Below are 57,671 nucleotides of genomic sequence, written 5' to 3' on the forward strand. Positions count from 1 at the left end.
TGAAGTATCGCAGCCAATGAAAAAAACATGTATAAACCACATAAAACAACCAGATCAATCCTATGACGAACAAAGGGGTAAAACCTATAAGTCCAGAAATGATTGTAACCAGAAGCGATAAGATTAAGTTTCTAAAACATGGAGAAAATCTTTCGTAAAAAGGTCGTGGTGGATCAGAAATAACAATTGTACCTCCGGGGCCCTTTTGAATTTCTTTATCCATCCAATCACCCCAATAGGTCTTTTTGTTTCCTTTACAAAAATACTCCTCCCGGTAAGCGCCAGTTTTTGTTTCTGTATTACCTGTCTTTATACCTGTTTTGATGCAATCCAGACATTCAATAAGATTTATTTTTCGGTATCTCTTTCTGTATCTTTTTTCTTCTGTAAAGTCTGTTAGGTAACCATAAAAATCTGCTTCAATAGTCCCAAACGCTTCGTCACCTTCATTTTGCTGAAGTTTTGAAACAAATCCGAAATTGTGAAACAGCGGATTTTCAAATTTTAAATCATAATATTGTTTTCTGCCTTCAACAGTTTCAAAAAAGTAAACTTTTTCTGGCATTTGGTGTGCCGCTACCTTAATTGCGTCTTCCTCCTCTGCAATTTTTTCTTGAATTCTGCTTTTGTGACTAATTTCAACTTCTGCCTCATAGATTTTAAAATGGTAATATTCGGATCTTTCATCTGGTGTTTTTTGAAGGTCAGAATAAAACTTCCCTGTAAATCTTCCAGAAACATAGGTATAACGAGGAATATGCCTAATAAAACGTTCTTTTTTAAACATTCTGCCATCAGACTCGTAGTATAACTTTTCGTGATCAGCTTCATTCATCTCTCCAAACATCGTTTATCAATTTTTGACCAGAAAACTCGACTATCGTATTTTTAACGGGCTTAAGATTAAACGGAGGATCAAGATATTTTTCATAAAAAACAATCCTGTTTATCTTTTTTAATTCACTTAATTCCCCTGAAGAAAAACCATATTTTCGGTATATTTCATTTTCCGAAATATCAACATATGGGAAAAATTTCGCGATTAGTTCTTTTTCAATTTTTTGAGCCACTTCAGGTTTATACGCTCTGAGTTTCACCATAGACAACTCTAAATTCTCCTTAATACGTACGAAAGACCTGTGCTGTCGCTGAGCGAATTTCCTTTCAAAATTGGTTTTAAAAGTCTGGTAGTTAAGATTAACAAAATTCAGTTCTTTTTCCTTTTTAAAGTAGTAGAAGCTTTGGGCATTCGTTTTCGGTTTAATTTTTCTGATTTGAAACTTCACATAAATCGGGAACAGAAAAAGAATTAATGAAAAGACATTTAAAAAAAAGGCACCAGGAACTAAGGTGTTGATGACGATGATCCTTCTTAAATAAAAGGAATTATTATCTATTAAATTATAGACATATTTATTATTTGTAACTTTATCTTCAATTATTTTGTTAAAATTTTTCTTGAAAACATTGAATTCATATTTAGAATAGGTTTCAATTTCAGCAGATTTGGAAAGAAACTCTTCATCACTGGCAATTTCATTTTGAATTTCTGAATTTAGCTCCACAATAAAATCATCTTTTTTACTGCGCTTCACTTTTTTATCTATGATTATACCTTTTAGATTTTTAGATTTCTCCAAAAAAGACTTGTCGTATTGTACTTTTTCAATTATTGGGTTAATGTTTTTCGAAATTTCTGTATAATCCTCTTTCGGCAACGCATTTATATGCACTGTTCTTAGATAATCTTCCAGTAAGTTTATTTCCTGCTCAATCTTGGACTGATCTGTCTCCAAAATAATTTCAGACTTATAGTGGGATTTATAAAGGTCTAAATCGTTTTGTATAAGTGACGTAAAAAGCATTACGTTAAAAGGCTGTACCGTAATGATGGCAAAAAGTCCAATGAAAATAATACGCAGCGACATTGATAAAGTGAGCCAATCACTAAAATTTTTCAGATTTTCAGATTCAAAAAGAAATTTCTTCTTACTTTTTTCAACACCTTTATTTTTTTTGTTGAACATCTTTTTATCCACGAGTAAGGGCGGAGAAATGGTGTACAATAGAAGCAAATATATGGTAGTCACAGCAAAGCCCCAGAAGATTCCAATAGGCACACTTCCAATTTTTCCAATGCCACTTAAAATGTTGAAGGAAAATATAACCGCGCTTACAAAACAGAGGATGCATATAAACATTACTGCAAAACCAATAAAATTAAAGTTACGGTTTATCTTGGGATGATCCAGCTGTTTAATCATCTCTCCGTCTTCACCTGAAAACAGGTGAAGGATCGGGTTTGCTTTGGATATTTTAACCGCCATAAAAATTTAGGCGTTTTTTCTTATATATTCATCTAGATTCTCGTCGATGTTCCTTCTCTCCCTTTCTTTATATTTTTCAAGCGCATAATCTGTTAATTCTTTCTGGATTTTAGAAAGTTGAGACTTCTCATACATAAGGTTTTCGGCGTCATGGTTAATCACTAGGTGTCGCTCTAAGCCATCTTTATCGGTATAATAATCGTATTGAACTTCAATACCGTTTTCAGCTCTTATTTCATCCTCCAGATTTTCTTTCATGTAATCATATGGGGATTTTATGAGCATCATCTTAAAAAATACGGGCGTCAACTCGATTGACAGGAACAAAAGCGTTATAAATATTGTAATCCACGGAAATCCTTTTGTTCCATCTTCTCTGGTGGATGCTATTTCGTCCGCCAACTGAATTCTTCGCAACAAACCATCTTCAGATGCTGCTTTCTTTTCTGCCTGCTCTCTTTCGTTATCTCTTACGTCAACTGCTTTCTTCAGCTCCACCTGCAAATCTTTAAAATCCTGGGATTCTTTTAGCTGATTTAATCTAACTATAATTCCATCTCTTTGTTTTTCCAGCGCTTGGGCTATAGGACCTACTCCTGGTCCGGAGCTACCTCCTCTTTTACCTGTTGTTTCCTCAGCAATTTGCTGGTCCAAATCTTTTATTTGGGATTCATAATTTGTTATTTTAGAATCTAAGTCCTTCATTTTCCCTTTAGCCTCACTTACTTTTCTAAAGTAGGCAGCATCTGCATCTTTAACAGCTTCATCCTTTTTCTGCGCCTGATATTTTGCTAAAGCGGCGTCAATTTCAGATTTAAACATCTTTATTTCTACAGGTTTAGAAATCGTCAAAGCAATTATAGAACCCATAACAAGCCTTGGTAGTGCTCCCTTAAATTCCTGCCATGTAATTTTTTCAGTGCCGTCACCTTTACCTGTTGCGGCAACAATAAATTTGTCAATATTAAAAATAATCAGGCCCCAAACAATTCCAAAAACTATTGAATACAAAACAGTAGGTAAATGGATTGGCGCTTCTGTTACGCCGTTAACCATCACTTGCTTATCAAGAACATTCGCAGTTTTTGGGGCAAAAATCGTATAAAAAGCATAGCCTCCAGCCAAAGATGCAAGCACTCGAGTCGTTAAGACAATGCCTCCTAAGCACATATATTTTACCTGGTCTGAATAGGTAGCTCTTTCTAATAAAAATTTATCTCCCCCTGCACAACTCCATAAAAATTGCATAAATTTTCCAGCCCTTGGCATTCTGTACGATTCATTGTTTTTCATAAATAATCTGTTTTACTGAAGTGTTTGAAGTTAATATCTTTAATTTTAGTTGCTAAAGTGACTGAAGATGTAGATTTACTGAAAAAGAATTTATTATTTATTAAGCAGGTAATTCTACCCGGCATTTCTTTTTTCCGATACAAAATGTTAAAACTTTTGAAGTAATTGATTTTATATTTTGCGGAGTTTAAGATTAACCCATCGTTCTCTTTTTCAATAACATATTTTCTGATACCTTTAGCTAATTTCACGGTAATGATATAAGGAAACTGAAGCTTATTTGAATTTAGTGTTATACTGCCATTCGAAAATTTTTTGCCCACTTCAGGGAAGTTAATCCATAAAAGTTGCGAGAAGTGAAAGTCGATTTTTAATAAGGAGTTTGAAAAGGTGAAATCTTTGTCGATGATAAAAAAATCATTGGCGTTTGAGTAATTAGAATTAGAAAAAGCAAATACAAGTCTTCTGTAGAGTAGTAGAAAGAAAGTTGATATGTATTTTTGCAATAAAAAAATGTAGTTATTCTTCAAATAGTTATAATTCTGGGTTATAATGAATCACATGCTCTTAAAAAGGTTATGATTTAATTACGGATAGTTTTTCTGCTGGTGAAAATTAGAAAGAATAATCTACCCTGCATTACGGTTTCCCGTAATGATACCAAATTCAATAATTTATTTAAAAAAAAACTACACTTCCATCAAAATAAATTATAGATTTTAAGCATATCCAAAACAGCAATAGAAAATACACGAAGATGGTTATAACAAGCCTATTTAGTTCTTCGAAAAATAACGACCGAGCTGAATCCATAGTTATTTTTGGACTCATCGCCAATAATTAGGTCTGTCAGAATTAGAAAGCGGTTCCGGTTTTCCGGATTCCATCCGTCCGTCTCACGATTTATCGCACGGTTCTAAGTAAATAAAAAACTTTTCTAGATTGCCCTGCTCCTGCTTATCGTTTTTCACGTTTCAAGCCGCCTTCCATCGAATGCATAGGCGAACAGCCCTCCACAGCCCACTCAGTACAGCAACTCCGGATACTACCCCATCACCACCGCCGTTTTTCCGGGTAGCTGGAAACCCTTTCCGTCAAAAAACCGGATCAGCGCGAATTTAAGATAGCCCTCATAAGCCGGGTTAAATTCACTGTCCTCAGAAATAAAAAACTCAGGACCCGGAAGCGGAACCTCAAAAACAATATCCTGAAACTCCAGCGAGTCCTGCCCCTCCTCGGGATTGATGAACCTCAGCGTAACTTCCGCCTTCGTACTCCGTGCAGGAATACGGTCAAAAAACAGCATGCGCTTGTCATAATCGTAGCGGCATCTTTTTCCGTCGGCGGTGTTCCATGAAAAAGCGCCCAGAATTGTAGCGCTTTCAGCATGTAGCAGCCCATGCTGTACCGTCCGTTCACCCTTAGGGGATAACTTATCAAGTTTCATGAGATCGTACAGCATCTTGGCCATTCTCCCGTGAAGAACAGGATCATTGAGATCCTTAACAAAAGGTTGAAGTGCCCGCCGGAGTTTTCCGCCAAATTTGGAGCAGCGTCCAAATTCAGACGCATTCATTCTGACATTCGCATATTTTTCATCCTTCCGGATCTTTTCCCCGTCAAACCCTCCCGGATTTCTTACGATAATCTTGCCGTTCATTTTATAAAACGAAAGCCCGCCAAGCTTTCCGCTAATTTTAAGGATACCTTTAAGTTCAGCCATAGTGTTAGGATTAGGATGATACCCAAAGATAATAAATATTCACCCACTGTAGGATATAGTATGGATATAGTATGCTTATAGTATGGATACAGTATAAAATATTGCCGGCCTCCTGTAACATAACTTACACTAAAGGATAGGAGAATGAATACGATACATCAAGAACAACATCGCCGGTAGCTTTTAGGTAGACAGTCGCGCTACAAGTAAATCATTACAAATTAGATTTCGGGAAGAGAATGGAGATTAGAATTAAAATTGGGTCACGTCTTAATATGAAAGCGCTGGCTTTTTCCGAATAAAACGTGAATAATCTGGATGTAAGAGCAATTGTTGATTTAATTCCTAAAAGAACGCTTTTTGCGTCAAGGTGAGATTGAACGAAACGCTTGATCCAGTTAAGAGCGGAAGAACAATAAAGCAGCTTAAAAGCAGTATTCCCACAGAAAACATTGTAGCCTAAATCACATTTTGCTTTATACCGAACCCGAGAATCTAAATAAAGAATATAACAATAAAAAAAGCCCCAATAAATTGGGGCTTTTTTGTTGCGATCCGGACGGGACTCGAACCCGCGACCTCCGCCGTGACAGGGCGGCATTCTAACCAGCTGAACTACCGGATCAATTTTTTGAAAAGTAATTGATAAACTTTATGCGATCCGGACGGGACTCGAACCCGCGACCTCCGCCGTGACAGGGCGGCATTCTAACCAGCTGAACTACCGGATCAATATTTTTTGTAAAAGAACTTCTTTCGTTTTGGTGAGTGCAAAAGTACGCTTTTTAAGCAATCTACAAAACTTTTTTATAAAAAAAATGCTTCCTTTTATAGAAAGCACTGATTCTGACGTCATTATTTTTTATAAATGTGCAGATAATTTTTCTGCAATCGTCTCTTTTGATGCTACACCAACAATTTTATCCACGACCTGACCGTTTTTGAAAATCAAAACTGTAGGGATATTTCTGATGCCATAGTCTACAGAAACCTGCTGATTATTGTCAACATCCACTTTTCCCACTACAGCCTTTCCTTCGAAATCTGTTGCAATTTCTTCAACGATAGGTCCCAGCATTCTGCATGGTCCGCACCAAACTGCCCAAAAATCAACCAATACCGGTTTGTCTGAGTTCAAAACCATTTCCTGAAATGATTGATCTGTAATCTCTAATGCCATATTCTTTATATTTTAATTATATTTTCAAAGTTCAAATTTACAACTTTCTTGCCAATTCAAAGCCTTAATTATCTATGTTCAAAATTAGTATTTTCTATCTTAACACCTTCAGAAATCTCTTTTAAAGCATCAATTAATGCGTCGATTTCTTTTTTGGTGGTCAGATGGCTGAAAGATACCCTAAGCGGTGTAGTATGCTGCATTTCTTCCTCATCCAGAAGCATCAACATTACCATGGAAGGCTTGGACGCTCCTGAGGAACATGCACTGCCCTGGGAAATGGCGATACCCTTCATATCCAGTTTCAAGCCGATCATCGGGTCTTTAAACGGCAATAAAACGCTTAAAACAGTATATAGACTTGTTTCTTCTTCCGCACTTCTTCCGTTGAATTTTACCCCTTCGATCTCCTCTTTGATTCTGCTGATGGTGTAATTTTTAATTTCTCGGATATGCGAAGCATATTCGTTCATGTTTTTTAAAGAAAGTTCCAGCGCTTTTCCCAAACCTACAATGCCGCAAACATTTTCGGTTCCTGCTCTTAAAGTTCTTTCCTGAGGACCGCCTGTAATAATTCCCTTCAAACCTGACGCTTTTCTGATGAAAGCAAATCCGCTTCCTTTCGGACCGTGGAATTTATGGGCACTGCAGGACGCGAAATCTACCGGAATCTGAGAAAAATCAAGATCCATATGAGCCATGGACTGAACGGTGTCTGAATGGAATAAGGCATTATTTTCTCTGCACATTTCACCCACTTTTTTGATATCCAGAAGATTCCCGATTTCATTATTGGCGTGCATTAAACTTACAAGCGTTTTCTTCTCAGAGTTTTTAAGAACTTCCTCAAGTTTTGTCAGATCAAAATCTCCCTTGTGGTCAGGTCTGAGATAAACCACTTCTACTCCTCTTCTTTTCTTCATATCCAAAACCGTTTCGGCAACACATTTGTGCTCCATCGGGGAAGTGATAATGCGTTCAACGCCCAAATGATCCACACAGGATTTGATAATCATGTTATTGGATTCGGTTCCGCAGGAAGTGAAAATAATTTCTGAGGGCGACACGTGAAGATATTCTGCAACTTCGCGTCTTACGTTTTCTATAAGGATTTTGGCTTCCTGTCCGAAACTGTGGGTGGAGGAAGGATTGCCGTAAGTAACTTTCATTACGGAAACCATTGCATCGATTACTTCTTCGGAAAGCGGGGTGGTCGCGGCATTATCCAAATATATTTTATCCATTTTCTTTACTTTCTTTATTTGATTTTTCGGGAGATAAAATTAGTGAAAAAATTCAAACTGGCTTTCATTTGCCCACGCCAACATTTCCCGGTCACCGGAAGTGTCCCCGAAAGCAATGGTTTTATCAAATTTTTTGCCCGCAATTGCTTCTTTTATCCGGCTTACCTTTTCCGGTCCGTTACAGTTTTTACCGATGAAATTTCCTGTGAACAGATCATCTTTGAACTCTGCTCTCGTGGCCAAAAGTTTCATTTGAAATGCATCAGCAAAAGGCTGTACCCAGATATCGAGCGACGCAGAAACAATATAGCTTTCCGTCTGTTCGCGGTTGATATTCTTAATAAACTCCAGCGCATTTTCCCGACAGATTTTAGGATAAAAATGCCTGAAAAATTCCTGGGACTTATTTTCTATTTCAGTTTTACTTTCTCCTTTCAGGATGGAGGCTATAAAACTTTTCTTTACTTTTTCGGCATCGGCAAGCTTTAATTTAAGCAGGACAAAAAGCGGAATATGCCTGATAAACTGTACCGTAAATGTTCTGGAATTATAGAATTTAAGATACAGAAACATCGTGTCTCTGTACGTTAAAGTCCCGTCGAAATCGAAGCAATATAGTTTTTTCATAAACAGAAAGCGGATCCGCAGACCGCTAATTTACAGTTTCAGTTTTTTAAAGATAAATTCAGGAATATTTCTGATCACCATCATGATAACGCCCCAAACCGGCAAAACGTATGCGGTATTTTTCTGCTTTCGGTAGGCGGTATAAATTACTTCCGCAGCCTGCCTTGGACTGGCGGTAAGACGAGGATTCAATGGCAGTCCTTCCGTCATTTTTGTATCCATAAAACCGGGTTTTACGGTAAGCACATGAACTTTCCTGCTGTAAAGATAATTTCTTAAACCGCTCAGATAAGCCGTTAATCCAGCTTTTGCACTTCCGTAAATAAAATTGCTCTGCCTTCCTCTTTCCCCGGCAACCGACGAAAGTACAATCATGGTTCCTGAACGCTGTCTTTCCATTTTCTCCGCAAAAAAATTAAGTACCGGGATCAGTTTTGCATAATTAATATCAATAATTCTGGCGGTATTTTTATCATCATAAAGACTTTCCTCTGTGCCTTCTCCGAGATATCCGGTTGCGCAGAAAAGAAGATCTGAACTGATTTCGTCGAAGGTCGTATAATCTGTTTCCTTCAGCAGATCGAGTTCGATGACCTGTGTTTGCTGCAGAAATTTAACATCGATATGTCTGGCGAATTTCTCCGTCGTTTCTTTATTGGAAGTAAACAGGTAGATGGTGGAGTATTTTCCGCCGGCTTCCAGGATCTTTTCTACAAAGGCCTGCGCGATTTCTGAATTGCTTCCGAGTACGATCATAAAGGATGGGTGACGAGGAATGAATAAGTGGTTTTTATTGCTTCCTCTATATATTAAATGTTATTAATTATTCTTTTAGACTGAAGCGAAACAAATTTAGGATTCTGCACGTTTTTAAGATAGCCGGTAAGCGAAGATCTGCTCATGCTGTCCTTTGTTAAATAAATTCTGCCGCCATATTCTTCCACAATAGCATCCAGCTGCTCCACCAGTTTTGTGAGTTTTGAATTCACCTTAAAATCCAGAGCCAGAGTATAACCTTCTATCGGGAACGAATTATACGCTTCAGCATTCTGCTTTCCAAACAGTTTTAAAACGGCCAGAAAAGAGCCGTTTCCGCTTTTTGCAATGGTTTCGAGGATTTTCTTCATCCCTGCTTTTCCGTTTTCTTTAGGAATTACCATCTGATACTGGATAAAGCCTCCTTTTCCGTAAATTTTATTCCAGTCATTGATGATATCGAGCGGATAAAAAAAGGTTTCATAATCTACATAATTCTTGATCTCCTTACTCTTCTGCTTATTGAAATAGAAGAAATTAAACAGCTTTACCGTGGTACTGTTCAGTAAAAAACCCGGGAAATAAAACGGAACTGTGGGAATATTTTTTTTCTTCAGTCTTAAAGGTTTTTCCTGAAGTTTCTTCGGCAGTTCATGTTTAAAAGCGTGCTCACCTCTCATCAGAATACTTCTGCCTGTATTTTTTCCGGTCTGAAGACAGTCGATCCAGGCAACATTGTAAGTCCATGATTCGCTTTCATCAAACAGCTTGAAAATTTCATCTAGATTTTCAGCCCTGATACTTTCCTGACGGATATAAGCGGTATCAATATTTTTCAGTTTGAATTTGGCGGAAATGATGATTCCGGTAAGTCCCATTCCGCCAACAGTTGCCCAGAATTTTCCGGCATTTTCCGTTCTGGAACAGGTAATCACTTCGCTGTTTTCATTCAGTAATGAGAATTCCACAAGACATTCTGAAAAGCAGCCTTCCGTATGATGGTTTTTTCCGTGAACGTCAGAAGCAATGGCACCTCCGACAGAAATAAATTTTGTCCCCGGCGTTACAAACAGAAAATATCCCTGAGGAACAATAACTTCCAGAATATCAGAAAGCAAAACTCCCGATTCACATTCAAGCACGCCGTTCAGACGGTCGAAACTGATAAATTTATTGAGTCTTTTGGTTGAAAATATATGTTCGGAAAGTGACGCATCACCGTAACATCTTCCGTTTCCGCGGGCGATAATTTCGTTGTTATTGCGTACAAAATCTTTAATTTTCTCGATCGCATCTTCCGACTTCATTTCTTTTTCCACCACGGGATAATTCCCCCAATTCGTAACTTTCTGTATAAAATTCGGTTTCATTATTTGAAGTAAATTTGAAGTAAAAAGGCCGCGATCCATAGCACCAGCGTAATCTGGATATACCGGTCTTTATAAATAATTTTAGTCGGCGATTCGGTTTTGTTGTACACCAGCGTCTGCTGCAGATACCTCAGAAAAGCAAAAACAACGAAGAATACCGTATAAAACACTCTCGAATGAAAACGCTGCTGCACCTCTGGCGAAAGGGTAAACATCAGGTAACAGACAATGGCGAGCGTACAGCTTATGGAAAGTGCAATATCTGCGAACTGAACATTATAACCGTCCAGGGCTTTTCTGGTTTTTCCGGAAATCTGAGCATTGATAAGCTCTCCGCGTCTCTTTCCAATGGCAAGAACCAAAGCCAGAACGAAGGTAAGAAGAATTGCCCACTGGGAAATATAAATTCCGGTCGCGTAACCGCCTGCTAAAACCCTGAGTACAAAACCACTTGCGATAATCGTTACATCGATAATGGCAATGTGCTTCAGTTTAAAGGTGTAAGCAATATTCATCAGAAAATACAGCGCGATGATGGTTGCGAATTTCAGGTAATTGAGATGAAAAAACTGCTGTCCCGATATAATAAGCGCAATACATAGGATCACCAGCACGACAAAAACCCCGATAGCGGTTGTTTTGGAAATAACTCCGCTTGCGAGCGGACGGTTTCTTTTTTCAGGATGTTTTCTGTCGGATTCAATATCCGAATAATCATTGAGAATATAAATGGAACTTGCGGCGAGGGAGAAAACCGCAAAAGCAAAAATACTTTTGAGCAGCAGATCGAAATTGGTAATATTTCCCGAAAAAAACAAAGGAGCAAAAACAAAGAGGTTTTTCACCCATTGTTCCACGCGGAGAAGTTTTAAATATTTCGTCATTCAAGTAAAAATCAACTCCAAATTTAGTGATTTTAAAATAAAAAAATCCGCCGAAGCGGACTTAAATATAATAAAGTGATTTGGTCTTATGGAGCTGTTTTAGCGTCATTAATCATGTCTTCATTTGCAGTAATAGCAAACTCAACTCTTCTGTTCTGCGCTCTTCCGGCATCGGTATCATTGGAAGCTACAGGTTCTTTTTCACCCATTCCCATAGTCATCATTCTGCTCGCAGAAACACCTTTGGAAACCAAATAGGATTTCACAGCAGCTGCTCTTCGGTCTGAAAGAGAAAGGTTATAGGCATCTGTACCTTTACTGTCTGTATGTCCGTAAATATTGATATTGGTATCTAAATTATTTTTAAGCACATCCGCAAGCTTATCAAGATTAGCCATCGCCGCTGGAGTTAGGTTAGAAGAATCAAAACCAAAGTTTACCATATTTTCTTTCATGGTAACTTTAATACCTTCTCCTACTCTTTCCACTTCAGCACCCGGTAAAGTTTCTTTAATTTCTTTAGCCTGCTTATCCATGTTTCTTCCGATAACATTTCCGGCAACCCCACCTACGATACCGCCGAGAACAGCACCTGCAGGTGCATTTTTACCTTTACCTAAATTATTTCCTAAAACACCGCCCAATACTGCACCTGCTGCAGCACCGATTACGGTTCCTTTCTGTTGGTTATTTGCGTTCTTTACGGATTCACAGCTTGTCATCAACAGAGAAGTTGAAACGAAAAGTGCTGCTATATTTGTTTTGTTAAAAATATTCATAATTATAAATTTATATTGTTATTTCATTCCGGTTCTGGCGAAGTTGTAAACGATTCTTACGTTTTCTCCGTTGGAAGGTACATTCTGCTCTAAACTGAAACTGTCTGTAGTCTGGCTTACAAGATTTAATGAGTATCCTTCAATCACTGCTTTCGCTTTGGAACCTTCAAGAAGTTTTTTGAATTTGAATTCGTTTCCGTTGACCACCTCAAATTTAATAGGCTGAATAACGCTCGGACATGATCCTCCTCCATTCAGGGTATAAGAACCTGACCAGTTATTCGGAATCAGCCTCCAATGGCTTCCTACGAAACACTGCGCATCTGCTCCTTCATCAAAAGGCTTTATTTTATAGTTTTTATCGTAATTCACACTTGTAATTTCCCAATCTCCCTTTAGTTTAAGAAATTCTGCTCTGTTGGTCTGAGCGGTTTTTGCAGTGGAACAGGAAATGCTCATAGCAGCGCCTAAAATTCCGGTAAGTAATAAATTTTTCATAGTAATAAAATTATTTACTATTCAAGTTACAAAAAACCGTGCCAAGATCAAATTTAAATAAAAAAAAGCCCGGATAAACCGGACTTTTAAAACAAATGCTATTATTTATTTTCTTTTTACTGTTTTCTTCACCTTCTTTTTCAGCGCTTTAGCTTTTACCGGAACGGTTGTAGTAGAAGACGCAGGTTTGTAAAAGTTGGTATAGGCATATTCTGCCGCTTTTCTCAAATCAATAACACCGCCTGCTTCAGAGATCAGATCAAATCTGTTATTGGTGTTCGATTTAATCATTGCATTCACAGATGATTTGTTGGAAGTTTTTACCAGAGATTCAATAATCTGTTCAGGTTTCAGGTTAGGCATGTAAGCCAAAAGCACTGATGCGGCACCTGCAACTACCGGTGACGCCATTGATGTCCCCTGCAGATACTCATATTTCCCGTCCGGCACGGTAGAATAAATCTGCTCGCCCGGCGCGAAAACGTTCACCATTTTTTGGTTATAATTAGAGAAATCTGCTCTCAAAAACTCGTTGTTATTGGTTGATGCGCCTACAACAATCATATTGTTAATGAAAGGTTTTGCGTCATTTGCTTCCTTAAAGTTGGTAGGAAAATAAACATTTTCAATAATATCTTCATTTTCATTACCTGCGGCTTTAACCAAAAGCACTCCTTTATCCTGTGCGTATTTGAAAGCATCCCATACCTGAGATTTTCCCGGAGAAACCGGTTTTCCAAAACTCATATTCAAGATCTTTGCTCCGTTATCCACTGCATATCTCACCGCATTGGCAACATCTTTATCTCTTTCGTCCCCGTTCGGAACTGCTCTCACGGTCATGATTTTTGCGGTTTTATATCCGACACCGTACTGAATTTCTTTTCCCTGAGGATATCCTGCAATAATTCCGGCAACGTGAGTTCCGTGTTTGGCATCCGGACCTTCATAATGATTGTTTCCGTATCCTTTTTCAGAGTAGTTATCATATTGATCACCAACAACTGACGCTCGCGGATCAAAATCCAGGTTATACTGTTTGGTAGCCTGCGGTTCATAATAATCCAAAGCCTCTTTCATCTGAGCTTCCAGAAAAGTCTGAACTTCCGCCGGTGTTTTCCCTTTTACTGAAGGATCTAAAGCAATCTGACCAAGAACCGAAGCTGCCATTGCCTGCTCCTGAGTGGTAGGTTTGATGGTTGCTACGACCTCCGGTGTAAGAGTTCTCCCGTTCAGCATAGCAACAATACTTGGAATCATTTTCTGAATTCTTGAATAGGTTTCATACCCCTGTTTTGCGTCAACACTCTTTTTAGTAAAAATCTCCTTGGATTTCATGTACATCTCAAATTCTTCCGGCATTTTAGCCTGATTGGATTTGTTTGCTGCAGAATTGGGCCCTTCAAAAACCGACTGGTATTTTTTCACCACGCGCGTTACTTCCATATTGTCAACATCAATGTCGCCGTTCTTTCCGCCGATAAAATTCCAGCCGTAAATGTCGTCGATGTATCCGTTTCCGTCGTCATCTTTTCCGTTGTTGGGAATTTCGTTGACGTTTCTCCACATGTTTTTAATCAGACCCGGATGGTCCACTTCCACGCCGCTGTCTAAAACACCAACGATTACAGGTTTTGCCTTTAAACCTTTTGATTCAAGATATTTATAGGCATTGTCGGTATTGACACCGTATACATTTGACGAAGAAAAATCTTTGTGATACCAGGTCATCAGATCTTTGTCCATCATCGGATCTAAAGAAACTGCTGCGGTATTCTGCGCAAAAGAAGCAAAGCCTGTCAGAAAACAGGATGCAATAAAAATTCTTTTCATATTAAAATTATTTGGTCTGAATATTTCTTAAATAAGTTAAACTTTCAGGTCCTTTGTTACAGATTAAATCTAAAACGGAAAGATCTTTTTCAAAACCCAGTTTATCGGTGAAGGTCTGATAATATTCTTCCATTTCAAATTCGGATTCGGTTTTTGCGGAAAATCTTTCTCTGTAATTTTCCTCCAAAGGATTCCTGAAGAATTCATCATTCAAAGAATATGCCTTTTCTGTTTTCAGAATTTTTTGGATGATGCTGATAGCGTTAAGATTAAACTGAAGCAGAGAATTGGTTTCGAAACTGAAAATCCTTTCAATCTTATCTTCATAAAACTCAAAATACGCCGAGCTTTGATAAGCTGTTTTTATAGATTTCCAGTGCTGTTTCTGCCAGTTTTCGCGGTGAGAAACCTCGATTTCCTTCATTGGTCTTTTCCCGTTGTGGCTCACCGGAATAATCAGGGAGAGTCTTCCGTTAGCTCCGTAGATATTTGCTCTGTTGCGGTAAGTCTGCTTCGGAAAATTCTCGTACTGTTCAAAAATAATTTCGGCATCTCCCCTCAAAAACACGGAAAACCATGAAACCGGCGGCAGATAAAATACAGGCAGTAAAATTTTCATTTCGGATCGTAAATAAAATAGTATAACAGAACCCATAGCCCCGATTGAAGCGGCATCCTTTTTCTTTTTTACACAAAAAAGAAAAAGATACAGCGGAAAGCGGGAATCAGCTCCTGAGAAATTAATCTTCCTTCTCTTTCTTCCTGAAGAGTTTTGCGAAATAATCCCAACCGAAAAACAGGCCGAGGATCAGTACTGCAACCCACCAGTAGGAAGTTTTGTTGGCTTCACCGGTATTGGTCGCTTTGAACATCCTGTCCCAGCGGATTTTTTTGCCTTCAGGCTGATAAGATGAACTTTTATCCGCGAAAAGACCTTCAACACTCATCCAGGTAAACATTGGTTTTCCGACGATATTTTCTTCCGGTACGAATCCAAAGAATCTCGCATCCAGGGAAGCGTCGCGGTTATCACCAATCATCATATAATAATCCTGCTGAATGGTGTACTGAGTGGTTTCTTTGCCGTTGACGTATATTTTTCCGTTTTTGTTTTCAAGCTTGTTGTGCTCGTATTCCGAAATGATCCACTGATATTCCGGTAAAGTTTCCTGATTCAGGGTAACTACATCGCCTTTTTTCGGGATTTTCAGGGGACCGTACCAATCCTGATTCCATTTTCTGTTGATCGGGAAAATGGATTGTGTCGTGTCTAAATTCTTTGTGTAAGCGTCTTTCGCTGCATTCACTTTATAAGAAACCGCAGCGGAGTCTTTTTCCCAGACATGTTCTTTAAGTTCGATAATCTGCGGAAGCTGTCTGATTTCTTTTGCCGTTTCGTCCGTCAGTCCCTGAAAATCGTAAAGATATCCGGTTTGAGTCTGAATTTCCTGAACGGGTAAAAAGCCGTATTTTCTGTACAGAGAAGGAACATCAAGCTGACTTCCTGTAGTTGCGATAAATTTGTGCTGTTCTTTCTGGTCTCCTAAAATAGTTTCGGGTTTACCGTTGACGAAGAGCCGGCCAGCTCTCATTTCGATAACATCCCCTGCAACCGCCACGCAGCGTTTTACATAAGGATCTTTCCGGTCGATCGCGGTATGAACAGAATCCTGAGGATAATTGAAAACAACAATATCATTTTTCTGCGGTTTGCTGAACTGCAGAATTCGGGAATATGGAAGTTTAACAGCGTCTACATATGATTTCGGATCATCTTTGGGATTGCCTTTTTCACCGGTGTCCATAATGGTTCCCTGCAGAAACGGAATCGCCAGAGGACGCATCGGCATTCTGTATCCGTAGCTCCATTTGTTTACAAAAAGGAAATCTCCAACCAAAAGTGTTCTTTCCATGGAACCTGTCGGAATTCCGAAAGGCTGGGTCAAAAACACGTGAACGATGGTGGCGAAAACTACCGCAAAAGTTACGGAGCCTAAGAACGATTCTTTCTTTTTTTCCTTTTTCTCATCTTCCGTTAAATACAGTGCATCTTCTTCATAAACCTCAGCATCCTTTGAATAATTTACAAAAGCCATATATATAAAAGGAAGAATCACCGTAAGCAATTTCTGGGAAAAAGAAGTTTTACCGAAATGTTTCATTAAAAACAAATGGAAAACCGTCATCATAATGGGTCCTACAATCGGAAGGTAAGCCATCACCACCCACCATGGCGAATGTTTGGTTTCTTTCTGAATGATATAGTAATTGTAAAAAGGCACAAAAGCAAAAAGCGGATTGTAGCCCATTTTCTTGAAAAGTTTCCATGTAGAAATCCCCATCAGAACTGAGAGGATTAAGACATATACGGTATAAGTCAGAAAATAATTCATATTTCTTATTTGGTAATTTTTAAAACTGGTTAATTAGTTTGTTTTAAACAGGTTTTGTTACAGATCCATCAGAATGCCGGCGGTAACTTAGTTGGAATACATTTCAGCTGCCTAAGCGAAAAGCACATCTTTCATGGAAAAATTTCCGGTTTTTCCCTGAATCCATTCTGAAGCGATTACAGCGCCGAGTGCAAATCCGTCTCTGCTGAATGCCGTATGTTTGATTTCGATCTCGTCCACTTCACTTCTGTAGAAAACGCTGTGTGTACCGGGAACTTCATCTTCCCGGATGGCGAAAATCCCCAGTTCATTTTCTTTGGTTTCATCCAGTTTCCATGCGTCAAATCTGCTGTCATTTTTAATAATACCTTCCGCAAGAGAAATCGCTGTTCCGCTTGGCGCGTCCTTTTTGTGGGTATGGTGAATTTCTTCAAGCTGAACCTGATACTCGCTGAAGTTTTTCATCAGATCCGCAAGTTTTTCATTTAATGCAAAAAATAAATTCACACCCAAACTGAAATTGGAACCGTACAGAAATGCGGTACCGTTTTCCAAAGCGATTTTTTCTATTTCCGGTTTCCTGTCGAGCCAGCCTGTAGTGCCGCAGATGACAGGGATTTTATTCTCGAGACAGATCTTAATATTGTTGAAAGCCACTTCCGGATTGGAAAATTCGATCACCACATCCGGATTATTCAAATTCTCCAGAGTTGGCGTTTCATTGAGTGTGGCAACGATTTCGTGACCTCTTTTTGCGGCAATGTCGGCAATGATTCTGCCCATTTTTCCGTAACCTACAATTGCTGTTTTCATGATATTTTTACGCAGACTGCGTGGTGTTTATTAAAAATTATAACTCAAACTGAGACCTGCTTTTGAATTCTGCTTACCGAACTCATCGTAAATAACCGTCGGTTTCAAAGCCAGATCCGGATCTTTGCGGCCTTCATACAAATGGGCATCCACCACGGCATCTACAATATTGAGAATGTAAACCAAACCCGTTACCGCAATGGCATAATCGCGCTGCCGTTTGGCGCGGTCCTGCACTCTTCCCAAAGCATCGGCCGTAATTCCGGGAACGTCTGAGAATTCGTGAGGCTGTCCGTTCAGCTGTGCGATAAAAGCATCCCTGTATTTAGTATATTGTTTTTGATTCCAAAGGGTAATCCCAACGCCGGTGCCGATACCGCCCCAAACGATAGGGATTTTCCAGTATTTTTTATTGTAATATTGTCCCAAACCTGGCAAAACTGCCGAGTAAAGGCCAGCTTTTGTCGGATTGAATTTCATTGCTGCAGGTGCCGCATTTGCTTCCTGAATTTCCGTAAGAACCTGTCCTTCAGATTTCGCCTTTTTCGTTGAAACGGAATCTCGGGGATAATTCTCGACACGGATCGTATCTTTCGGACTTACCTGTGCGAAAATTTTCAGCGAAAACAGCAGAATGAAAATTACCGTAAGTTTCTTCATTTATTAAAGTGTGAAAGGATGTGTTCCAGTTCTTCTTCATTTTTAAAATCGAGAACTATTTTTCCTTTTTTTCCGTTTGCAGCAGTTTTTATTTCAACTTTTACGTCTAAAATATCTGCCAGATTTTTCTCCGCTTTTTTAAACTGATTGGGAATGACAGCTTTTTGCTTTTTCTCCGAAACAACAGGGTTCTTAAGCAAATTCGATTCCTGTTCAGCCTGGCGGACACTCAAATTGTTCTGAATGATTTTTTTGAAAAGTATATCCTGCTTTTCAGCATCGTCCAGACTGATGATCGCTCTTCCGTGACCTGCGGAAATTTCGCCGCTTCGGATCGAGTTCTGAACATCGGGATCTAACCTCAAAAGACGGATAGAATTGGTAATGGTGCTTCGCTCCTTTCCTACTCTCTGGCTCAGGTTTTCCTGTGTCATGCCGATTTCTTCGAGTAACCGCTGATAAGTAAGTGCAATTTCGATCGCATCCAGATCTTCACGCTGGATGTTTTCTACCAAAGCCATTTCGAGCAATTCCTGATCATTTACCAAACGGATATACGCAGGAATACTATCCAAACCGGCAATTTTACTCGCCCGGAAACGTCTTTCCCCCGAAATAATTTCGAATTTATCTCCGTCTTTCCTTAAAGTAACCGGCTGAATGACGCCCAAATTTTTAATGGACTGCGCCAAATCGTTCAGCGCTTTTTCATCAAAATAAGTACGCGGCTGGGTAGCATTCGCATAAATATCATCCAGGGACACTTCCACAATATTTCCTACAAATTTATCTGCACCTTCATCGGTTGCGGAATTGACGGTGGCTTTGGATTCGGCGCTTAGAATAGCACCCAAACCTCTTCCCATTGCTCTTTTCTTGTCTTTCATTCTATATAAATGATGATTGATTTTGAATAATTGATTGTATTCCAATCAGCTAAAAATCAGTTTTTAATTTTGTACTAAATTTTCGTTTTTCAGTAAAACTTCTTCTGCAAGCTGAAGGTACTGAATAGCTCCCTTACTTTCAGCATCATAGTTCAGGATGCTTTCACCGAAACTCGGCGCTTCACTTAAACGTACATTTCTGCTGATGATGGTTTCGAAAACCATTTCAGGGAAATGCGAGTTTACTTCCTCAACAACCTGATTGGAAAGTCTTAACCTGGAATCATACATCGTTAAAAGCAGACCTTCAATATCAAGATCTTTGTTGTGAATTTTCTGAACGTTTTTAATCGTGTTCAGTAATTTACCCAAACCTTCCAAAGCGAAATACTCGCACTGAATAGGAATGATTACTGAATCTGCCGCCGTCAGCGCATTAATGGTAATTAAACCTAAACTCGGCGCGCAGTCGATAATGATATAATCATAATCGTCTCTGATTGATTTGAGTGCTTCTTTTAGCATGTATTCGCGGTTTTCGCGGTCAACAAGCTCAATTTCCGCTGCAACCAAATCGATATGGGAAGCAATGATATCTAAATTAGGTGATGCCGTTTTCTGAATACATTTGCCGGCGTCAGCACTGTGTTCCAAAAGATTGTATGTTGAAAAACTAGCCTCTTCAATACCCAAACCGGAAGTTGCATTTGCCTGTGGATCAGCATCAATCAACAGAATTTTCTTTTCCAAAACCCCCAATGCCGCTGCTAAATTTACGGCAGTAGTTGTTTTACCTACACCACCTTTCTGATTTGCAACACCTATAACTTTAGCCATTCTTTATATTTTAATTACCAAAAATACACTTTTTTCTGATTTTCGGATGATTGTTAATAACTCTGTTTAGGTTAAAGTATTGTTAATTAAAAGATTATACAGGAAAAAAATTATCCACAAAACAATAGTTTTTGTGGATAAGTGGATTTAAAATATTTTTCGGTTTATTTTCACTCAAATTGCATCGAAATCGGGAACTTGAAATAGCTTCTCACATTTTCTCCGTTGAGTTTTGCAGGAATCCATTTTCCTTTAATATTTCTAATCGTTTTTTCCGCTTCAAAATTAAACTGTGAATTGGAGCCACTCGCCTTTATGTTCGAAATAGTACCGTCTTTTTCTACAATGAATGAAACTGTGGTTCTCATCATTTCCCCACTTCCTTCAAAATCACCGGTATTGAAATTATTAACCACTTTATTTCTAAAAGAATTAATTCCACCATTGAAACTTGCCTCTACATCAACTATTATCGCAGGTGAATTATCAACCGTTTTTGGAACTGCAGCCACATCAGGAACTTTCACTGTCGGAACATCCACATTTGGCGGGCTGATCACTGTTGCCGGTGGATTTCCAAGATCAGTACTGATGCCCGGAACTGCATCCGTTTTTTCTGCTTTTGTAAGCGGTTTTACTTCGACGGCATTTTTAGTCGGTATAGCAAGTCTGGAATCATAGGTATTAACTTTTGGCGGAACTATTGGCTTTACAACTTCTGGGGTTTTTTCCGGGGCCTGATCAACCCGTTTTAAAACATGACCGGTTGGAGCCTCAGTTGGTATTGCTTCTTTTGTACTGAATGAATTGATCAGCAAAGGGGTTATTGCCATTGCGGCAAAAAATGCAACGCCAATCAACAAAGATTTCTGAAGAATCAATCCTTCCTGATTTCTTAAAACATACGCACCGTAATTCTTGTTACGGTTTTCGAAAAGAATTTCATTAAAACGGAAATCCTGATCAGAAGTTAAAAAATTTTTCATGACAATAAGATTTAAAAAGTTATCATCCGTCAAAAAACCACAATTACATGATTGCTATTTTTATCGAATTATTATTAAAATATCATCAAACAACAAGCCACTTTATTGATCATTATCCATCAAAAACTATTCGACACACAGCAATATGAAAATAATCAATTAAAAACACTGTACAGTGTATCGACAAACCGTAATTAAGTTTAAAATATTCTCAAATTTTAGCTTAACTCAAAAATTCTTTCATTTATTTTTTTTCAATTTGCACAAAAAAAAAAGCTGCCGAACATATCGACAGCCTTGTTTTAAGCACTTTTATTTTTAAAAGAGTTCTTTCCGTATAATATTCTGACTTCTTTCCGGTCCTACTGAAACCAGATAAACATTGATGCCGAGATAATTTTCGATAAACTCAATATATTTTTTTGCATTTTCTGGAAGTTCATCATAGCTTCTTACCTTGGTGATATCTTCATCCCAGCCCTTCAGTTCTTCGTAGATGGGTTCGTAATTATAAAGTTTGGTCGTTGATGATGTAAAGTAATCGATGATTTTTCCGTCCTCTGTCTGATATTTTGTCGCAATTTTCAGGGTTGGAATTCCGGAGAGAACATCCAGTTTCGTGATGACCAAGTTATTGATTCCGTTGATCATGGTAGCGTGTTTCAGAGAAACCAGATCAAGCCAGCCGGTCCTTCTCGGTCTACCGGTGGTTGCACCGAATTCAAAACCTATCTGTCTTATTTTTTCACCCAGTTCGTTATCGAGTTCTGTTGGAAACGGTCCTTCGCCAACTCTCGTCGTATAAGCTTTAGCCACACCAATCAGGTTTTTAAGGCTTGTCGGCGGCACTCCGGCTCCTGAACACACTCCGCCTGTTGTCGGAGATGACGAAGTTACAAACGGATAAGTACCGAAATCAATATCCAGCATTGCAGCCTGCGCGCCTTCAAAAAGAATGTTTTTTCCGTCGTGAATAGCCTGATTAAGTTCCACTTCAGTATCCACAATTCTGTCTTTAAGTTTTTCACCCATTTCCAGGAATTCATTGTAAATCTCTTCAAACTCCAGGGTTGGCTTTTCAAAATATTTCTCGAAAAGTGAATTCTTGATTTTTAGATTTTTCTTGATTTTTTCTGCCAAAACATCAGGATTCAAAAGATCAACCATTCTGATTCCAACTCTTGCGATCTTATCTTCGTAGCACGGACCGATTCCTTTTTTTGTGGTTCCGATGAAAGTTCCTCCCGCTTCTTCTTCGCGGTAAGTATCAAGCAAAATATGATAAGGCATGATGACATGAGCTCTGCGGCTGATAAAAACATGATCTGTTTTCATTCCTTTTTCTTCAATCTGGGCAATTTCTTTCATGAAGGATTTCGGGTTTACCACCACTCCGTTTGCGATGACGCATTTGCCTTTGCACTGCAGCACTCCGGAAGGGAGCAAATGCAAAACAAATTTTTCTTCACCGGCATACACCGTGTGCCCTGCGTTATCACCGCCCTGAAAACGAACTACATAGTCAGATTTCGCCGATAAAACATCCGTAATTTTACCTTTGCCTTCATCACCATACTGAAGACCAACAACCACATAAGTTGACATATTTTACTTTTTTTTAGATTTCTACAAAAATAGATTTTATAAAACTTTCCGACAAAAATATACGGGATAAATAACATTTTTTTAACCTAAACCGCGTTCGAAAAAGCTAAAAAATTTTAATTCAAAAAAATTATTTAAAAAACCTTAAATTTGCGCTTTGCAAATAATCTATGGAATCCATTAAAGTTCACGACAAAACCTTTGTTCCTTATCTGAAGGACGCAGAAATTCAGGAAATCGTTAAAGCAACCGCACTACAGATTTATGAAGACTATAAAGACGAAACTCCTATATTCATAGGTGTTTTGAACGGAGTTATCATGTTTTTTTCCGATTTATTAAAACATTATCCCGGGAAATGCGAAATCGCTTTTATCCAGATGAGTTCTTATGCCGGCACACAGTCTACCGGAATTGTTTATCAGAAAATGGAACTCACGAAAGACATTAAAGACCGCCATATTATTTTGGTGGAGGATATCGTGGACACCGGCAACACGGTGGAAAGCCTTTTTCAGTATTTTAAAGAAACCCAAAGACCAAAATCGGTTAAACTGGCTACTTTCCTTTTAAAACCTGATGTTTATAAGAAAGACTTCAAAATCGATTATGTGGGGAAAGAAATACCGAACAAATTCGTATTGGGTTACGGCCTGGATTATGATGAACTGAGCAGAAACCTCAGAGATCTATATCAGCTGGAAGAAGGCCGTATTAATGAATAATAATAATTTTTAAAGTTGAGAAATTAGCTCAACCTTCAAATTCAAATCTAATCTAATAAAATGATAAACATCGTTCTCTTCGGTCCTCCAGGAAGCGGAAAAGGCACTCAGGCGCAGAATCTGATTGAAAAATTTAATCTTAAGCAAATTTCAACAGGCGATCTGTTCCGGTACAACATGAAAAACGGTACTGATCTTGGTAAACTTGCTAAATCCTATATCGATAAAGGCGAATTGGTTCCGGATCAGGTAACAACAGACATGCTGGTTGAGGAAGTGAAGAAACCTACGGATACCAACGGATTTATTTTCGACGGATATCCAAGAACTGCAAACCAGACAGCGGCATTGGAAGAAATTGTAAAAGAAATTCTGAATGATGATATTTCGGTTTGCCTTTCTTTAGTGGTGAATGACGAAATTTTAGTGGAGCGGCTTTTAAAAAGAGGTGAAACAAGCGGAAGAACTGATGATTCCAATGAAGAGATCATCAGAACCCGAATCAAAGAATATTACGCAAAGACCGCTGAAGTAGCGGAACTTTACAAACAGCAGGGTAAATATATTGAAGTAAACGGTGTGGGAGGAATCGACGAGATTTCCCAGAAACTTTTTGCAGAAGTAGAGAAAATAAAATAAGAGCCGGTAAAAGTAAGATGAGCCAAATTTGGTGACTGTAATAATTCTACACTTTTATTTAAGGTTCAAAATAATAATTAAAAAACTGTCAACCCAAAAACTGAATTAATAGTTGATTCATTTTATTTGGCGCTTGGCTCTTGAAATACTATGTCAAATTTCGTAGATTACGTAAAAATCCACTGTAAAAGTGGTCATGGCGGTGCCGGTTCAGCGCATCTCCGCCGTGAGAAATATATTCCGAAAGGCGGTCCCGACGGCGGTGACGGCGGACGCGGCGGCCACGTAATTATGAAAGGAAACGCCCACGAATGGACGCTTTTACCTTTACGTTTCACCCGTCACATCAAAGCAGAACGCGGACATAACGGCCAGAAAAACCAGTTAACCGGAGCTTACGGTGAAGATGTTTATATCGAAGTTCCCATCGGAACCATTGCCAGAAACGAGGAAGGTGAAATTATCGCCGAAATCATGGAGGACGGTCAGGAAATCATCATCATGCATGGCGGAAAAGGCGGATTGGGGAATGAACATTTCAAGTCTTCCACTAACCAAACACCAAGATATGCACAGCCCGGACTTCCCGGTGAAGAAGGTTATGTAACTTTCGAACTAAAGCTTTTAGCTGATGTCGGTCTTGTCGGTTTCCCGAATGCAGGAAAATCAACGCTTCTTGCAGCAGTATCTGCCGCAAAACCAAAAATAGCAGATTACGCGTTTACCACCCTGACTCCGAATTTGGGAATTGTGGATTACCGTAATTACAAATCTTTCGTGATGGCGGATATTCCGGGAATCATCGAAGGAGCTGCGGAAGGTAAAGGCCTCGGTCACCGTTTCTTGAGACATATCGAAAGAAACTCCATACTTTTATTTCTGATACCTGCCGATGCTGAAGATTATTTTCAGGAATTTAAAATTCTTGAAAACGAACTGAAAGAATTCAATCCGGAACTTTTAGATAAAGATTTCATTATTTCTATTTCTAAAGCTGACATGCTGGATGAGGAACTGAAAAATGAAATTTCACAAAAATTCCCGGAAAACAGACAGCCGATTTTCTTTTCAGCAATTACTCAGGAAGGACTGATGGAACTGAAGGACGCGATCTGGAAAAAACTCCACGGATAAAATTTTTCTTTTTATAACATTAAAAATAGATTTGATCAGTTTCAAATCTATTTTTTTTTGGAACAATAATTGAGCTGAATTGTCAAAATGAGATTATGAAATACCTTTTAAGTTTATTAAGCTTTATCCTGATGATTTCCTGCGCGACACCCAATTCTGCAAAATATTCAAAAATACAGTACGAAGCAGGAGCATGTTTTGGCTTTTGTCCTATTTTTAAACTGACCGTTAATCCGGACCGCACTGCAGTAATCGAAGCAGAAAGATTTACCTTCACCGAAGGACGTACAAAAGATGATTTTTCAGGGCAGAAAGAAGGGACATTCAAAGCAACAATTAAACAGGAAGATTACGATACTCTTATTTCAAAGCTTGATTCACTAAATCTGAATTCACTCAAAGATTATTACGGAAACAAGAACGTCACTGACTTACCGACTTCCTATCTTAAGATCACTTTCGCTGACGGAACCGAAAAAAACATTCAGGATTACGGAAAACACGGAACCGAAAAACTGCGCGAACTTTACACCTTCATCGAAGATATGCGAAAATCCCAGACCTGGACAAAAGTAAAGCAAGGACAAAAAACACACTGATTTCCAAACACTTATAAATGAATTTAACACTTCCAGACTGCTAAATTAATTTACACTATCTTTGCACCACAAAATTCTTGTTCACGGAAGGATTTTTTATGAACGATGTCATTCTTGATGAATCCGCATCCTGCGGAACACTTAAAATTTTACGGAATTTTTCGATTCATTCCTTCGTTACATTATAAAAAGAATGACGCACAGCTCATTTTATTTTAATTAAAAACATTTCATTTGAATTTTACCGACTTACAATTAATCGACCCTATCGCAAAAGCGTTACAGGAAGAAGGTTATACACAACCAACCCCAATTCAGGAACAGGCAATCCCAAGCATTTTACAAGGCAGAGATTTACTCGGAACCGCACAGACAGGAACCGGAAAAACTGCAGCATTTGCAATTCCTATCTTACAGAATTTAACCCAGAAAAACCTCAGAAACAATCAGATCAAAGCGTTGATCTTAACGCCTACCAGAGAGTTGGCGATTCAGATCGAGGAAAGCTTCAACGCATACGGAAGACACTTAAAGATGAGAAATCTTGTCGTTTTCGGCGGGGTAAAACAGGGCGCTCAGGAAGCTGCTCTTAAAAGAGGCGTAGATATTCTCGTGGCAACTCCGGGAAGACTTTTAGATTTTATTTCCCAGGGAATTATTTCACTCAAAAATTTAGAAATCTTCGTACTCGATGAAGCAGACAGAATGTTGGACATGGGTTTTGTACACGATGTGAAAAGAATCGTAAAGCTTCTTCCCCAGAAAAGACAAACCTTATTTTTCTCAGCAACGTTTCCTGACGAAATTAAAACGTTAGCCAATTCCATCCTTAACAATCCTGTGAAAGTTGCCGTTGCACCGGTTTCAGCTACGGCGGATACCATTCAGCAGAAAGTATATTTCGTAGAAAAAGAAGATAAGCTGGAATTACTGACGCATATTCTTCAGAAAGACATTTCCGATTCGGTGCTGGTATTTTCACGAACCAAACACGGTGCTGATAAAATTGCCAGAAAACTGCAGTCGCACAAGATTTCCGCTGAAGCTATTCACGGAAACAAATCTCAGAATCAGAGACAGAATGCACTGAATAATTTCAAATCAGGAAAAACAAGAATCCTCGTTGCGACCGATATTGCCGCAAGAGGAATCGATATTGACGAACTGAAATATGTAGTAAACTTCGAACTTTCTGATGTTTCCGAAACCTATGTTCACCGTATCGGAAGAACAGGACGTGCGGGAGCTGACGGTTCCTCCATTTCTTTTGTTGACGGACTGGATCTCGTCAACTTAAAAAACACTGAGAAACTTATTGGCAAGAAAATTCCTGTTGAAAAAGAACATCCTTTTCACACCGATAATCTGGTGGCTCAAAAAAGGGACTCAAATAACAAACCTTTTCAGCCAAGACCAAAACCGCAGGCAAAGGAAAATATCGGCTTCAAAAAACCGAAAAATAAAAGTAATTTTTCCAGAAGCAAGTAAGATATTACAATAATAAAAAAACCGCAAAGTTAAACTTTGCGGTTTTTTTATGCCCTGGAGAAAATCCTTTCGGCATTCTCTGTGGTAATTCTGTCGATTTCTGAAAAATCTTTACCGTAAATATTCACAAGTTTTCCCGCAACCAAATCAAGGTATGCGCTTTCATTTCTTTTTCCGCGGTGCGGAACCGGCGCAAGATAAGGCGAATCGGTTTCCAGCACGATCTTGTCTAATGGAATTTCATGAAGAAACTGATCAATCTTTCCGTTTTTGAAAGTCACTACTCCACCGATTCCTAAAATAAAATTCAAATCAATGGCGCGTTTTGCCTGCTCTAAATTTCCTGAAAAACAGTGGAAAATTCCGCGCAGTTTCGGGTGTTTTTTTCTTTCAAGCACTTCAAAAGTTTCATCAAAGCTTTCCCGCGTGTGAATCACGATAGGCAGATCTTTCTCAATCGCCCAGTCAATCTGCTGTTCGAATGCTTTGACCTGAATATCCAAAGTGGTTTTGTCCCAATACAGATCGATCCCGATTTCCCCAATTGCGGGAAAATTTCTTTCACCGAGGTAATTCTCCACAATTTTCAGTTCTTTTTCCCAGGTTTCGGGTTTTACGTAACATGGATGCAATCCCATCATGGAAAAAATCTGGCCGGGGTATTCGCTTTCCAGAGCGAGCATTTTTTCGTGGATATCCGAATCGATTGCCGGAAGATAAAATTTTGAAACGCCTTTACTGAAGGCCCTTTCAATCATTTCCCTGCGGTCTTGATCAAATTCTTCGGAATATAAATGGGTGTGAGTATCGATCATTATATCTGTTTTTCTGTATGCAGCCCGACTTGAACGGAGCTCTTTTTGTGCAGCATAGCGGAGCAAAAAAGCGGGAGTGGAAGGCGGATAAAGCTGCCCATACAATTTAAAATATTTTATGCTTCACTTTTGCCTGCTGAGAAGCGATCCTTTTTTCAACAGTGGAGAGAAATTCCTGATGTTTTGGACTTTTCTCGTCAAAGGTTTTATGCGATAATGCTTTTGCAATTTTAAAATTTTCTTCCACAAAATCCATGGTTTCGTCTGAAAAAAAAGCGTTCCCGAATTTTTCCCAAATGTACTGAACCGCCTGCTTATTCGGATGAATTAAATCTTCCTTATAAAAGCGGTAATCGCGCAGGTCATCCATCAGAATCTCATAAACTGGAAGATAGTGGCAGTTTTCAAATTGCGGCAGAATTTCGTGAATTGCCGAAATTAGCTTTGATTTACTCAGGTTGTTCTCCACCATCCCGTCTTTTGTGTGGCGAACAGGGGAAACGGTAAACAGAATCTGCACATTTTCTTTGCAGATATCTTTTAATAAGGTAATGGTTTCGTAAATGGAATCCGTAATTTCCAAATTGGTCAGCAGTCTTTTACTGAAGTACTTTCCCGGGATTTTGTGACAGTTGGCCACCAGTTTCTGTTTCGGCAGAAATTCATAAATAAATGAGGTTCCGTAAGTAATCACCACCCAATTGGTATTTTGCAGAAAACGGTTTCCTGCCTCAATATTCTGGTTGATTTTTTCCAGAGTCTGATGCACAAACCTCGAACTGAAACTGCTGTGATGATCCAGAGAAATCATTTCATCATTAAACTTAATCAACTCCTCCTCTGTATAAAACTCGGCATCGTGAAGTTTTTTCAGCGAATGATTAATGGAATATGGATTGAAAACCGTTCCGAAGGGATTGTTCAGCGTTTGAATCTGTGCAGTTTTCATCAGATCGGATATTTCTGACGCGAAACATGATCCTATTGAAAAAACATGATCTTCAACTTCAATTTTATGGTCGGAATTCGGGATTTCTACTTCGGTGCGGAATTTCATTTTTTAAGGACTGCTGTAAACGTGTTTATTTGATCACGTCTTTTTAAAAATTTATTTTGATATCGGAACTGAAAAACTCTTGCTAAGACTCTCTTCTCAACAGGTAATTGGCAAGTTCGATGAAAGGTTTTTTTCTCTCGTCCGGAACGTTGATCTGTTTCAGATAACCCTGTGCGATTTCGTTGTATTTCTGAATCAGATGAAGGGTTTTTTCATCCACTTTTGTACGTCGGAAGATCTTCTCTACACTGTAAACTTTATCTACATTATCCGTTTTTTTGGCGTACCAGTATTCCAGTTCTTTGCGCTCTTCTTCAGTGGCGTGCTCTTTTGCCAGAAGATAAAGAACTGTTTTTTTGTTTTCGTAGATATCTCCTGCATGTTTTTTACCGAACTGTTCCTGATTTCCGAATACGTCGAGGTAGTCATCCATAATCTGGAAAGCAATACCTACATTTTTACCGAAATTAAATATCGCTTTTGCGTCTTTAAAATCAGCTCCGGCAATCAACGCTCCGATTTCAAAAGAAGAAGCGCTTAAAACCCCTGTTTTATAAGTAATCATACGGATGTAATCGTTGAAAGTTACATCACCTAATGTTTCAAAATTGATGTCGTACTGCTGACCTTCGCAAAGCAGAAGTCCGGTGTGGGTAAAAACCCTGATGCAGGCTTTGAACAGCTCAGGTTCTAAATCTTCAAAAAACTTATAGGCTTTTAAAAGAAGCGCATCACCGGAAAGAATACCGGTATTGATGCCGTGAAGGGTATGAATGGTTGGCTGATTACGTCTTAAAGGAGCCTCATCCATTATATCATCATGAATCAGGGTGAAATTATGAAAAAACTCAATAGCCAATGCCGGTTTTATGGCTTTCTGCAGATCACCTCCAAACATTTCACTTGCCATCAGGACCATTATCGGACGTAACCTTTTTCCGCCGTGTGAAATAATGTAGTTCATCGGATCATAAAGCTCCGCGGGCTTGTCTTTAAATATATATTTATCTACCGCTTTCGCTACGATCTCCTGATATTCGTCTAAAAATTGCATAAATTTCTTGTTTGTACAAAATTACAATTTTAAAAAGTTTTTTCCTTAACAATAGAGCATAAAAAAACCACTTTCTGAGAAGTGGTTTTGTCATATTTAATTTTAGTTTCTACTTTACAGCAATAACTACTAAATAAGTAAGTCCTGCAACAATAGCTGAGATTGGAATGGTTAAGATCCATGCCCAAAGAAGGCTTACCGTGATTCCCCATCTTACAGCGGAAACTCTTTTCGTTAAACCTACCCCGATAATAGCACCGGTGATGGTATGCGTTGTGGAAACCGGAATACCGAAATGTTCTGTCATAAACAAAGTAATCGCACCTGCAGTTTCAGCACTTACGCCTTCCAGCGGAGTTACTTTAGTAATACGGGTTCCCATTGTTTTCACGATTTTCCATCCGCCACTCATTGTTCCGAGTGCAATCATCAGGAATGATGTGAAAGGCACCCACCAGTAATGTTCCACGAAATAAGTGAACTGGTGCGACCCGTCCATTGCAATATATACAGGATCGTGAAGCATCTGAACGTGATAATAAATTACCGCTGCACCGATGATTCCCATTACTTTCTGCGCGTCATTGGTACCGTGTCCCAAACTGAAAAGTGCGGACGAAACCAACTGTAATTTCTTGAAAATATTGTCCGCTTTCCGTGGATTGGTGCGTTTGGCAATATTAACGATGATCAGGGTAATGATGATTGAAATAATGGAACCGATAACCGGGGCAAGGAAGATGAAGAGGATGATAGGAATTACCTTATCATATTTCACCACATTCTGCGTAAAGAGCTGCTTAAAGGCCATAATCAGCTTATCAAACACCGACAGATCAGGCTGTGCCAAAGCTACCGCATGATAATCTGAAACCAAAGCGTACATCAGTGCCGCTCCCAGAAATCCACCAATCAAAGTATGTGATGATGAGGACGGAATTCCGAACCACCAGGTCAGTAAATTCCAGGCGATTGCAGCGATAAGACCTGCAAAGATCACCTCAAGGTTAATAAAATCTTCATTTACAGATTTCGCAATGGTGTTCCCGATTTTGAATTCTCCAATTACATATGCTGCAAGGAAAAAAGCGGCAAAATTCCAGACTGCTGCCCAGAGAACGGCCTGAAAGGGCGTTAAGACTTTCGTTGAAACAATGGTCGCAATAGAGTTTGCGGCATCATGAAATCCGTTGATATAATCAAATATTAAGGCTAATACAATGATTATAATTAATAATACTGGTAAATCCATTCTTTATTTTTAAGTTTAACGGATGAGGCTACGCGTATTTAATCACAATACTGTCCATGGTATTGGCAACATCTTCGGCCTTATCGGTAACTGTTTCAAGATATTCAAGAACTGATTTTATTTTGATGATGTTAATGGCATCATTCGTTTCAAAAAGTTTTACGGTTGCCTGGCTTAATACATCGTCAGCAATATTTTCGTAAGAGTTGATCTTGATGCATGATTCTTTTACTGCCTGAGGATTTTTAAAATCTTTCAGATTAGCCATTGCCGTCTGAATTTCCAGACATGACTTGTAGATTAAAAGAGAAAACTCGGTATAGGAAGGATCAAGAGGAGTTTTGTAAAGGTAAATGTATTTTGCAGATGCATACATGAAATCCGCAATATCATCAAGACCGCTCGCCAAATGATTGATATCTTCTCTGTCGAAAGGAGTAATGAAGTTTTCACCTAACTGAACAAAAATTTCGTGAGTTAAATCATCCATTTTGTGCTCATAATCGCTCATATTCTTAAGCATCGTATCATCATTGATATCAAAATCCAGAAGGCCTTCGTGAAACTCTTTAGACATTTCGCAAAGTGTGGCTGCTACTTTTTCGAACAACACAAAAAACACTTTATCTTTTGGCTGGAATGCTTTGAAAATATTACCAATTCCCATTTTTTTTTATTTAATAATTAGTGGTGCAAATTTCCGAAAAAGTGAATGAACTTTTCCGTTTTAATGTTAAGTTTTATTAACATTGGCAATTAGTTTTCCCCTAACAAATAAAAAAAATCAGTCCCGTTAAAAACTAACGGGACTGATTCAGTATTATAAAACGGTTGGGATTAGTTTGCCACTTCGGCTCTCATTTCCTTTCCTTTAAATTTCTGGGTCTGTAAACCTTTGATTACTTCATCCTTAAATGATTTTTCCACTTCAAAGAATGAAAACTTCTCTAAGATTTCGATTTCACCGATATCCGGACGTTTTTTAGATTTCGCCGTAGATTTGTTGATGATTTCCAGCATATCCATTTTCTTCAGTTGGTCTTTTTTTCCCAAGTTAAAGAAAAATCTTACCATATCGCCATTGTTTTTTCTTGGCTTTCTGTCTCTGGATTCTCTTCCGCCATCGCGGCCTCCATCTCTGAAGCTGTCTCTTCTGTCTCCTCTGTCACGGTCTCTTCCACGGTCGCGGTCTCTTCCACGATCACGGTCGCGGTCTCTTCCTCCACGCTCTCCTCTGTCATCACTGTTGAATTTCTGATCAGCTAAATCGTTTTTGTCCTTGTAGAACATCGCTAAATCTCTCAACTGCAGCTGAAGTAATTTATGTACCAGTTCTTCTTTCGAAAACTCTGATAAATCCGGAATTAAAGAATCATCAAAGGTGAAGAATTCTTCATGTTCAGTAAATAATTTTTCGAAAACACCTCCTACCTGAGCTTTGATAATCGCTTCTCCGGTCGGGATTTTCTTTTCAACAATATCAATTTTTGTTGAAGATTTAATCTGCTTCAGTTTTCTGGCTTCCTCTGGTTTAATTAACGCCATTGAAACACCGTCTTTTCCTGCTCTGCCTGTTCTTCCGCTTCGGTGAACAAAAACTTCAGGATCATCAGGTAATGAATAGTGAATTACGTGAGTCAGTGAGTTGACGTCCAACCCTCTCGCAGCAACGTCTGTCGCTACCAGAATATCAATATTTTTGAGACGGAATTTTTTCATTACCGTATCTCTCTGCGCCTGAGACAAATCACCGTGAAGTGCATCTGCCGCGTAACCGTTCTGCATTAAAAAGTCTGCAACTTCCTGAGTTTCCATACGGGTACGGCAGAAAAGAATCGAATACTGATTAGGGTTAGCATCGATAAGTCTTTTCAAAGCTTCTTTCTTATGACGGTAACCTACCACATAATATTCGTGCTTGATGTTTTTCTTAACCTCGTTGATAGATCCTACGGAAATACGGTGAGGAGAAGTCAAATAATTCTTGGAAATTCTTTCCACCTCTTTGTTCATCGTTGCCGAGAATAAATAGGTTTGTTTCGTATCCGGAGTTTCTCTTAAAATAGTTTCCAAATCATCTTTGAAACCCATTGAGAGCATTTCGTCGGCTTCATCTAAAACCAACCACTGAATTTCCGAGAAATCCAATGCTTTTCTGTTAATTAAATCGATCACACGGCCCGGAGTTCCCACAATAATCTGCGGTTTGTCACGAAGTGATCTGATTTGATCTGTAATACTGCTGCCGCCATAAACCGCTGTGGTTTTGATATTCGGCATGTATTTCGAATAATTTTTAATGTCTTTCGTAATCTGAAGACACAGCTCTCTTGTCGGACAAAGCACCAAAAATTGGATTTTGCGACTACCCTCGTCAATCATATCCAAAATCGGAAGCGAAAATGCTGCTGTTTTGCCCGTCCCCGTCTGCGCTAGTGCGATCATGTCGCGTATATCTGTTGAGATAAAAGGAATGGTCTGTTTTTGGATTTCTGTTGGGCTTATAAACCCGAGTTCACCAACTGCCTTTAGAATTTCCGGACTTAGGTTGGTTTCTGTAAATAAATTCATTAAGTATATTAAATATTTTGCAAAGATACGTTTTTTTGAATTGATAAAATTTGTATTGTTTTATTAAATTTCTCTTAACGGACAGACCTTCATATTTTTTCCAGCGATTTTTCATTAAATTTGGTTTAAAATCTAAGAAATATGTCAGTAAAAATTGAAAGTACCACTCTAAATTTTCTGAGGAACTTAACCAAAAACAATAACCGCGAATGGTTTGCAGAACACAAAGAAAAATACATTTCCGCCCAGGAAAACGTCATCTCTTTTGTTGAAAATTTAATTGAAAATATCGGAGAATTTGACGGAGAAATACTGAAGACCGACGCTAAAAAATCAGTCTTCAGAATCTACCGCGACGTCCGTTTTTCACAGGACAAATCACCTTATAAAACCAATTTCGGTGCGGGTTTGGGAATGGGAAAAGGAAATAAAATTTCCGGCTACTATCTTCACATCGAACCCGGAAAATCATTTTTAGCCGGCGGAGTGTATCAGCCGGAACCTTCTGTCTTAAAAGAAATCAGAAAAGAAATTTCAATGAACGGAAAAGATTTTCTGAAAATTCTTGAACAGAAGGAATTCCGCCATAATTTCCGCGGATTAAGTGTCGAGGGTAAACTGAAAAGAGTGCCTACAGGTTTTGACAAAGAAGATCCGATGGCGGAATATCTGAAACTTAAAAATTTCATTGTGAATCACCCCATTTCAGACGAAGCTTTGATGAACAGTGATGCGGCGAAAAATTTCGCAAAGATTTATCAGTCGATCAAACCGCTGAATGATTTTTTAAGCGCCCCGTTTATCTAATTGAATCCCGGAACTGACCTAATTCTTCAGCGAGTTGATTGCTTTTTGAATTTCCGGATCATTGGGACTGATGGAATAATAATTCGCGATGTCACCTTTCTGATCAATGACCATAAACCTTGGAACCCAGTTCAGATCGATATAATTGTTGAAATTATTTTTCCACCCCTCATCAAACCAGTAATTTTCGTTTTCGGAAATACCGTACTTCTCAAGACCTCTTTTCCACTGTTCACTGGAGCGGTCAAGCGAAAAATAAACAAAGTCAATTTCAGGGTTTTTCTCCTTCAGCTCCTTAGTGGAAGGCAAAGCCAGAATACAGTCTCTGCACCAGCTCGCCCAAAAATCAACGATTACGATTTTCCCTTTATGTTTTTCCAGAACATCTTTGATCTGAACTTTTTTCCCGGAAGCTGAAACAATTTTCTGAGCCAGTGCTTCCTGCGAAAACCCAGTTTTTAAAATCTCCGGAACTTTTTGTGCAAAAGCATTTAACCCTAAAAACAATGCAGCAGCAATGATTATTTTTTTCATTTTACTTTTTCTAACAGTACAATATCGTGATTAGACTCAAAGGAAATTTTTCCATCTTTGACCAGCATGGAAACTCCGGAATAGGCGTCTCTGATTCGGTCGTTCTCATTGAAAACTCCATTCACCGAAACCGTTTTTGTTCCTTTCGGCAAATCTACTCCTACGATCACTTTATCTGAAAAGCCATCCTTGGTATAAATTCTCGAGAACCAGTACGGCGAGGACGAAATCATTTGATGAACTCCCGCTCCCACCGCCGGGTGATCCGCACGGAATTTTCCAAGTTTCTGGTAATGTGCTAACAGTTTTTTAGTTTCTGCATTATTCTGAACATCATTCCAGTTCATAGTACTCCGCAGGGTAGCGTCGCCTTCCGCACCTTCAATAGTTAAATCCCTTGCGGTCTCATCACCGTAATAAACCTGTGAAATTCCCGGCGCGAGCAATAATTTTGTACCGGCTTCATATGTTTTTTTACGGTCTTTATCGAAAGGCCAGCCGTCATCGTGAGAAGTAAGATAATTCATCACCGTTTTTCCGTTCAGATCTGAATGAAGGATTTTAGAATAGTTCGAAAACAGGTCTTCATAAGATTTATTGGCATCACCTTTAAAATCAAAATTAATCAAAGAGTTGAAACCGTTCTGATAATAATTTACCTTTTTATCACCGAAATTATAATCCTGTTTTTGGGAAATTCCGTAACCATACACCTCGCCAACAGTAAAAAACATATTATTGTCCAGTACTTTTGACGGATTGTTCCTTTTATAGACATCGAAAGCATCCTGGCATACTTTCTGGAAATCTTTCCACACGTCTTCATTGGTATGTTTCACGGTATCAACACGGTAACCGTCTATTCCCAGTTCTTCCACATAATCGGCAAGCCATTTCATGATATAATATTTGGGTGCTCTGGGATAGCCTGTTCTTGCAAAAAAGGCATTTAATGATTTCATTTCCGCGTCATATCTACCCTCTTTTTTCCACTTATCCGCCAACATTTGCGGGAGTTCTGCGGGAAGGTCGGATTCTGTTAAAACATCCGGAAGATTGGCTACCAAAGTACAGGCCGTGGTATTTTCGAAATTCGTGTATTTACACTGAGGCGAAGTTCTCACCCAGGAATTGGGATAAACAGGATCAGCAGGCGTAACGGGACCGGTATGATTAATTACCGCATCAAGCACAATTCTTATGCCTTTGGCGTGAGCTTTTTCTACAAGTTCTTTTAAATCCGCTCTGGTCCCGAAATTCGGATCGAGATTGGTCCAGTCTTTGGTCCAATACCCGTGAAAACCATAGGTTTTGCCCGTTCCTTCATCGGTTGCGCCGTGAATCTGCTCCACCACCGGAGTCATCCAGATCGCATTGATTCCTAAATCGGAAAAATAATTGTTATCCAGTTTTTGAATGATTCCGCGCAAATCGCCGCCTTCAAAACCCCTCAGCACAGCAGCCTTTTCCGTACGTCCAAAGTTCACGTCGTTAGTTAGATCGCCATTGGCGAACCTGTCGGTCAGCAGAAAATACATATTGGCGCCGTCCCAGGTGAAAGGCTTTTTGCTTGAATTTTGAAGGGAGCTGCAAGAAGCAAGTAACGATAACCCGGCGAGGATGAAGATTTTTTTCATAAAATTATTTGAATGTTAAAGGTAAGTAATAACCCTTTTTAGAAAAAACCAATCTACGATCCGGCGCGAATTTAACAGTAATTTAACATATTTTTCTATCTTTGTTTCCCCTCAGTGAAAGAATACTCTCATATAAAACGGAATTTTTGAAAAATACGAAACAAAATATCGAACCCATTATTTTTATTAAATCCCTGAAAACCATGAAACTATGAGCGTGGTAGCAAGACAGGGTTTTAAATATTCACTTATTGGATATCTGGGATTTCTTCTCGGAACTTTCTCGGCGATTTTTGTTTTTCCTCACGATATGGTTTTCTACGGAAAACTTAGGTATGTACTTCCTACCGCCGAAATGCTTTTGCCGGTTGTCGTTTTCGGGCTGTCTTTTTCAAATGTTAAATTTTTCACCAAAACCCATGTAGACGGGAAGCACCAGAATTTCCTGTCGCTTTCTCTGCTCGGAGTTCTGATTAATTTTATCATTTTCCTGGTCGGTTATTTTATGGTCAATCTGATTTTCCCGAAACTTCAGGAAACAGAAATGTGGCAGATGAAGCGCCTCATTTTACCTTTGATTCTCGTACTTGCCTTCAGCGCGGTTTTTAATAAATACCTTTCGAATTTCAAAAGGATAGTAGTTCCAAATATCTTTGAAAATTTACTGCCGAAAATAGCAAATCTCGGTGCTTTTTGTCTTTTCTTTTTTATCGGCTTTCCTGAAAAAGCAGCCTATCTTTTCTTTATCGGAATATTCATTTTAGGACTTTTCGGATATATTTATTACACCAACCGTCTTGAAAAAATAAAGCCTGACTTTTCGACGGATTATGTCAAGAAGGACAATCTTTGGAAAGAAGTGCTGAATTACAGTTTTTACGGATTTCTCGGCAACATCGGGAATTTCATCGCAGTAAGGATTGACAGTGTGATGATCGGCGAATTTCTGGGTTTCGAACCCAACGGAGTTTACAACACGCTCTACTCTATCATCTCGTTGATTACCGTTCCAGCGATGGGATTATACAGCATTTCTGCCCCAATTATTAACCGCCACCTGGCTGAAAATGACCATGAGGAGTTGGACAGATTGCATAAAAAATCCTCCCTAATTTTGTTTTTCCTGGGCTTGGTTTTGCTTTCCTGTGTGTTGGTTGGTTTTCCTTACCTCACCCATTTCATCAGGAACGGCGAACTCCTGCGACAGTCGGAACCTGTAATCTGGGTATTGGGGTTTGCGATGCTTTTCGATTTGGCGACCGGATTTAACGGACATATAATTTCCCTTTCGAAATATTACCGTTTCAATATTGTGGTAATGCTCTTTCTGGCCGTAACGACGGTGGTTCTGAATATCTATTTCCTGAAAAACACTGATCTCGAACTTTTCGGTGTAGCCATCGCAACTGCGATTTCGCTAACCCTTTTCAACATCGCCAAGATTGTTTTCAATTACGTCAAATTTGATGTTTTTCCTTTGACAATTGAGATGATTTATGCTTTAATCATCGGAACTTTAGGCATTACTGTTGCCGTCATTTTACCCGATTTTAAAAGCAGTTTCGTTAATTTGATTTACAAACCGTCTGTTGTTCTGTTCTTATTTTTCATCGGAAATCATTTTTTGAAAATTTTCCCGCTGGAAGACTATGTTAACAGAAAATTTCTGGGAAGCATATTTAAATTTAAATAAGCAGATCTAAATCTTTTTCATCACCACCACAACCTGATCGCCCTTTCCTGCTTTGTTCAGCTCGTGGGATTTTCTGTTGTATTCTTTTATTTCTTCTTTTGTGAAAACCGCGTTTGAGGTTTGGTAAGTTAATCCGCGTTTATACTTTTCGCTTCCGGTAAACTGAAGTTTATAGCTGTCGTTATAATAGTTTTCAATCTTAAATCCATTCTCCGTACTCAGAATTTCAAAAGCTTTTTTTGTAAGGATCTGGAAATGCCTCGGAGCATCCCACTGCACCCAGTTTTCCCCATATTCTTCGTAAGCCGCCGAATCTTTTACAGGAACACGGATGATTAACCTGCCATTTTCATGTAAAATCTCATGACATTTTTTTAAGGTTAAGTGAACATCTTCTACATGCTCAAAAACGTGATTAAAAGTAATCACATCAAACTGTCCGTCAATTTGCGATATAGCCTTTTTATAGATAGGAAATGGGCATTCTGTACTCTGGAGAGCAAAAGGATCAATGCCCACAATATTATAGAATCCCAAACCATAAATGCTTTTCAGGAATTTGCCTTCGCCGCAACCAACATCTAAAACCCTGAATGACTTTGCAGGCTTTAACTTCAGAAAAGCTTCCAACGCCAGATTTGGGATCTTTACAGATAACTTTCGGGCTAAAAATGCGGAAAAATTATAGTAGAAAATATAATCTCTGATCTTCTGAATCAGTTGATCTTTAAACTTCAGATCAGATTTTAAACTGTAATAATTTTCAGGATAGTAAAGCGACATATCTTCCGGAATTTCTGCAATCTGCAGCGTTCCGCAATCTGAACATTCAAAATATCTGAATTTTTCCTTTCCTGCAAACATTTTATCATTTACTGAAAAGGTTTTGCCGCTATGATCCGAGTGACAGATTTTACAAACCATCCTTTATTTTTTTTTCGAATCCAAATTTACTTTATTTTTGCAACCGGGATGAAAAAAACAGCAACAATTATTGTTACCTACAATGGCGAAAAATGGATCGAAAGATGTTTGGCTTCCGTGGTGCACTCAACCTATCGCTCAGATCTATTTGTCATTGATAATTCTTCAACCGACCGAACTTTAAATCTGGTGAAAAATTTCCCTCTCCACTTAGAAAAACTGGATATTAATGCCGGTTTTGGTTTTGCCAATAATGTCGCATTAAAAAAACTGGAGAATTCGAATTATGATTATTTTTTCCTTATCAACCAGGATGTTTATTTAGAAGAAAACGTTTTGTCTAAACTCGTAAATTTTGCACAGAAACATCCGGAAATGGGTATCATTGCTCCAATCCAGTTTGACGGTACAGGAAAAAACATCGATGCCAATTTTCAGCAGTATATTAACCTTTCTGAAGACAGAGGAGATTTCTACAGCACCGGTTTTTGCAATGCTGCAGCCTGGTTGGTGACGAAAGAATGCCTTAAAAAAGTTGGAATATTTAATCCAAATTTCAGACATTACGGCGAGGACAGGAATTATTGCGAAAGAGCAAAATACCATAATTTGGGTATTGCGATTGTTAAAGACACCAAAGTTCTTCACGACCGCAGTCAGAAAATGACCACCGAAAAAGCAGTTAAACTGGCTAAAATAAAATTGCTGACCATCTTTCTCAATCCCAATTTATCCCAATCTCAAAGTCTGATTTCGGGCTTTATCAATGTTTTCGGAATCAGTAAATACCTATTCAGAAAATACAGTTCTTACAATTCGGTTTTCGCACTGCTGAAAGAATATATTCTTCTCTTTAAAAAAAGAGACCATTTAGAACAGGAAAAAAATCTTCAGAAATAAATTATTTAGAGTATACTTCCTTTCCGCTTGAATACGTATTTAAAACTTTCGTTTCCAATACTTGATCCTCTTTAATTCGCATTAAATCCTGATTTAAAACCACAAAATCCGCAGATTTTCCGACTTCAAGACTTCCAAACTCCTTTTCCTGAAAAGCAGCTTTTGCCGCCCAGATGGTCATTCCGCGCAGCGCCTGTTCTCTCGTTAAAGCATTTTCTTTCTGAAAACCGTTGACCGGAAAATGTTTGGCGTCTTTTCTCGCCACCGCGGCGTAAAAGGTTTTGATCGGATTAATTTCCTCCACCGGAAAATCCGTTCCTAAAGGAAGCCATCCGTTCTGTCTCAATAAATCTTCGTAAGCGTAAGAATATTTAAGCCGCTCTTTTCCTAATCTTTCTTCCGCCCAATACATATCAGAAGTCGCATGTGTAGGCTGCACCGATGGAATGACTGAATATTTTCCGAACAGATTAAAATCATTTTTGTCAACAATCTGTGCGTGTTCAATCCGCCATCTTCTGTCATTTTTTACGCCTAAAACATCCCCATAAATTTTAAGAATCGTCCGGTTCGCAGAATCTCCGATCGCGTGCGTACACATCTGAAGATCGCTGTTTTTAAGTCTTTTGGCTAAATTTTCAAAATGTTGCTTGTCGCTGAGAAGAAAACCTTTCCAGCCTTTTTTATCTGAATAATCGTGAAGCAGACACGCGCCGCGGCTTCCTAAAGCTCCGTCAGAATAAACTTTATATCCTCCAAAAGTGATATTTCCTTTCGTGAATCTTCCTTTCTTGATCCATTCTTCATAAGTGCTGGGTTCATCAGAAAGCAGCGTAAAAACCTTCATTTTCAGCAAATCCTGATTCTGCATTTTTTCGAGAAGTGAGAAAGTATGGGTCGAAATTCCGCAGTCGTGAAGCGATGTTAATCCGTAAGAAAAACATTCTTTCTGCAATTCGGTGAAATACTGTATCGCCATATCATCGCTGATTTCCGGAATATATTTTTCCACGAGCGTCATCGCGTTATCAATCAGAATTCCGGTAAGCTTTCCGTTTTCAACCTCAATTTCACCGCCAGCGATTTTAGTATTCACCGTAATGCCTGCGATATCCAGCGCTTTTTGATTGGCGACTGCCGCGTGACCGTCAACTCTTTTTAAATACACAGGACGGTTCGGGAAAAGTTCATCCAGTTTTGCTTTATTCGGAAATTCCTTTACTGGCCAGTCATTCTGGTCCCAGCTTCTTCCGTACAGCCATTCCATCGGAGCCGTTTTGGAATATTCCGTCATCCTCTGAATGATTTCTTCCCAGGATTTTGTTCCCCACAGTTCGCACTTCCATTTGTCCGTGGCGTAACCTGTGAAATGGCAGTGCGCATCGATGAATCCCGGATAAACAGCTTTACCGTCAAGATTCTGAATATTTTTGGATTTAAATTTCTTTAAAATATCCTTGCTCTTTCCTACCGCAAGAATTTTTCCGTTGGAGACTGCCATCGATTCTGCAATATCGAATTTTTGGTTAACGGTATAAATTTTTGCGTTCGTAATGATAAGATCGGCGTTTTTTTGTGCAAACGTCGCCATCGAAAAAAACAAAAGCAACAACGTAGGGACAAGTCGCGACTTGTCCAAAAGCCACAGATTAAAAAATTTATTTCTATTCATAAAATTTATCTTTATCCCACTGTACGGGATTATTAGTTATATATTGATCAATTCTTCGATATTTCTCGTCAGTCCTCACAATATGATCGTGAAACGAACGCTGCCACATAAAAGATGTATTTCCCAAAAGATGAATCTGTTTCGAAGTCGTGGTTTTTAATGCGCCAATTAAAGAAGAAACCGACTTGATTTTGATCCTTTCGTTTTTTATTTTTTCCCGGTCAATTCGAAATAAAAGGTGAACATGATTGGGCATCACGACAAAAGTATGTAATTCAAAGTAAGGATATTGCTGTTCGAGCCATCGAATCTGGTCTGCTATAATACTTCCGGCCGCACTTTCAATCATTTTACCTTGTACAATTTTTCCAAAATGGTGAAGCCGGTCTTTCGTGCAAATGGTGATAAAATAAATTGCATCTTGCGCATAATCAAATCCTTGCTTTCTATTTCTTTTACGGCCTTCCATTTTCAGCTGTTTTGATTCCATTGAAATAATATTTTTAAAAACATTCAGACAGACAGGTCGCGACCTGTCCCTACACGTATACCGATTAAATCATGTTATTTTTTTTAAACATCTGATTCCACCTCAGATTCCGGATAAATTTAATTTCTTCATCGGATAATTTCCTTTTCCCGTTTTGTTTCAAAAACGATTTCAGGGTGATGAAAAACTCAGAAACAGATTTGTTTTTTAAAGCAGATTTTGCTGAAGAAACCACAGTTAAAGGCAAACTCAAACCGATGTTGTAAAAATATTCTCCCAGTTTTTCAGCCTTTTGATTTTTGTATTTATAGGCCGTCGGCCTCAGATGTTTTACCCATAAATCTTTTATGGTAGCAACTTCCCAACCGTATTTTTTTGCGAGCATTACGTCAATATTGTCCCAGCCGAGAACCGGCCTCAAACCGGTCATGTCCTCAAAGCATTGCTTCCGGTATGACTTTATCGGTCCGCGGACATGATTTTTAGAGGAAATATTTTCAAAAATCCAGTGGCGTTTTTCGTCTTTAAAGTCGAAAGCTAATTTCTTTTCGAAAACCGATTTTTTGATCTTTACAACTCCTGAGACCATTCCCGCTTTTGGGTTTTCCTCATAAATCGCATTAACTTTTTTGAGATAATTTTCAGGGAAAACAATATCTGCATCGAACTTACAGATGATATCAAATCTGGACAAATCTGCTGTTTCCAAACCTTTATTAAAGGTTCTGACGACTTTTGCGCCGGGTTCATGTTCGGATTTTTCCAGATTTAGTATTGAAAATTTATCGCGAATCATTGGATCCGAAATAAACGCTGAAACTACTTCCTGTGTTTTGTCCGTTGAACCGTCATTGACAACCACGATCTCATAATCTCTGAAGGTTTGGTTTTTCAGAGATTCCAGGCAGAAAAGAATGTTTTTTTCCTCGTTGTGGGTAGGAATGACAATCAGAAACTTCATCAGTTACAGAAGTTCATCCTGCCACTGTCTGTACGTGACTTTCGCAACCAGACCTTCCTGTACGAAAGGATCGTTCTTCACAAAGTCTTCCGCAGATTCCAGGTCGGCGAAAATTCCCATTGCGCCTTCTCCCGGAATCGAAAAAGGACCGATCCCAATCACCTTTCCGGTTTTTAAGCACCTTTCTTCGTTTTCCTGATGTTTAGGATAAACCTCCATAAACTGCTCCATCGTTGCCTCAGGATTGTTCTCGTAAAAAATGACTGTTTTCATAACTTAATGTTTTATGTGTGAATGGTTTGCGATAAACTTAATGTGCTTCCAGCCAGTTATCACCAACACCCACTTCCACCAGCAAGGGAACTTTGGTTTCAAATGCGGACTCCATTTCGGTTTTGATTAAACTTTTTGCGGTTTCCACTTCATCAACAGGAGCTTCAAACAGAAGTTCATCATGCACCTGAAGCAGCATTTTGGTTTGTAAATTCTGTTCTGTCAGTTTTTCGTCAATCCTGATCATGGCGAGTTTTATCACATCGGCGGCGCTTCCCTGAATCGGTGCGTTTACGGCGTTTCTTTCCGCGTGAGCTTTGACTACAAAATTGGCAGAATTGATGTCTTTCAAATGGCGCTTACGGTGCAGAATTGTTTCCACGTAACCTAAATCCTGGGCTTTCTTTACCTGTTCAGCCATATACTTTTTAAGCTGCGGATAGGTTTCGAAATAAGCCTCGATCATATGTTTTGCCTCGGTTCGCGAAAGGCCGGTCTGTTCCGCCAGAGCAAAAGCGCCCTGTCCGTAAATAATTCCAAAATTCACTGTTTTCGCCTGGCTTCGCTGCGTTTTGGTCACTTCCTCCAATGGAACATTAAAAAGTTTTGAAGCCGTGGAAGCGTGAATATCCTCACCGTTTTGGAATGCCAGAATCATATTTTCCTCATTGGAAATTTCGGCAATAAGCCTGAGTTCGATCTGTGAATAATCCGCAGAAATGATCTTCTTTCCTTCTCCCGCAACAAAAGCACCGCGGATCTGCTGTCCGCGCAAGGTACGGATCGGGATATTCTGAAGATTCGGATTCACAGAAGCGAGACGTCCTGTTGCTGCTGTCGTCTGTGAGAAATTGGTATGAACGCGGTGATCGTCTTTATCGATCTGTAAAGGCAGCGCGTCCACATAAGTGGATTTAAGTTTCTGATAAGTCCGGTGTTCGAGAATATGTTTGATGATTTCGTGCTTGCCGGAAAGTTTCTGCAGAACATCTTCGGACGTGGAATATTGTCCTGTTTTGGTCTTCTTGGCTTTGGGATCAAGCTGCATTTTTTCAAATAAAACTTCACCAAGCTGTTTCGGGGAATTCATATTAAATTCTTCGCCGGACAGTTCAAAAATATTTTTTTCGAGTTCCCTCAGATCATTTTCCAGGTCTTTACTTTCCTGCTCGAGCCAGTTTCTATCAAGCGACACACCTTCAAGTTCCATTTTTGCAAGAACTTTCATCAGCGGCATTTCTACTTTATAGAATAAATCCTGAAGATTTTCTTTTTCAAGCTGCGGCCCGAAAATATGATAGAGCTGCAGGGTAATATCAGCATCTTCGGCGGCATAATTGGTCTGCTCTTCCAAAGAAACTGAACGCAGAGTTCCCTGATTTTTTCCTTTGCCTACTAAGGTTTCGATGGACACAGGTTTGTAATGCAGGTACATTTCCGCCAAATAATCCATGCCGTGTCTTCCGTCAGGATTCAGGAGATAATGTGCGATCATGGTATCGAAAACCGCTCCTTCGATTTGTATGCCGTATTGTTTCAGAACTTTATAATCGAATTTTAAATTATGGGCAATTTTAAGAATTTCCTTCTTCTCAAAAAACGGCCTGAAGATTTCAAGTGTCGCCAAAACTTCTTCCCTGTTTTCGGGAAGCGGAATATAGTACGCCAATCCCTTTTTATAGGAAAAACTCATCCCAATCAATTCCGCATCCATTTCGTTAAGCGTGGTCGTTTCTGTATCGAAACTGACGGCCTGCTGCGTCAGTAGATTCTGAACCAATATTTTCTGCGCTTTGGGAGAATCGATATACTGGTAAAGATGATCGTTCTCTACAATATTCGACTTGGTCGTGGTGGCCTGATCGAGGTCTTCATAACTCGCAAACAGGTCAAGCTGTCTGGCTGCGGCTCCCAGATTCCCTAACGGGACAGCTGGTTCCGCCTTTTCATCGGGAATTATGCCAGGAGCTGCGGGAATTGCCGGTGCAAAAGCACGGTACAGGTTTTCGTAAAGTCTGCGGAATTCGATTTCCTCAAAAACAATTCTTACTTTTTCAAAATCCGGAGTTTCCAGATCGTACTGTTCCTGATGAAACTCAATAGGAGAATCACAGATGATGGTCGCTAATTTTTTGGATAAAATCCCGCGTTCAGCGCTCGCCTCCACTTTTTCGCGCAGTTTGCCCTTAATTTCGTGGGTATTCGCGAGCAGGTTTTCAATACTTCCGTATTCTTTCAGAAATTTCTTCGCGGTTTTCTCTCCAACACCGTCCAGTCCTGGAATATTATCAACGGAATCACCCATCATCGCAAGGAAATCGATCACCTGTTTGGGATCTTCAATTTCGTATTTTGCCTTCACTTCCTCAACACCCAGGATTTCAAACTCCGCACCTTTTAAGCCCGGTTTGTAGATTTTAATTTTATCGGTCACCAACTGCGCAAAATCTTTATCCGGTGTCACCATAAAGGTGGTATAACCTTCTTTTTCTGCTTTACAGGCGATTGTTCCGATGACGTCATCAGCCTCATAACCTTCAACCCCCAAAATCGGAACATGCATCGCTTCCAGGATCCTGTGGATATACGGAATGGCAATCTTTATGGCTTCGGGAGTTTCGCTTCGGTTCGCCTTGTATTCAGCGAAATCGACAGTACGGACACTCGCCTGACCGACATCGAAAACGACCGCCAGATGCGTGGGTCTTTCCCGGCGGATAAGCTCGATTAAAGAATTGGTAAATCCGAATATTGCAGAGGTATCTTTTCCGTCACTCGTCATCCGCGGACTGCGTATTAATGCATAATACCCACGGAAAATCATCGCATAAGCATCGATGAGGAAAAGTCTTTTATCGTTGTTGTCTGACATAGAAGCAAAGATAATATTTTTGTCCGGAAGCAGGAAGATGAAAAAAGAAGTTTCATCTCTCCGTTTCTGATCATCATCTCAAGTCAGAAATAAGAGATTCTTAATCTTTTATTTTAAGGAACCCGCTTGTTCCCTTTTATAAATCACCTTTAAGGAAAGTATTGAAAAAAATCCGCCCAGGAAGAAACCCATCAGCGCTCCCATTAAGATATCCATCGGAAAATGAACTCCTAAGTAGATCCGGCTGTAGGAAACCAGTCCTGCCCACAGGAATAATAAATACGGAAGAAATGGACGCGTTTTTCGGAGCAGTATGCTCATCAATGTGGCGATGAAAAAAGTATTGGACGCATGACTGGAATAAAACCCAAACTGGCCGCCACACTGTACTTTTCTCATTAAATGGTCTAGTGCAGGATCATGACAGGGCCTCAACCTTGCGATTCCGGTTTTGAAGATTCCGGCCAGCTGATCTGAAACCGTTACTCCCAACGCAATAAAAATCAGGATAAAAACCAGATTTCTGAGCTGGTAATTTTTATAAAGCAGATAAAGAAAAATAATATAAAGCGGAACCCAGATCCATGTTCCCGAAATCATGATCCAGAACTGGTCAAAAGGCTGACTACCTAAATTATTGAGGTACAGAAAAAGCTGCTTATCGTCCTGAATGATTTCCTGCATGTTATCGGCTTACAGGTCCCTGATGTTCGTCGTTTTCTGCGAGATTTACTTTTGGGGTTTCTCTTTCAGCAAGCGCTTCTTTATTTTCAAGGTCGCTCATAGGATTATAATCCTTAGCTGCCTGCTTCACCTTATCAATTTCTCTTTTTATTTCGGAAACCGGATTATCGGTTTCTTTCAGGATCTCAGATTTCACGTCCTCCATGGCGCCGCGCATTTTGCGGACACCCTGACCCAGATCGCGTGCGATTTGAGGCAGTTTATCAGGACCGAATAAAACGACGATTGCCACCGCAATCAAAAGCATTTCTCCTATACTTAATTCCATGGGGTAAAATTACAAAAGTTTATGAAAGAGATTTTCATTTTTAAAAATTTAATTTACTCAAAGTCTGAAACTTAATGGATTTCTTTTTTCCTGAAAACAAAATATACAATTACCGCACTGATGGCCATCAATAAAAATCCAAGAAAAAACGGTGCGCCCGGAAATTTAAACGGTGCCGCATCGTGCGTGAAATAATAAAAAATATTGGTCATTAAAGGCGGTCCCACAATGGCGGTCAAACTCACCAGACTTGCCAATGCCCCCTGTAATTCTCCCTGTTCATTTTTCGGAACCTGCGAGGAAATCACCGACTGTAAAGCCGGACCGGCAATTCCGCCCAAACCGTAAGGCACTAAAAACGCAAACATCATCCAGCTTTCACTCGCAAACGCAAATAAAACCATTCCAACCGCATACAGCGAAAGCCCGTAAAAAATACTTTTCTCATTACCTAGTTTCGGCTGGATTAAACGGATTAAATATCCCTGAACCAAAGCCGCCATAAACCCTGAAACGCCAAGGGAAATACCGACTAAAGTTTCGGTCCATCCAAATTTATACATGGTAAAGAAAGTCCAGTTGGTTTGTACAGCATGACCTGCGATATAAACGAAGATCAGCGCAGCAATCAGTCCTAAAATCTGCGGATATTTTCTGAGCTGCATGAGAGAACCAACAGGATTCGCTCTCCTCCAGTTGAATTTCCGGCGGTGCTCTTTATCAAGACTTTCCGGCAGAATAAACCAGCCATAAAGGAAATTAATCAGACAAAGAACGGAAGCTGCATAAAAAGGAATCCTCGCTCCGTATTGCCCCAAAACTCCGCCAATCACCGGACCGATAATAAAGCCTAAGCCGAAAGCTGCTCCGATCATTCCGAAATTTTTCGAACGGTCTTCATCCGTCGAAATATCAGCAATATAAGCACTCGCCGTTGTAATACTCGCGCCGGTAACTCCGGAAAATATTCTTCCGACAAACAGCCAGAAAATGGTAGGTGCAAGCGCCTGAATCATAAAATTAACGGAAAATCCCAACAGGGAAAAAAGAATAATCGGCCGCCTTCCGAACCGGTCGCTTAAACCTCCCAAAACGGATGCAAATACAAACTGCATCGCGGCGTACACAAAACTCAGCCAGCCTCCGTATTGAGAGGCGACACTGAGATCGGGATTATGGATAAGTTCCTGGATAAGCTTCGGTACCACAGGTATTACGATTCCCCATCCAGTAATATCGATGAGCAGCGTAATAAAAATGAAACCGATGGCCGCGGATTTTTGATTTTTCTTCATTGCGAATGCAAAGATAGTTTTTGTATAAACATCAGCTCAAAATTTTTATCAAAAAAAAATGTCCCTCTTTCGAAGGACATTTTATATTAATGAATGCTGATTATGCCTTTTTAGGCTTTTCAACAACTTCTTTGTCTGTAGTTGATCTTCCGTGAACTTCCTCTTCCTTCCCTTTACCTTTCAGGAAATCGTAAGCAATTGCCGACGCGATGAAGATGGAGGAATACGTACCGAAACCAATACCGATAAGCAGCGTAAACATAAATCCTCGCAGGTTATCACCACCAAAAATGAAGATGGCAAGAATTACAAGAATCGTGGTAAACGACGTATTGAATGTTCTACCCAAAGTACTGGAAATGGAATCATCAAATAATCCCGCCAAAGTAAGGGCTTTTTTCTCTCTCAGATACTCCCGGATTCTGTCAAAGATAATTACGGTATCATTGATCGAGTACCCCAGAACGGTAAGTATCGCTGCAATGAAATCCTGATTGATCTCCAGATTGAACGGCATGTATTTGTGAAGAAGTGAATAAGTTCCCAGAATAATAATCGCATCGTGCGCAAGACCTACAACAGCACCTAAAGAGAACTGCCATTTTCGGAATCTTAACAGGATATAAAGGAAGATTCCGCCTAAAGCTGCGATAACAGCAAACGTCCCGCCGGTTTTGATATCATCAGCAACGGTAGGGCCTACCTTGGTAGAAGATACGATCCCTGCGTGATCTTTGTCTGCAGATTTAAATTCCTGTAAAGTCATGTTTGCAGGAAGATTTGGTTTCAAACCTTCATATAATTTCTGCTCGATGGTTTGGTCAGCTTTTAATGACTCATCATCGATAAGGTAATCGGTAGAAATTTTCAGCTGATTATTGCTTCCGAAAGTTTTTGCCTCAACAGAAGAGTTTTTGTTGTCTTCGGTTTTGAAAATTTTCACTAAGCTTTCCTCTACTGCAGTCTGATCAACTGGTTTTTCGAATCTTACCACATAGTTTCTACCTCCTGTAAAATCAATACCATATTTAAAGCCATGATAAGAAATAGACAGGATACTCGCAACGGTAAGAACTGCAGAAATCACATAAGCATATTTTCTTTTGCCGATAAAATCAATCCAGATATTTCTGAAAAGATTTTTGGTAGGCGGCGTCCATACTGAAAGTCCTTTTCCTTTGTTCAGCCTTGAGAAAATCATCACTCTTGAAAGCAGTACCGAAGTAAAGAAAGTCATCAGGATACCGATAATCAATGTTACGGCAAAGCCCTGAATAGGTCCTGTTCCGAAGATATACAATACTACCGCCGTAAGAATGGTAGTTAAGTGACCGTCAACAATTGCAGAAAGTGCATGTTTGAAACCGTCTTTATAAGCCTCAAGAATATTTTTACCGGCGAAGAGCTCTTCTTTGGTTCTTTCATAAATAATTACGTTCGTATCCACCGCCATTGCCATGGAAAGTACGATACCCGCAATACCCGGAAGGGTAAGTGTTGCATCCACCGAATCCATGATTCCGAAAATGTAGAATAGGTTGATGATCATCGCAATTACCGCATAAATACCGGCTCCACCGTAATAGAAAATGATATAGGCAATAATCACCAAAAATGCGATACCGAAGGAAAGCATCCCTGCATTTATCGACTCAGCTCCGAGAGATGGTCCTACAACGTCTGCCTGAACGATTTTAGCACTTGCCGGAAGTTTACCTGCTCCTAAAACATCAACCAAATCCTGAGCTTCCTGTTGAGAGAAGTTTCCGGAAATCTGTGTTCTTCCGTTAGGAATTTCATTCACTACGTTTGGTGCAGTATACACAACATTATCAAGGGTAACAGCAACCGGTTTGTTGACGTTTTTCCCCGTTAGGGTTTTCCAGTCTTTCGATCCTTTAGAATCCATCTGCATGTCTACAACTACTCTTCCAAGTTCGTCATAGTTTACTCTTGCAGACTCTACAGCACCGTCAACAGGAGCTTTTTGAGTGATATTTCCTCTTACTGCATACAGTACCAAACTGTTTTGGTCTGTTGCTTCCGGCTTGTAACCCCACATAAACTGGGTATATTTAATATTTGCCGGACGTATTTTTTTAGCAATTTCTGAATTCAGAACTTTATTCACAACAGCGGTATCAGAAAGTTTTACGTTTCCTACCCCGTTTGATCTCAATGAATTCAGCTGCATTAAATTCACAAGATTGGTGTTCTTGCCAACTCCGATAGAATCGCCGTTTGCTGCGATTACCGCATTAAGCTGTTCTAAATAAGGATAAATTTCCTGTACCTGCTGCACTTCCCAGAACTGGAGTTTTGCAGAAGTCTGAAGCATTTTCTTTACTCTGTCGATATCTTTGATACCCGGCATTTCCACAGAAATTCTTCCTGTTCCCGGTACACGCTGAACGTTCGGCTGAGTAACACCCATCTTATCGATACGGGTTCTGATTACTTCATAAGCAGATCCTTCAGCAGCGCTGATCTTTCTTCTGATAATATTTTTAACCTCATCGTCGGATGAGTTATATTTAATTTCTGACAGATTGGTATTTCCGAAGATTTCCGGATCTGCAAGTTTAAGGTTGGTGTTTTTTTCTTTGTTCACCAAATCGAACTGTAAAAAGAAGTTCTCGATATAGGTCTTCGTAGAATTTTTCTGCGCCGCATCTGTTCTGTTCAGTGCTTCCAAAAGTATTGGATTAGCTGAATAGTTGGTTAAATCGTTGACCAAATCTCTCTGGTTGATTTCAAGAAGTACATTGATCCCTCCTTTCAAATCCAGACCCAGTTTCATTTCCTTCTCTTTCGCTCTGGAATAATAAAGTTTTGTAAAACCTAGATTCAGGGTGTCTTTAGAAAGTCTGGCCATTTCTTTCTGATACTTCTCCGGATTGTTTCCGGCAATCTCAGTAGCCTGCTTTTCAATTTTACCAGCATACCAAGTTGGTAACAATTCGTTAAGACAAATAAGTCCCAGAATAACCGCAACCAGCGTAATAAGTCCTTTTCCTTGCATTGTTAATAGTTTACAACATTAAAATTATAGTCGGCAAATATAATGATTTTCAGTAGAATTAAGAATTTTTTAACAAAAGAATTTGCTTTGAATTTTTTACATATAAAAACAGGTAAAACACTGCTTAAAACACCGCAAATCCCCAATATATCATAATTAATATTTAATTTTATGAAATAATTATTAACTTCACAAAACCTTAAAAACCAAATTATTATGAAAAAAATATTACTTCTAATAGGAACATTTTCTGCCGTTTTATGCGCTGCGCAGAACATTACGCTCACTGAATTTGCCACAGGTTTAAGCAACACCGTAGAGATTGCAAATACAAATGACAGCAGGCTTTTTGTAGTGCAGCAGGATGGCCTGATTAAAATCGTTCAGCCCAACGGAACCGTCAATACTACCCCATTTCTGAACATCAGCACCAAAATAACTTTTAACGGAGAAAGAGGACTTCTTGGTTTGGCTTTTCATCCGCAATACGCGACTAACGGGTATTTCTTTGTGTATTATAACAACACTGCCGGAAATATTACCGTCGCAAGATATTCGGTGAGTACAGCAAATCCCAATGTCGCAGATCCTGCCTCTGAGAAAATATTGCTGAACATTACCAAACCTTTTGCCAACCATAACGGCGGCAGCATTCATTTCGCACCGGACGGCTATTTATGGATTTCTACCGGCGACGGCGGCAGTGCAGGCGATCCCAATAACAACGGTCAGAACAAAAACTCGCTGCTGGGGAAAATGCTGAGAATAGATGTGAATTCCACAGGACCATACAATATTCCGCCGGATAATCCTTTTGTGGGCGTTGACGGAGCGGATGAAATATGGGCTTACGGACTGAGAAACGCATGGAAGTTTTCTTTTGATTTAACCGCAGGCAATGCGATGATTGCAGATGTAGGACAGAATCAGATCGAAGAAATCAACAGAATGCCGATAACACAGCCGGGAATCAATTACGGATGGCGCTGCTACGAAGGCAACAGCGAATATAATATTGCTGGATGCGCAAGTGCAGCGACCATGACTTTTCCGGTTGCGGTATATAACCACACCGGCGGAAAATGCTCGATAACAGGAGGCTACGTTTACCGCGGCACCGCCTATCCGGCATTGGCAGGTAAATATATTTTCGCAGATTACTGTTCGACACAGATTGGAATGATGAGTCCCGATAATTCAATTGTCTGGACTACCGCATTTACCGGGAATAATTTTGCGACATTCGGAGAAGACTCAGCCAAAGAACTGTATGTGGCCGCCGTGAATAACGGAAAACTTTTTAAAGTAAGCACCACCACTTTAGCAACCGGGGAAAACGCAGGGAATGCATTTAGAATTTATCCGAATCCGGCCTCCCACAAGGTTTTTGTTGACGGTTTGAAAACCAAAAACAATCTGGCAGAGATCAATAATGCTGAAGGACGAAAAGTTTTGGAAGCCAAGGTCAACGATGATCAAAGCATTGATGTTTCGGCCTTAAAACCGGGCGTTTATTTCATTACAATCAGTTCTGATCATCTTAAAATTTATTCTCAGAAATTAATTATTAAATAATAAAGAAAAGACCTTTGAATTTTCGGTTTTAAATTAAATCTTCAAACCAATAGTTTTCATCATATTCAACATTAAATTCAACCAAAGTTCTGAGGTATTCAGTTTTGAAAACTTCACTTTTGTGATGTTCTTCCTGATGCTCAATATAATGATAAACGTTCTTCACCATAGAAGGATGATAACTGAAACCGCCAAAACCGCGCTGCCATTCAAATCTTTCGTCCAGAAATTTACTTTCGTTAATCCATTTTGATGATTTTGCCTTTACACTCTTCATCACTTCCGATAACGACACCGTGGTTTTTAACCGAAAAAGACAATGCACATGGTCTTCTACTCCATTTACAATAATGGTGGTGCAACCGGTTTCATTGATCAGACTTCCAATGACGGCAAAAAGTTCTTTCTGAAAGGGCTTTTTAATCAAAGCATTTCTGTACTTCACCGCAAACACGGCCTGAACGTAAATCTGCGTGTAGGTATTTGGCATTTCTTATCTGTTTTTTGGTTGGGAATAAATTCCTGCCAATTTTCGCAAATCCTTATTATTTTTAGGCAGGAATAAATTCCTACCCTACATTATCGTCCGTTCCTACGGAACTCCTTCCTACGAGTTGCAGAAGCAACGACCGATATACAGGATATAAATTCATTCATATCTATTGATCCAACCCAACCAATTTAATGAAATCCTATTTGTTTTTGCGCAGGAATAAATTCCTACCCTACATTATCGTCCGTTCCTACGGAACTCCCTCCTATGAGTTGCAGAAGCAACGACCGATTTACAGGATATGAATTTATTCATATCTCATTTGTCATTTGTCATATATCATCCGATTTATCCCATCCAATTCCACCCAACCAATTAAGAAAATCATATCGTCATTGAAAAAATTCTGGTCTCAGGTTTATTGCGCATCATTCGCAAATCGAAAGTCATGGCAACGTTTCTGGTAAAAGCACGTCCTTTATCGGTGATTCTTATGGAGTTCTCAGAAATGGCTACCAAACCGTCGGCTTCCATTTCCTTGAGGGCATCCAGGGCATTTTCAAGTTCCGGGAAAGAAGTCTGTAGATCCCAGGAAGTTTCAAGTCGGCACATCAGATTCAGGATATGTTTTCTGATCACTAAATCCTCACCGTTCAGAATATGTCCGTGGAAAACAGGGATCTTACCTTCTTCCACCCTTTTCTGATAACCTTCTACTGTTTTTTCGTTCTGGGCAAACGCATACCATGAATCTGAAATTGCGCTCATTCCCAAACCGATCATCAGCTGGGTTTTGCTGGAGGAATATCCCATAAAATTACGGTGAATATCTCCCGAAACCATCGACTGATAAAGATCGTCGTGTTCAAGGGAGAAATGATCCATTCCAACCTCAATATATCCGAGTTCTTCCAGTAATTTCTTGCCGTTTTCGTAGAGTTTTCGTTTCTCTTCACCGCTTGGAAGATCGTTTTCATCAAATCCGCGCTGTCCTACCCCTTTGATCCATGGAACGTGGGCGTATGAATAAAATGCAAGACGGTCAGGCTTCAGTTCTAATGTTTTGCGGATCGTGTATTCCTGTTTTTCCCAGGTGTGGAAAGGAAGACCGAAAACCAAATCATGGGAAACTCCTTTGTAGCCAATTTCTCTGGCCCAGTTGGTCACTCTTTCAACATTTTCAAAAGGCTGAATTCTGTTAATGGCTTTCTGAACCTGCGGATCGTAATCCTGAACACCGAAACTGCATCTTCTGAACCCTAAATCATATAAAGTCTGAAGATGCTCGCGCGTGGTATTATTGGGATGACCTTCAAAAGAAAACTCCGGGTTTTCGGCAATGTCTGCTTTCGCAAAAATACCTTCCAGCAAGGTTTTCAGATTGGCCGGAGAGAAAAATGTAGGGGTTCCGCCGCCCAGGTGAAGTTCTTTGATTTTTGGTTTTTTCCCAAACAGCTTCAAATAAAGATCCCACTCTTTCAAAACACTTTCCAGATAAGGGGTCTCTACAGAATGTTGCTTGGTAATCCGCTTATGACAGGCACAGAAGGTACACAGCTGCTCGCAGAACGGAAGGTGAATATAAATCGAAATCCCTTCAGCATCGTTGCTTTCATTGAACGACCTGATCACCGACTGCTGCCACAGCTCTGCTGTAAAAGAACTCTCGTCCCAAAACGGAACCGTTGGATATGAAGTGTAACGAGGACCGGGAATATTATATTTGTCGATAAGTGAATTATTCATCCTGCAAAAATAAGAAATTTATTTCCTATGCATGAGTGATAAATGTCAAGTTGGAACGAACTGAGGAATCCACAATGTCTTGCCAAACTGCTCATCCACAAGGCTCTATTCAATTCCCATTTTATTCTGTGAACAGTCAAGATAAATACTGTTGTTTAAAAATATTTTATTTCCCAACATTCCGGTCATTCCTGAATATTTCATCATTGCGTATTGGGTTTGTGAAAACCCTTCTACATAAGTAACGCTGTTTAAAGATATTTTGCGGTGGGCAATTTCAATATTCTGCCTGCAGTTTGCAGTGTAAGTTGTTAGAATACGATCCCAGGACTGCTCAGATTTTTCAATACCTATTTTTGCGCCAGGCAGTTTCAGATTCTCCCAAACTTCTTTGTTGGTCAATAATTCATAAGCACTTGTACCGGTATCAAATAAAAATTTCTGCTCCTCTCCTTTCAGTAAACCTTTAAAGATGATTTTCCTTTTTTTGAATTTAAAGTCGAAAAGTTCAGATTCAAATGGAGCGGGTGCTTTTGATAAATTTAAAGCAATATAATCTTCTTTAAAATTAATAAGTGTTTTTCTGTCTTCAAGCAGGTCTGCTCCGGCCGTGCCAATTATTTTCAGCGAATCGACATCACCATTTCCCTGCTCATACACTTTGAATTGAGCGGAACTGATTCTTGTTTTTCCAAGATAAAAAGATGTTTCTGCAGTTCCTTTACGCACAGCAATTTGGGGAATGCTCTTTACGGATTTGGAATAAAAAACAGTATAAGGAGAACCGGTGTCAAACTGCAGATAGTAAGTGGTGGTGTCATTCAGAAAATGGATGGGAAGCAACAGCACATTTTTTTCTTTACCCAACCAGATAAAAGAAATGGCCCCGCTTTCATTTTCCACTTTGAGATAATTTTTATCCGGGGTGAATTTTTGGTCAAAATAAAGATAGCCGCCAAGAGCAGCCAGAACCAGAACGGTAAAAACGGACAGTACAGTTTTTTTTAAAATCGTCATTGATTATTTTTTCGCAAATGTCTGTTTTAATAGAGTTTTCATTTGCAAAAAGAATACGTCAATTCTACGTCACTTTGCTGACGGGTTTATAAGAAGTTGATTTTTAGGCTTTTGTGCAGGTCGTTTTTATTGTTTAAACTGATGCCATTGAAAATAACCACCATTAATTTCACACAAATTATGAAAATCAGCGGCACTAAAAAAAGAGGAAAATGCAGAGACAATCCTTTTTGAACGAACGGACTTGCGATCTGTGACAGAACCAGTACAGCAGAGATAATGATCTGAACACTTACAATGCTTTTGCCAAATGCCCTGTTCTTTGGATCCTCTGTTTTATAAGTCAGAATCAAGGGAAAAATAACGCCGCCGAACGGTATAATAAGTCCCAGTAAACTGGAGAAATTAATCAGCTTTGCTCTGTCAAGGTTAAGGTTTTCTTTCTTGGGCAGCAGATTCTCAGGCTCAGTTTCGAAAGTATTTGCAAGCGTTTTCAAGGTAAATCCTTTTGGAACATTTCCTGCCTCGATCCGCTGAATAGTTCTTAACGAAAGTCCGCTTTTCTCGGCAAGTTCGGTTTGTGTTAAGTTTTTTTCCTCTCTTAAACGCTGGACTATTGATTTCATTTTTGTTTTGGTTTGCGGTTGGGATACGCTTTCTGTCGACGGCTGCGGATATCTGTTGGCGAGTATGAAAACTGCGTTTGTAAATATAATAAA

Annotated in this window: 52 protein-coding genes and 2 tRNA genes (1 of these 54 only partly in view); 9 read left to right on the forward strand and 45 right to left on the reverse strand. The window is 39.4% G+C overall.

The features are described 5' to 3' along the window. The 23 genes from KSK37_RS13015 to KSK37_RS13125 form a co-directional block, all read right to left on the reverse strand. A protein-coding gene (locus tag KSK37_RS13015; RefSeq protein WP_217201977.1) for a hypothetical protein crosses the window boundary here: on the reverse strand, nt 1-847 show its 5' portion. The gene continues 839 nt to the left of window position 1, outside the view; the window shows 847 of its 1,686 coding nt (coding positions 1-847); its start codon is at nt 845-847; the stop codon falls past the left edge of the window. Then, the gene (locus KSK37_RS13020) at nt 828-2,264 is read right to left on the reverse strand and encodes a hypothetical protein (protein WP_217201978.1); all 1,437 of its coding nucleotides are present in this window, start codon (nt 2,262-2,264) and stop codon (nt 828-830) included. Before KSK37_RS13020 ends, KSK37_RS13015 begins: the two co-directional genes overlap by 20 nt. Before the next feature lie 69 nt (nt 2,265-2,333). Then, nucleotides 2,334-3,620, reverse strand: a complete 1,287-nt coding sequence (locus KSK37_RS13025; protein ID WP_217201979.1) for a DUF4407 domain-containing protein — start codon at nt 3,618-3,620, stop codon at nt 2,334-2,336. Nucleotides 3,621-4,665: 1,045 nt separating this feature from the next. Next, nucleotides 4,666-5,343, reverse strand: coding sequence for a hypothetical protein (locus KSK37_RS13030; protein WP_217201980.1), 678 nt, complete (start codon nt 5,341-5,343; stop codon nt 4,666-4,668). A 551-nt stretch (nt 5,344-5,894) separates the two neighbouring features. Beyond that, a tRNA-Asp gene (locus KSK37_RS13035) sits at nt 5,895-5,968 on the reverse strand. A gap of 32 nt (nt 5,969-6,000) precedes the next feature. Beyond that, a tRNA-Asp gene (locus KSK37_RS13040) sits at nt 6,001-6,074 on the reverse strand. A gap of 131 nt (nt 6,075-6,205) precedes the next feature. Continuing rightward, entirely contained in the window at nt 6,206-6,523 is a 318-nt protein-coding gene (trxA, locus tag KSK37_RS13045; RefSeq protein ID WP_088360479.1) for a thioredoxin, read from the reverse strand. Between the two features lie 68 nt (nt 6,524-6,591). Then, nucleotides 6,592-7,767, reverse strand: a complete 1,176-nt coding sequence (locus KSK37_RS13050; RefSeq protein ID WP_217201981.1) for a cysteine desulfurase family protein — start codon at nt 7,765-7,767, stop codon at nt 6,592-6,594. Between the two features lie 39 nt (nt 7,768-7,806). Further along, nucleotides 7,807-8,394, reverse strand: coding sequence for an HAD family hydrolase (locus KSK37_RS13055; protein WP_217201982.1), 588 nt, complete (start codon nt 8,392-8,394; stop codon nt 7,807-7,809). Between the two features lie 30 nt (nt 8,395-8,424). Then, a complete protein-coding gene (locus KSK37_RS13060; protein ID WP_088360482.1) occupies nt 8,425-9,150 on the reverse strand; it encodes an SDR family NAD(P)-dependent oxidoreductase in 726 nt (241 codons plus the stop codon). A 53-nt stretch (nt 9,151-9,203) separates the two neighbouring features. Further along, nucleotides 9,204-10,520, reverse strand: a complete 1,317-nt coding sequence (locus KSK37_RS13065) for an FAD-binding oxidoreductase (RefSeq protein WP_217201983.1) — start codon at nt 10,518-10,520, stop codon at nt 9,204-9,206. Continuing rightward, on the reverse strand, nt 10,520-11,404 hold the full coding sequence (locus KSK37_RS13070) for a decaprenyl-phosphate phosphoribosyltransferase (protein ID WP_217201984.1): 885 nt from the start codon (nt 11,402-11,404) through the stop codon (nt 10,520-10,522). The genes KSK37_RS13065 and KSK37_RS13070 overlap by 1 nt, the downstream gene beginning before the upstream one ends. 86 nt (nt 11,405-11,490) lie before the next feature. After that, nucleotides 11,491-12,183, reverse strand: coding sequence for a YiaD family glycine zipper/OmpA-like lipoprotein (locus KSK37_RS13075; protein WP_217201985.1), 693 nt, complete (start codon nt 12,181-12,183; stop codon nt 11,491-11,493). A gap of 18 nt (nt 12,184-12,201) precedes the next feature. Beyond that, nucleotides 12,202-12,681 (reverse strand): lipocalin family protein, encoded by a 480-nt coding sequence (locus KSK37_RS13080; RefSeq protein WP_088360487.1) that lies wholly within the window; start codon nt 12,679-12,681, stop codon nt 12,202-12,204. Between the two features lie 105 nt (nt 12,682-12,786). Beyond that, nucleotides 12,787-14,514 (reverse strand): S8 family serine peptidase, encoded by a 1,728-nt coding sequence (locus tag KSK37_RS13085; RefSeq protein ID WP_217201986.1) that lies wholly within the window; start codon nt 14,512-14,514, stop codon nt 12,787-12,789. A gap of 7 nt (nt 14,515-14,521) precedes the next feature. Further along, nucleotides 14,522-15,133 carry a WbqC family protein gene (locus tag KSK37_RS13090; RefSeq protein WP_217201987.1) on the reverse strand — a complete coding sequence of 204 codons (612 nt, stop codon included), beginning with the start codon at nt 15,131-15,133 and terminating at the stop codon, nt 14,522-14,524. A 121-nt stretch (nt 15,134-15,254) separates the two neighbouring features. Then, nucleotides 15,255-16,907, reverse strand: coding sequence for a signal peptidase I (lepB, locus tag KSK37_RS13095; protein ID WP_217201988.1), 1,653 nt, complete (start codon nt 16,905-16,907; stop codon nt 15,255-15,257). A gap of 111 nt (nt 16,908-17,018) precedes the next feature. Beyond that, on the reverse strand, nt 17,019-17,720 hold the full coding sequence (gene dapB, locus KSK37_RS13100; RefSeq protein ID WP_217201989.1) for a 4-hydroxy-tetrahydrodipicolinate reductase: 702 nt from the start codon (nt 17,718-17,720) through the stop codon (nt 17,019-17,021). A 30-nt stretch (nt 17,721-17,750) separates the two neighbouring features. Then, nucleotides 17,751-18,380, reverse strand: coding sequence for a DUF5683 domain-containing protein (locus KSK37_RS13105; protein ID WP_217201990.1), 630 nt, complete (start codon nt 18,378-18,380; stop codon nt 17,751-17,753). After that, nucleotides 18,377-19,267: a ParB/RepB/Spo0J family partition protein gene (locus KSK37_RS13110; RefSeq protein ID WP_217201991.1), complete on the reverse strand. Its 891-nt coding sequence runs from the start codon at nt 19,265-19,267 to the stop codon at nt 18,377-18,379. The genes KSK37_RS13105 and KSK37_RS13110 overlap by 4 nt, the downstream gene beginning before the upstream one ends. Nucleotides 19,268-19,330: 63 nt before the next feature. Continuing rightward, nucleotides 19,331-20,104, reverse strand: a complete 774-nt coding sequence (locus KSK37_RS13115) for a ParA family protein (protein ID WP_217201992.1) — start codon at nt 20,102-20,104, stop codon at nt 19,331-19,333. A 170-nt stretch (nt 20,105-20,274) separates the two neighbouring features. Further along, on the reverse strand, nt 20,275-21,090 hold the full coding sequence (locus KSK37_RS13120) for an energy transducer TonB (protein WP_217201993.1): 816 nt from the start codon (nt 21,088-21,090) through the stop codon (nt 20,275-20,277). Between the two features lie 318 nt (nt 21,091-21,408). Then, a complete protein-coding gene (locus KSK37_RS13125; RefSeq protein ID WP_088360499.1) occupies nt 21,409-22,695 on the reverse strand; it encodes an adenylosuccinate synthase in 1,287 nt (428 codons plus the stop codon). 170 nt (nt 22,696-22,865) lie between these two features. On the opposite strand from KSK37_RS13125, the gene hpt reads away from it, so the two are divergent. From hpt to KSK37_RS13150, 5 genes are all read left to right on the forward strand, one after another. Continuing rightward, nucleotides 22,866-23,420, forward strand: a complete 555-nt coding sequence (gene hpt, locus KSK37_RS13130) for a hypoxanthine phosphoribosyltransferase (protein WP_088360500.1) — start codon at nt 22,866-22,868, stop codon at nt 23,418-23,420. A gap of 60 nt (nt 23,421-23,480) precedes the next feature. Further along, the gene (locus tag KSK37_RS13135; RefSeq protein ID WP_088360501.1) at nt 23,481-24,059 is read left to right on the forward strand and encodes an adenylate kinase; all 579 of its coding nucleotides are present in this window, start codon (nt 23,481-23,483) and stop codon (nt 24,057-24,059) included. A 150-nt stretch (nt 24,060-24,209) separates the two neighbouring features. Next, complete coding sequence (gene obgE / locus KSK37_RS13140) at nt 24,210-25,193, forward strand: GTPase ObgE (protein WP_088360502.1); 984 nt, start codon at nt 24,210-24,212, stop codon at nt 25,191-25,193. Between the two features lie 95 nt (nt 25,194-25,288). Beyond that, the gene (locus KSK37_RS13145; RefSeq protein WP_217201994.1) at nt 25,289-25,792 is read left to right on the forward strand and encodes a DUF6438 domain-containing protein; all 504 of its coding nucleotides are present in this window, start codon (nt 25,289-25,291) and stop codon (nt 25,790-25,792) included. Nucleotides 25,793-26,026: 234 nt separating this feature from the next. Further along, nucleotides 26,027-27,280, forward strand: coding sequence for a DEAD/DEAH box helicase (locus KSK37_RS13150; protein WP_088360504.1), 1,254 nt, complete (start codon nt 26,027-26,029; stop codon nt 27,278-27,280). A gap of 47 nt (nt 27,281-27,327) precedes the next feature. On the opposite strand, the gene KSK37_RS13155 is transcribed toward KSK37_RS13150, so the two are convergent. The 6 genes from KSK37_RS13155 to KSK37_RS13180 form a co-directional block, all read right to left on the reverse strand. Further along, a complete protein-coding gene (locus KSK37_RS13155; RefSeq protein WP_217201995.1) occupies nt 27,328-28,095 on the reverse strand; it encodes a TatD family hydrolase in 768 nt (255 codons plus the stop codon). A 106-nt stretch (nt 28,096-28,201) separates the two neighbouring features. Continuing rightward, complete coding sequence (locus KSK37_RS13160; RefSeq protein ID WP_217201996.1) at nt 28,202-29,152, reverse strand: GSCFA domain-containing protein; 951 nt, start codon at nt 29,150-29,152, stop codon at nt 28,202-28,204. Between the two features lie 82 nt (nt 29,153-29,234). Further along, nucleotides 29,235-30,206 (reverse strand): polyprenyl synthetase family protein, encoded by a 972-nt coding sequence (locus KSK37_RS13165; protein WP_217201997.1) that lies wholly within the window; start codon nt 30,204-30,206, stop codon nt 29,235-29,237. 109 nt (nt 30,207-30,315) lie between these two features. Continuing rightward, entirely contained in the window at nt 30,316-31,458 is a 1,143-nt protein-coding gene (locus KSK37_RS13170) for an inorganic phosphate transporter (RefSeq protein WP_088360507.1), read from the reverse strand. Between the two features lie 28 nt (nt 31,459-31,486). Next, on the reverse strand, nt 31,487-32,125 hold the full coding sequence (locus KSK37_RS13175; RefSeq protein ID WP_088360509.1) for a DUF47 domain-containing protein: 639 nt from the start codon (nt 32,123-32,125) through the stop codon (nt 31,487-31,489). A gap of 170 nt (nt 32,126-32,295) precedes the next feature. Further along, nucleotides 32,296-34,029, reverse strand: coding sequence for a DEAD/DEAH box helicase (locus tag KSK37_RS13180; protein ID WP_217201998.1), 1,734 nt, complete (start codon nt 34,027-34,029; stop codon nt 32,296-32,298). A gap of 141 nt (nt 34,030-34,170) precedes the next feature. Between KSK37_RS13180 and KSK37_RS13185 the strand changes: the two genes are divergently transcribed. Then, nucleotides 34,171-34,836, forward strand: a complete 666-nt coding sequence (locus tag KSK37_RS13185) for a DUF2461 domain-containing protein (protein ID WP_217201999.1) — start codon at nt 34,171-34,173, stop codon at nt 34,834-34,836. 18 nt (nt 34,837-34,854) lie between these two features. Here the strand turns inward: KSK37_RS13185 and KSK37_RS13190 are convergent, their stop codons facing one another. Both KSK37_RS13190 and KSK37_RS13195 read right to left on the reverse strand, forming a co-directional pair. Then, nucleotides 34,855-35,370 carry a TlpA family protein disulfide reductase gene (locus KSK37_RS13190; RefSeq protein WP_217202000.1) on the reverse strand — a complete coding sequence of 172 codons (516 nt, stop codon included), beginning with the start codon at nt 35,368-35,370 and terminating at the stop codon, nt 34,855-34,857. Then, entirely contained in the window at nt 35,367-37,007 is a 1,641-nt protein-coding gene (locus tag KSK37_RS13195) for an alpha-amylase family glycosyl hydrolase (protein WP_217202001.1), read from the reverse strand. The genes KSK37_RS13190 and KSK37_RS13195 overlap by 4 nt, the downstream gene beginning before the upstream one ends. A gap of 211 nt (nt 37,008-37,218) precedes the next feature. On the opposite strand from KSK37_RS13195, the gene KSK37_RS13200 reads away from it, so the two are divergent. Then, the gene (locus KSK37_RS13200) at nt 37,219-38,700 is read left to right on the forward strand and encodes a lipopolysaccharide biosynthesis protein (protein ID WP_217202002.1); all 1,482 of its coding nucleotides are present in this window, start codon (nt 37,219-37,221) and stop codon (nt 38,698-38,700) included. A 6-nt stretch (nt 38,701-38,706) separates the two neighbouring features. Here the strand turns inward: KSK37_RS13200 and KSK37_RS13205 are convergent, their stop codons facing one another. Beyond that, nucleotides 38,707-39,624: a class I SAM-dependent methyltransferase gene (locus KSK37_RS13205; protein WP_217202003.1), complete on the reverse strand. Its 918-nt coding sequence runs from the start codon at nt 39,622-39,624 to the stop codon at nt 38,707-38,709. A gap of 48 nt (nt 39,625-39,672) precedes the next feature. Between KSK37_RS13205 and KSK37_RS13210 the strand changes: the two genes are divergently transcribed. Beyond that, the gene (locus KSK37_RS13210; RefSeq protein ID WP_217202004.1) at nt 39,673-40,524 is read left to right on the forward strand and encodes a glycosyltransferase family 2 protein; all 852 of its coding nucleotides are present in this window, start codon (nt 39,673-39,675) and stop codon (nt 40,522-40,524) included. 1 nt (nt 40,525) lies between these two features. On the opposite strand, the gene KSK37_RS13215 is transcribed toward KSK37_RS13210, so the two are convergent. The 9 genes from KSK37_RS13215 to secD form a co-directional block, all read right to left on the reverse strand. Further along, entirely contained in the window at nt 40,526-42,196 is a 1,671-nt protein-coding gene (locus KSK37_RS13215; protein WP_246566605.1) for an amidohydrolase, read from the reverse strand. After that, nucleotides 42,189-42,686, reverse strand: a complete 498-nt coding sequence (locus KSK37_RS13220; RefSeq protein WP_246566608.1) for a transposase — start codon at nt 42,684-42,686, stop codon at nt 42,189-42,191. Before KSK37_RS13220 ends, KSK37_RS13215 begins: the two co-directional genes overlap by 8 nt. A 64-nt stretch (nt 42,687-42,750) precedes the next feature. Further along, on the reverse strand, nt 42,751-43,647 hold the full coding sequence (locus KSK37_RS13225; RefSeq protein ID WP_217202005.1) for a glycosyltransferase family 2 protein: 897 nt from the start codon (nt 43,645-43,647) through the stop codon (nt 42,751-42,753). Nucleotides 43,648-43,650: 3 nt separating this feature from the next. Further along, nucleotides 43,651-43,920, reverse strand: coding sequence for a YciI family protein (locus tag KSK37_RS13230; RefSeq protein ID WP_088360525.1), 270 nt, complete (start codon nt 43,918-43,920; stop codon nt 43,651-43,653). 37 nt (nt 43,921-43,957) lie between these two features. After that, nucleotides 43,958-46,792, reverse strand: coding sequence for a DNA polymerase I (gene polA / locus KSK37_RS13235; protein ID WP_217202006.1), 2,835 nt, complete (start codon nt 46,790-46,792; stop codon nt 43,958-43,960). Nucleotides 46,793-46,900: 108 nt separating this feature from the next. Next, a complete protein-coding gene (locus KSK37_RS13240) occupies nt 46,901-47,476 on the reverse strand; it encodes a phosphatase PAP2 family protein (RefSeq protein WP_217202007.1) in 576 nt (191 codons plus the stop codon). A 1-nt stretch (nt 47,477) separates the two neighbouring features. Then, nucleotides 47,478-47,804: a Sec-independent protein translocase subunit TatA/TatB gene (locus KSK37_RS13245; protein WP_088360528.1), complete on the reverse strand. Its 327-nt coding sequence runs from the start codon at nt 47,802-47,804 to the stop codon at nt 47,478-47,480. Between the two features lie 71 nt (nt 47,805-47,875). Continuing rightward, entirely contained in the window at nt 47,876-49,099 is a 1,224-nt protein-coding gene (locus KSK37_RS13250; RefSeq protein ID WP_217202008.1) for a TCR/Tet family MFS transporter, read from the reverse strand. 100 nt (nt 49,100-49,199) lie between these two features. Beyond that, nucleotides 49,200-52,121 (reverse strand): protein translocase subunit SecD, encoded by a 2,922-nt coding sequence (secD, locus tag KSK37_RS13255; protein WP_217202009.1) that lies wholly within the window; start codon nt 52,119-52,121, stop codon nt 49,200-49,202. Nucleotides 52,122-52,337: 216 nt separating this feature from the next. Between secD and KSK37_RS13260 the strand changes: the two genes are divergently transcribed. Next, entirely contained in the window at nt 52,338-53,696 is a 1,359-nt protein-coding gene (locus tag KSK37_RS13260) for a PQQ-dependent sugar dehydrogenase (protein WP_217202010.1), read from the forward strand. A gap of 28 nt (nt 53,697-53,724) precedes the next feature. On the opposite strand, the gene tnpA is transcribed toward KSK37_RS13260, so the two are convergent. The 4 genes from tnpA to KSK37_RS13280 all read right to left on the reverse strand — a co-directional run bounded on the left by tnpA (nt 53,725) and on the right by KSK37_RS13280 (nt 57,578). Then, nucleotides 53,725-54,186, reverse strand: coding sequence for an IS200/IS605 family transposase (gene tnpA / locus KSK37_RS13265; RefSeq protein WP_217202011.1), 462 nt, complete (start codon nt 54,184-54,186; stop codon nt 53,725-53,727). A 387-nt stretch (nt 54,187-54,573) separates the two neighbouring features. Next, nucleotides 54,574-55,935, reverse strand: a complete 1,362-nt coding sequence (gene hemN, locus KSK37_RS13270; RefSeq protein ID WP_217202012.1) for an oxygen-independent coproporphyrinogen III oxidase — start codon at nt 55,933-55,935, stop codon at nt 54,574-54,576. A 105-nt stretch (nt 55,936-56,040) separates the two neighbouring features. After that, nucleotides 56,041-56,952, reverse strand: a complete 912-nt coding sequence (locus tag KSK37_RS13275) for a hypothetical protein (protein WP_217202013.1) — start codon at nt 56,950-56,952, stop codon at nt 56,041-56,043. Nucleotides 56,953-57,038: 86 nt separating this feature from the next. Continuing rightward, complete coding sequence (locus KSK37_RS13280; RefSeq protein WP_088360538.1) at nt 57,039-57,578, reverse strand: helix-turn-helix domain-containing protein; 540 nt, start codon at nt 57,576-57,578, stop codon at nt 57,039-57,041. Nucleotides 57,579-57,671: the final 93 nt, after the last annotated feature.

Origin of the sequence: Kaistella soli, from assembly GCF_019038595.1 — a bacterium.
GTDB classification, from domain to species: domain Bacteria; phylum Bacteroidota; class Bacteroidia; order Flavobacteriales; family Weeksellaceae; genus Kaistella; species Kaistella soli.

Coding starts and splice junctions, on each gene's coding strand:
- KSK37_RS13165 (WP_217201997.1), bottom strand. CDS start 30,206: ATGCAATTTTTAGACGAATATCAGGAGATCGTAGCGAAAGCGGTAGAT.
- KSK37_RS13170 (WP_088360507.1), bottom strand. CDS start 31,458: ATGGATTTACCAGTATTATTAATTATAATCATTGTATTAGCCTTAATA.
- KSK37_RS13060 (WP_088360482.1), bottom strand. CDS start 9,150: ATGATCGTACTCGGAAGCAATTCAGAAATCGCGCAGGCCTTTGTAGAA.
- KSK37_RS13080 (WP_088360487.1), bottom strand. CDS start 12,681: ATGAAAAATTTATTACTTACCGGAATTTTAGGCGCTGCTATGAGCATT.
- hpt (WP_088360500.1), top strand. CDS start 22,866: ATGGAATCCATTAAAGTTCACGACAAAACCTTTGTTCCTTATCTGAAG.
- KSK37_RS13275 (WP_217202013.1), bottom strand. CDS start 56,952: ATGACGATTTTAAAAAAAACTGTACTGTCCGTTTTTACCGTTCTGGTT.
- KSK37_RS13175 (WP_088360509.1), bottom strand. CDS start 32,125: ATGGGAATTGGTAATATTTTCAAAGCATTCCAGCCAAAAGATAAAGTG.
- KSK37_RS13230 (WP_088360525.1), bottom strand. CDS start 43,920: ATGAAAACAGTCATTTTTTACGAGAACAATCCTGAGGCAACGATGGAG.
- KSK37_RS13110 (WP_217201991.1), bottom strand. CDS start 19,267: ATGAAAGACAAGAAAAGAGCAATGGGAAGAGGTTTGGGTGCTATTCTA.
- KSK37_RS13260 (WP_217202010.1), top strand. CDS start 52,338: ATGAAAAAAATATTACTTCTAATAGGAACATTTTCTGCCGTTTTATGC.
- KSK37_RS13125 (WP_088360499.1), bottom strand. CDS start 22,695: ATGTCAACTTATGTGGTTGTTGGTCTTCAGTATGGTGATGAAGGCAAA.
- KSK37_RS13020 (WP_217201978.1), bottom strand. CDS start 2,264: ATGATTAAACAGCTGGATCATCCCAAGATAAACCGTAACTTTAATTTT.
- KSK37_RS13160 (WP_217201996.1), bottom strand. CDS start 29,152: ATGAAATTCCGCACCGAAGTAGAAATCCCGAATTCCGACCATAAAATT.
- KSK37_RS13090 (WP_217201987.1), bottom strand. CDS start 15,133: ATGAAAATTTTACTGCCTGTATTTTATCTGCCGCCGGTTTCATGGTTT.
- KSK37_RS13070 (WP_217201984.1), bottom strand. CDS start 11,404: ATGACGAAATATTTAAAACTTCTCCGCGTGGAACAATGGGTGAAAAAC.
- KSK37_RS13280 (WP_088360538.1), bottom strand. CDS start 57,578: ATGAAATCAATAGTCCAGCGTTTAAGAGAGGAAAAAAACTTAACACAA.
- KSK37_RS13240 (WP_217202007.1), bottom strand. CDS start 47,476: ATGCAGGAAATCATTCAGGACGATAAGCAGCTTTTTCTGTACCTCAAT.
- KSK37_RS13195 (WP_217202001.1), bottom strand. CDS start 37,007: ATGAAAAAAATCTTCATCCTCGCCGGGTTATCGTTACTTGCTTCTTGC.
- KSK37_RS13205 (WP_217202003.1), bottom strand. CDS start 39,624: ATGGTTTGTAAAATCTGTCACTCGGATCATAGCGGCAAAACCTTTTCA.
- KSK37_RS13050 (WP_217201981.1), bottom strand. CDS start 7,767: ATGGATAAAATATATTTGGATAATGCCGCGACCACCCCGCTTTCCGAA.
- KSK37_RS13135 (WP_088360501.1), top strand. CDS start 23,481: ATGATAAACATCGTTCTCTTCGGTCCTCCAGGAAGCGGAAAAGGCACT.
- KSK37_RS13085 (WP_217201986.1), bottom strand. CDS start 14,514: ATGAAAAGAATTTTTATTGCATCCTGTTTTCTGACAGGCTTTGCTTCT.
- KSK37_RS13115 (WP_217201992.1), bottom strand. CDS start 20,104: ATGGCTAAAGTTATAGGTGTTGCAAATCAGAAAGGTGGTGTAGGTAAA.
- KSK37_RS13250 (WP_217202008.1), bottom strand. CDS start 49,099: ATGAAGAAAAATCAAAAATCCGCGGCCATCGGTTTCATTTTTATTACG.
- KSK37_RS13220 (WP_246566608.1), bottom strand. CDS start 42,686: ATGGAATCAAAACAGCTGAAAATGGAAGGCCGTAAAAGAAATAGAAAG.
- KSK37_RS13245 (WP_088360528.1), bottom strand. CDS start 47,804: ATGGAATTAAGTATAGGAGAAATGCTTTTGATTGCGGTGGCAATCGTC.
- obgE (WP_088360502.1), top strand. CDS start 24,210: ATGTCAAATTTCGTAGATTACGTAAAAATCCACTGTAAAAGTGGTCAT.
- KSK37_RS13210 (WP_217202004.1), top strand. CDS start 39,673: ATGAAAAAAACAGCAACAATTATTGTTACCTACAATGGCGAAAAATGG.
- KSK37_RS13190 (WP_217202000.1), bottom strand. CDS start 35,370: ATGAAAAAAATAATCATTGCTGCTGCATTGTTTTTAGGGTTAAATGCT.
- KSK37_RS13185 (WP_217201999.1), top strand. CDS start 34,171: ATGTCAGTAAAAATTGAAAGTACCACTCTAAATTTTCTGAGGAACTTA.
- KSK37_RS13030 (WP_217201980.1), bottom strand. CDS start 5,343: ATGGCTGAACTTAAAGGTATCCTTAAAATTAGCGGAAAGCTTGGCGGG.
- KSK37_RS13120 (WP_217201993.1), bottom strand. CDS start 21,090: ATGAAAAATTTTTTAACTTCTGATCAGGATTTCCGTTTTAATGAAATT.
- tnpA (WP_217202011.1), bottom strand. CDS start 54,186: ATGCCAAATACCTACACGCAGATTTACGTTCAGGCCGTGTTTGCGGTG.
- secD (WP_217202009.1), bottom strand. CDS start 52,121: ATGCAAGGAAAAGGACTTATTACGCTGGTTGCGGTTATTCTGGGACTT.
- KSK37_RS13200 (WP_217202002.1), top strand. CDS start 37,219: ATGAGCGTGGTAGCAAGACAGGGTTTTAAATATTCACTTATTGGATAT.
- KSK37_RS13145 (WP_217201994.1), top strand. CDS start 25,289: ATGAAATACCTTTTAAGTTTATTAAGCTTTATCCTGATGATTTCCTGC.
- hemN (WP_217202012.1), bottom strand. CDS start 55,935: ATGAATAATTCACTTATCGACAAATATAATATTCCCGGTCCTCGTTAC.
- KSK37_RS13075 (WP_217201985.1), bottom strand. CDS start 12,183: ATGAATATTTTTAACAAAACAAATATAGCAGCACTTTTCGTTTCAACT.
- KSK37_RS13025 (WP_217201979.1), bottom strand. CDS start 3,620: ATGAAAAACAATGAATCGTACAGAATGCCAAGGGCTGGAAAATTTATG.
- polA (WP_217202006.1), bottom strand. CDS start 46,792: ATGTCAGACAACAACGATAAAAGACTTTTCCTCATCGATGCTTATGCG.
- KSK37_RS13105 (WP_217201990.1), bottom strand. CDS start 18,380: ATGAAGAAACTTACGGTAATTTTCATTCTGCTGTTTTCGCTGAAAATT.
- KSK37_RS13055 (WP_217201982.1), bottom strand. CDS start 8,394: ATGAAAAAACTATATTGCTTCGATTTCGACGGGACTTTAACGTACAGA.
- KSK37_RS13065 (WP_217201983.1), bottom strand. CDS start 10,520: ATGAAACCGAATTTTATACAGAAAGTTACGAATTGGGGGAATTATCCC.
- lepB (WP_217201988.1), bottom strand. CDS start 16,907: ATGAATTATTTTCTGACTTATACCGTATATGTCTTAATCCTCTCAGTT.
- KSK37_RS13215 (WP_246566605.1), bottom strand. CDS start 42,196: ATGAATAGAAATAAATTTTTTAATCTGTGGCTTTTGGACAAGTCGCGA.
- trxA (WP_088360479.1), bottom strand. CDS start 6,523: ATGGCATTAGAGATTACAGATCAATCATTTCAGGAAATGGTTTTGAAC.
- dapB (WP_217201989.1), bottom strand. CDS start 17,720: ATGAAAACAGCAATTGTAGGTTACGGAAAAATGGGCAGAATCATTGCC.
- KSK37_RS13225 (WP_217202005.1), bottom strand. CDS start 43,647: ATGAAGTTTCTGATTGTCATTCCTACCCACAACGAGGAAAAAAACATT.
- KSK37_RS13155 (WP_217201995.1), bottom strand. CDS start 28,095: ATGATCGATACTCACACCCATTTATATTCCGAAGAATTTGATCAAGAC.
- KSK37_RS13180 (WP_217201998.1), bottom strand. CDS start 34,029: ATGAATTTATTTACAGAAACCAACCTAAGTCCGGAAATTCTAAAGGCA.